Raw genomic sequence first — 57,671 nt, forward strand, 5'->3', positions numbered from 1 at the left:
AACAAATTCATATACGTTTTGGCAAACGATAACTCATCTTCAACCGACACCAACTCTTTATCTTTTTGCTCCAGAACATAGCGATAAATTTTAGACAAGGAAGTGGTAAAACGCTGGGCATTATCAGGATTTTCTTCAATCAAAGAACTCAGAACGTTTAGGCTGTTAAACAAAAAATGCGGATCGATTTGATTTTTTAAACTTTCGAATTTAGCACTGGCAGTTCCGGCAATAATCTTTTGTTGGGTTACCTCAAATTTAGAAGCCTGTTTCCATTTTACCATGAAGCTTCTGGCCTGCATAAAGGTTGAAATCCCTAATGATAAAATAATGTAAAAAAGGTGCGTCCAAATCATTCTTTCGCTTAGAAATTGTTCCGGAGACATATCATGCACATATACAAAAATGACATAATTGATTCCTAAAACTGCCGGAACAGTATAGAGTACCGTACACAGAATTCCATAATACACTCTCAAATTGGTTTGTTCGAGCCAATCCCATTTTTTATCTAAAAGAACATTGAGGAATCCGTTACCAAAGCCAAGTCCAAAAGAATAAGCACAGCTCACTAAGAACGTCAGCGCTACATTTTTCAGATTAAATTCAGATCCCAAAAAAATGGAAAACAGTATTGTAATGACCATAGAAATCTTTAAACAAATGATTGTTCCGCTTTTCAAATTGGCAAATGGATTTTTATGGTCTTTCATTACAAACTATTTTTATTATTATTTTTTACAACTTTTTTGTGTTTCTAAAGCTCTGTCTAATCCCCATTTTGGTGAAAAAGGAGTCTCCGGTTTAAAAGTAGCAAAAAGTTCTATAGCTTTGTCAACCTGAGCACATAATGGTTTTGTGTCAACACCAGTCCATTTTGCTCCTCCTAACTGATAATCCGCTTCACCAAAAACTGCTCTTGGATTATTTGGATCTATAGCTTTTGCTTTAGCATAATTTTCCATTATTTTACCGGAATATTTCTGAGCATTTGTCATTGGGTCCTGTACCACCCAAGCCGTGTAAAGTAAAGCTTGTAACACATATAATTCTGCATTGTTTTGATCTTTTATGAATTCAACATCAAGTGCATCTTGCGCTTTTGTCAATAACAAATCAACTTTAGATCCGTCTTTTTCTGAAAAAGCTGCTGTTGTATTCACTAAAGCCACATAATAATTAGGCAACCAGCTATTTTTTTCAGCAGAAGCAATTCTTTCGAACATAGCCGATGCTTCTGTACTTTTTCCTTCTTTCCAAAGTCCGAATGCTTTTCCCATTCCTTGTTCGAATTGTGTTTGTGCAGATAATAAACCGCAGATAAACAATGTGATGGCTGTAATAATTTTGGTCATGATTTCTTGTTTTTAAAAAGTTATTTATTTAGTTTTTTGAATCTATAAGACTCTGATTTTTGATACTGATTGAAACTCTATTAATTTATACTTCAAAAGTAGGTCGGTTCTTCCGCTTTAAAAACTAATTCCTACCGAGTTGTTGAATTTGGTGACTGAAATGTTTTTTTTAAGGTTCTGAGGTTCTGAGTGGCTAAGCTTCTGAGTTTTTCTTCTTAGAGACTTAGAAACTCAGAACCTTAGCAACTCCCCTAAAGATTCTTCAACTGATTCTCTTTCTTATTCTCACTAATTGTCCAGAAGAAACCAACAAAGAAAAATCGGTCTGCTGTTGGTATAACGGCTTGTCTGTTGTAAACTCCGTTTGTGTCCGGTGATCTTGCGTAATCATATCCGAAAACATTCTGAGTTCCTAAAAGGTTCGAAACCGAGAAATAAAGAATCTTTTGCGTGGTCAGCAAATACGCCCAGTTAAAACTCAAACTATTATACGATTTTGTTTTTCCATTCATAAATTGCGTTTGATTGGGATCATTATAAGGTCTTCCTGAACTAAAGCTGTTGGTAAAACCGATCTGTGATTTCCAATCGGTTATGAAATATTTAGTTACAATTGACAGACTGTGATTGGCAATAAAATTAGGAGTTGCCATCGTTGGGAAATTTTTATACTCTCTTTCTGAATCGATGTACGAGTACGAAATCCAATATTCTAAGTTTTTATACAGATTACTGTCTCTCCAGAATAAATCCAATCCTTTTGCATAACCCGAACCGTTGTTATTGAATACTGAATTGAACTGAATATCCCTAGTATCATATTTTACCAAATTGCTGTAATTCTTATAATATGCTTCAGCTCTGAAAGTCTGACCCGGTTTTGTAAATTGATAGTTCAGGATATAATGCTGTGCTTTTTCACTTTCAAACTGATGGTATTTGGAATATTTGATATAGTCCACTACAGGAGTCTGCGAGAAATCACCGTAAGCAAAAGAGAACTGACTGTTTTTAGAAACTTTGTAAGCAATAGACGCTCTTGGAGCAATATTTGTTTCGTTTAATAAACTGTTGTTTGAAAGTCGGAAACCTACTTTGGCGGCCAGTTTTTTAGAGAATAAGATATCTCCTTCCGTATAAAAAGCAGCGATTCCTGAATCGTACCCATTAGCCACTTTTAGGGCTACATTGTCATCAAAATTTTCATTGAATTTGGTGATGAAATAATCTGCTCCAAAAGACAATTTAAAATAATTAGAAAAATCTTTTCTCAATTTCAATTTCAGCTGTGCGGCATTCTCATTACTGTCAACATCATTGATATCAAACGATACTTTATTTTTACTGTAACCATAGCTTATACCTGAAGTCACTTGCCATCCCGTTCCGAAATTTCCTTTATACGAAGCATTCAAATAAAAGTTGTTATTATTTAAATCGGTTCTGATCGGATCAACAAAGTTTACATTTTTTGAATTTAAATCAAATCTTTCCGAATCAAAAGCGGCATACAGTTTAAGAACCCCTCTTTCAAAATGATAGCGATAAACCGCCTCACCGCCCAAAGATTGATAAGGGTTATTCCAATCCACATTTTGCGGAATAGCGGCCTGATACGGAGCTAAATTGATATAATTGGTATTGATACTGAACGAACTTTTTTTCCATTTTTGGGTATTCCCTACTCCTAAACCAACCGTCATCAAAGCAATATCTGTTTTATTTTGGTCCGGCTCATCCTGTGTATTTAAAAGTAAAACACTTGATAACGCTTCCCCGTATTCTGCAGAATATCCTCCTGTAGAAAAAGCGATTCCACTAAACAAAAAAGGAGAGAAACGGCTACGGGTTGGTAAATTATTGGTCGTTGCCCCATACGGTTGCGCTACACGAAGTCCGTCAACAAAAGTTTGTGTTTCGCTCGCTTCACCTCCACGTACAAACAAACGACCGTCTTCTCCCACATTTTGGGTTCCGGGTAATGTTTGTAAGGCTGCAATAATATTTCCGGCAGAACCTGCTGTTGTTACAATATCTAATGGTTTAAGTACCGAAACTCTGGCTTTATCACCCGATTCTAATGTTCCTGCGGTAATGACAACGGCATCAAGCGCATTTACATTCTCTCGAAGTTTAACCGTTTGGTCTTTAAAATTCGCAACATCTATTTCTTGCTTGTACGTTTCATAAATTAAAAAACTCACTATTAAAAACTGATTTCCCTTTGTTGTGGTTTCAAAAGAGAACTCACCGGTATCAGAACTTGTAGCACCATCATAAGTTCCATCGATATAAATACTGGCTCCCGGAACTGGTTTTCCTTTTTGATCTACCACCTTTCCTGAAATGGTATTTTGGGCGAAAATAAAAGCCGTTGTAAATAAAAATGCAACTGTAAAAATAATCTTGGTTTTCATGTCATTGGTTTTTGATGAGACAAATATATTTTAACACTTTTAGTTAAAAAACATTTAATAACCCAATTGTAGAATTTCATGGATGAGTTGTAAATTACTTATTTGTATCTTAGCTACTGTGTTTTTAAACTACTGATTATGTTAGAAAGTAAAAGAGTTTCAAATTTGTATCAATCCATCTATAATGGAGATCCCTGGCTGGAAGTAACTTTAGAAAATACCTTAAAAAATGTAACTGCAGCTCAGGCATATCGAAAAATAAACCCAAGACTAAACACGATTTGGGAAATTGTCAATCATCTTATACAATGGAGAAGAAACATTCTACGACGTGTTCAGGGCGAAACGGTCACCACTCCGGATCATAATTATTTTGTTCCTGTTTTAGATTCTTCTGAAGCCGCGTGGGAACAATCTCTACAAAGTCTGGCCAAATCGCAAGAATTATGGAATGCCTTTCTGGATACTTTTGATGATGGCAATTTTGAAAAAATATACCCTACTAACAATCATACCTACTACGAGCACATTCATGGAATCATTCAACATGACGTTTATCATTTGGGACAGATTGTTATTTTGAAGAAGTTGCTTTAAATTCGTTTCAAAATTTTTTTTAACACATAGAGACATAGATTTTATAGTTTTTGCTTGCGATTATTCTAGAAAATCACTATTTTTTCTCATAGCTGTTCTATGCGAATTTATGTTAAGTGAAACGTCTTTTACCAAGTCTTCAAACTATGTCTCTATGTGTTAAAAAACAAATCATTACTATTATGAAAAAATCAAACTTCAATACTCCATTTTATAACACATAGACACATAGATTTTATAGATCATACTTGAAATTATTCTAGAAAATCACCCTTTTTTCTATGCGTTTTCATGTTAAGTGAAACGCCTTTTACCAAGTTTTCAAACTATGTCTCTATGTGTTTAAAAAAAAAATTACTATTATGAAAAAATCAATATTCACACTCGCCTTTTTACTTTTGAATTTAGTTGGTTTCGCACAAGCAACCGAATCCAAATACGACGAAAAATTAGCAAAATCCTTAAATGCCGACGAATACGGCATGAAGAAATATGTCTTCTGTCTTTTAAAAACCGGAACTAACACAACCGCGTCTAAAGAAGAAACCAAAAAATTATTTGAAGGACATATGACCAATATCGGCAAACTGGTAAAAGAAGGAAAATTAGTGATCGCAGGACCTTTTATGAAAAACGAACGAAATTACAGAGGAATTTATATTTTTAATGTCGAAACAATCGAAGAAGCAAATGCACTTGTTGCTACAGACCCAGCCATTCAGGCCAAATTACTCGAAGCTGAACTTACTCCTTGGTATTCATCAGCAAGCCTGCAGGAAGTGCTAAAACTTCACGATAAAATTGCTAAGAAAAAAATGTAACTCCCTATATGAAAACTGAAAAAGAAAAAATGATTTCCGGCGAATACTATATATCCGGCGATCCTGTTTTAATAAAAGAACGCCGAAAAGCTAAAAATCTCTTACATCGTTTAAACGTAACCGAATATCGTTTGACAAAAAAAGCAAAAGAAATTATAGCCGAATTAATCCCGAATGCAGGTAAAAGTTTCTATATCGAGCCCCCTTTTCACTGCGACTATGGGTATAATATTTCTTGTGGAGATAATGTTTATTTTAATGTAAACTGTGTCGTTTTAGACTGTGCACCCGTAACTATTGGATCCAATGTTTTTTTTGCACCCAATGTTCAAATTTATACCGCAACTCATCCACTGGATGCTGAATTGAGGAAAACATTAGAAAATGCATTACCCATTTCTATCGGAGATGACTGCTGGATTGGTGGCAACTCTGTAATCTGTCCCGGCATCACAATCGGTAAAGGCTGTGTCATCGGAGCCGGATCTGTGGTAACCAAAAACATTCCGGACAATTCTTTAGCCGTTGGTAATCCTGCAAAAGTGATTAGAAAATTAAATCAAGAACCTCAATCAAAACTATAATGCTTACCTTAAATAAAGTGCACCATATCGCTATTTTATGTTCCGATTACGAGGAATCTAAATATTTCTACACTCAGATTCTCGGACTTACTATTATCCGCGAAATCTACCGCGACGAGCGCCAATCGTATAAACTCGATCTGGCTTTAAACGGCACTTATATTGTTGAATTATTCTCTTTTCCGAATCCTCCACAACGACCGTCACGACCGGAAGCTGTTGGCTTGCGTCATCTGGCTTTTGAAGTTACCGATTTGGAAAAAACGATTGCTTTTTTGAACACAAAAAATATAATATCAGAACCAATCCGAATTGATGAAACGACAGAAAAGCGATTCACTTTTATAGCAGATCCGGATTTATTACCGATTGAATTTTATGAGAGATAAATCGTTTATCCCTCTTTAGTTGGAATTTCTGCTCTTTAAAAAAGTCTCACGCAGATTTTAGCAGAATAAAAAAATCCGCAAAATCTGCAAAATCTGCGTGAAAAAGCTCTTAACTTAATGACATCGTCCTTTAGCTGGAGGTAAAAAAGAAATTACCCAATGAAAGGCTTTAGCAAAAAGCGCTATAAATTTGGCTAAAGCCTTTATCTTCTTCCTTGAATAATCCTCCAACTAAAGCAGGAGGTTATTCAAACATTGCTTTTACCTTTAAAATGAAACTAGTGTAAAAAAACAATTCATTGCTAAAATTCTAAAAAAAATATTCTGTTATATCTTTACGTCCAACAAAACACATTATAAAATTGATTTCAAAACTGATATCATTTTATCAATTGCCTCCAGCTTTAGCTGGAGGTAAAATAGAAATTACCCAATGAAAGGCTTTAGCCAAAAAAGAACCCTAAATTCAAACAAATCCACATAAAATCTCCACTCAGTTACTTTTAACACAATAATATGCTGATTTATTAGGAGAATACTACTTCGATTCTTTAATTTTGTGAATCGCATAAAAATAGTGCGATTTTCAAATTTACTTCTGATGAACAAAACGGCGCAAATCAAAAAAAATCATCAATTTATTGTCTTTCAAAAATTAGTTGTTGTTTCCCTGTTAATTGGTTTTCTCTCTGCTTTTTTAGGAATTTCACTAAAAAAAATTACAGAGTATTACGAAGAAATCTTTTTTCATGAAGTTTCGGTAAATCCTATCTTCTACGTTATTTTTCCGGTTTTCGGATTGTCAGTCATTTATTTTTTAAGACAATATCTTTTCAAAAAGAAAGAGAACAAAGGAATTAAGGAAGTTTTTGAAAGCACCCAATCAAAATCTAAAAACTTACCAACGTATAAAATACCGTCCCACTTTATAAACGGATTATTAACCGTTATTTTCGGAGGTTCAACCGGAATCGAAGTTTCAACTGTAGTAGCCACAGCAACAATTGGCTCGGTAGCAGAACAAAAAGAAAATGTTTTTCGAAAATACAAAACCGAATTAATCTGCGCAGGAGTTGCAGCAGGAATCACGGCATTATTCAGCAGTCCGATTGCGGGAATTTTATTTGCGGTTGAGGTTATTTCCCGAAAAGTGACCCGTGCCTTTATCCTCACAAACGGAATTGCGGTTTCAATCGCTTTTGGTTTGATTACGATTCTAAAAGAAGAACCTTTATTTACGGTTAACGTTACAACTTGGCACTTAAAAGCCATTCCGTATTTTATTCTTTTAGGGATTTTAGCGGGAATAAATTCGGTTTATTTAACGCGTTGTGTATTGTTTTTCAAATCTCAATTCGGCAAGATCCAAACGCATTACTACAAAATTCTCTTAGGCTCGATTGTTTTAAGCATTTCTTTATTTGTGTTTCCGCAATTGTATGGAGAAGGTTATCATTCTATTAAAATGATTTTTGGTACTTCTTCCGAACTTCCTCTAACGATTACTTTAGCTTTAACTTTCATCGGAATTTTGATCCTAAAACCAGTCGTAACTTCTGTAACACTAGCCTCAGGTGGTGATGGTGGTGTTTTTGCTCCGAGTCTTTTTATCGGTGCTTTTTTAGGATTATTAGTAGCTTCAATCTTAAATACGTTTTTTAATACCCAGGTAATTCCGGTCAATTTTATGATTATCGGAATGGCAGCAGTGCTGAGCGCCAGTATCCATGCCCCTTTTACCGCGATATTTTTAGTTTGTGGATTAACAAATGACTATACCTTATTTTTACCCATTTTAGCAGTTTGTCTGATTTCTAAATACACGGCAAAAATGATTTATCCGTATACCGTTTATACGTATTCACCAAGTCTAATAAAATAAAAACATGCCTGTTCAGAAAATAAAAAGAAGCTACCGCAAAACACGTTACATCCTTTATAAAGAAACCTTAATTGATTATAAAGAGCACTTTTGGTCCTTTTTAGGTTCTTTCGTCGGAATCGGAATTCTGGCTTACCTGCAGTCTAAAAACTTCTCCGGTAGCGATGCTGTTTATTTAATTGGTTCTTTTGGTGCTTCGAGTGTTTTAGTGTACGGAATCATTCAGAGCCCGTTTTCACAGCCTCGAAATTTAGTTGGCGGACATATAATCTCTGCTTTTATTGGCGTAACGATTCAGAAATTAGTGCCGGACATTGCTTGGCTTTCTGCCCCGCTGGCCGTTTCGTTTTCGATTATCTTCATGCAAATTACCAAAACGTTACATCCTCCCGGAGGCGCAACAGCACTTATTGCCGTTACAGGCTCTGATCAGATCAAAAACCTGGGGTATGAATATGTATTCTCACCAGTCTTAATTGGCGTTTTAGTTCTGTTGCTTACTGCTTTGATTTTTAATAATATGACTTCGAGCAGAAGTTATCCAAGTCATAGTACTTATCACAAACACTATCATAAAATTAGACAGCGATTGACTCGGAAGTAAAGTTCTTTCTGTAACACGATGTCACCCTGAGCGGAGTCGAAGGCTTGATCGTTGAGAAGGGGCTTCGACTTCGCTCAGCCTGACAGTTGGGGTTTTTAGTCTCGGTTTTCAGTCTCAGTCGCATTTATGTCAACCTGAGCGGAGTCGAAGGCTGGTTCGTCAAGAAGGGCTTCGACTTCGCTCAGCCTGACAGTTGGAGTTTTTAGTCTCGGTTTTCAGTCTCAGTCGCATTTATGTCAACCTGAGCGGAGTCGAAGGCTTGGTCGTTGAGAAGGGCTTCGACTTCGCTCAGCCTGACAGTTGGAGGTTTTTAGTCTCGGTTTTCAGTCTCAGTCGCATTTATGTCACCCTGAGCGGAGTCGAAGGCTTAGATCCGTAAGATTAATTCGTCTTTAAAATATTTTCAACAAATCGTAATTCACAATTCGTATTTCGTTTTTTATATTTTACCTTTGACCTCTCAATAAATACAAAGATTATGGTTTATAAATTTAGAGTAATTCTAGACGCCGAAGAAGACATTTTCAGAGACATTGCAATTCTTGAAGACGATACGCTTGAGGATTTACACAATGCGATCTTCAACGCATTTGGTTTTGACGGAATGGAAGTAGCTTCGTTTTATACCTGCGATGAAACTTGGAATCAGGAAGATGAAATTCCACTTTTTGATACTGGCGACGTTCCAGGTGAACATAAAATCATGAGTGATTATCCATTATCTGATATCTTAGACAAAGAAAATACCAAAATTATCTATGTGTACGATTTTATCAACATGTGGACTTTCTTAGTTGAATTGGCTGCTATCGAAGAGCAATCTGCAGGAGCAACTTATCCGGAAACCTTATTCTCTCACGGAGAAATGCCGGACGAAGCCATAGAAAAAAACTTTGAAGCAGACATGCACGATGATATCTACGGCGAATTTGAAGACGATTTAGACGAAGATGATCTGGATATGTTTGAAGGAGACGATAGTTTTGAAGATTTCGGATTTGAGGAGAATTGGAACTAAGGTAAGGTTCTGAGGTTCTGAGTTACTAAGGTTCTAAGTTTTTTTTATTTACAGAATTTTCTTATTTTTAATAAAATTTAAATTATTACAAATGAGCAATTTCAGAAAGCTTTTAATCTGGCAGAAATCAATGAGCTTGATTACCAAAATCTATATTTCCACTAACCATTTTCCAAAAGAAGAAATATTTGGATTAACTTCACAAATAAGACGCAGTTCAATTTCAATACCCAGTAATATTGCGGAAGGTTTTGGAAGAGAAAGCAATAAAGAGTTTTTACGCTTTTTAAGTATTTCGATAGGTTCATTATTTGAAATGCAAACCCAATTAGAAATAGCAAAAAACATTGCTTATCTAAACGAAAACGAATTTAATAATTTATATGAGGACAGTCGCGAAGTAGAGAGAATGTTAGTTTCATTTATTAAGAAATTAAAAGAAAGAAACTAAAACCTCAGAACCTTAGCAACTCAGAACCTCAGAACCTTTAAATATGATCAACTTATTCAACACCCACATCGAGTCGCTTTCGATACACCGCGTAGGAAACAAAAGCAGAAATGAAGCGATTTTTTTATCGGAACAACCATTTAACTTAAATGACGAAATTGTGCCTCTGATAAAAGAGTACTTTTTTAAGCCTTTTAGAGAAAAAGAAGAAAACTATTATCAGTTTGCGCACGAAGTAGATTTGGATTATAATGATATGTACAAGTATGCTTCGGAGATTTTTGATAATCCGGGTAATGTACAAGAGATTTCTAAAAGAATCACGACACATTTATTTGAGCAGTCGAACCATCCACACATTAAAAACGGAGAGGTTTATGTAACCTATTTAACCAATCTGAGCATTGATAACAATGTTGTTGATGCGATTGGAATTTTTAAAAGCGAATTACAGGCTGACTTTTTACAATTTGAAGAAAAAAACAGTAACCTTGAGATGATCCTGCAACAAGGAATCAACTTGAGTAAACTGGACAAAGGATGTTTGATTTTTAATTATAAAAAAGAAGAAGGATACAAAATTCTGACTGTAGACAGCAACCGTTATGATGCGCGTTATTGGTTAGAGCATTTTTTATCTGTTGATGCTTTTGAAGATGAAAACTTCATCACTAAAAAATACTTAAAGTTCTGTCAAAACTTCGCGAAAGATGTGGTTTTACCGGCAGAAGACAAAAAAGAAGAGGTCATGTTTATGAACCGATCTGTGAATTATTTTGCTAAAAATGATCAGTTTGAAGAACAAAATTTCTTAAATGAAGTATTAGATAATCCTGACTTAATTCCTGAATTCAAAAATTATAAAGTTGATAAAGGAGAAAAATACAGCATCGAAGATGTAACCTCATTCCCTATCGCCAACTCAGCGGTTTCTGACGCTAGAAAATCGATTAAAAACGTAATTAACCTGGATACTCATATTCAGATTAAAATGGATTTTATCAACCCTGAAAGTGCAGAAAAATTTGTTGAAAAAGGCTGGGATGAAGAAAAACAAATGTATTACTATTTAGTTTACTTCAATAAAGAAGAAAAAAGCTAGTAGTCATTCATTTTCTATTACTTACTTAAACAAAAAACGGCAACTACTCTTTGTAATTGCCGTTTTTTAATAGGTATATTTTCCAACTATCAAAACAAAGAAAACAGTGCTTTGAGAATATCATCGTAAACTTGTTTGTCCTTCTCGCCCGAACGAGCCAACACTCTGATTCCGGTATAATTATTAAAAATAAAACGAGCCAGTGTTCTTGCTTCCAGTCGTGTTGAAATCTGTCCTGCTTCCTGCCCTTTTTTGACAGCCGTCAGGAAAATCTCTTCTACTGTTTGTCTGTTATCAGCAACAATTTTAGCAATCTCTTCATCATGCATCGCCAGTTCAACGGCAGCATTCACTACAAAACAGCCCTTTGTCATTCGATCATCCAAACTTTCAATAATGGCTTGTTTAAAGAGTGCTGTCAGTATGACTTTTATGTCCTCGGGTTGGTTTAGAAGGTCCTTAGTCCCCTCCTGTCCGTGTTTGAGATATCTTTTTAAGGCTTTTGAAAAAAGTTTTTGCTTATCCCCAAAAGTATCGTACAAACTCGAACGACTCAAGCCCAAATGAGATACCAAATCCTGCGCTGAAGTACCGTTATACCCTTTGCACCAAAAGATTTCTATCGCTTTATCCAGAGCCTGATCCTCATCAAATTCTTTTGTTCTGGCCATGACTTCGTAATTAAATTCCGTTACAAAGATACAAAAAATTACGGAACGATTGTTCCGTAATTAGAGCAAAAAATTAGACTACAGTGTTTACGATAAGCCCACCATCTACGACAATCTCTGTCCCTGTTATAAACGAAGCATCGTCTGAAGCAAGAAAAGCAACTGTTTTTGCAATTTCTGAAGGCTTACCAAAACGTTTTAATAAAATTCTATCGCTTAAAGCTGCTCCAAATCCATCGATTTCTTCTTTTTCTAAACCTAATTTTCCGAAAATCGGTGTTTCAATTGGTCCCGGTGAAATGGCATTTATTCTAATGTTTCTTGGTGCTAATTCGGTCGCAAAGACACGGTTTAAAGATAAAAGCGCTGCTTTACTTGCGGCATAAACCCCTGAATTTTGCATCCCGACACTGGCATTTATTGAAGTATTAAAAATAACCGAACCGCCATCATTCAAAATAGGTAATAACTTTTGAAGTGTGAAATAAACGCCTTTCACGTTGATATCCATAATCGAATCATAATGTCCTTCAGATGCAGATTCTAATGGAGCAAAAGAAGCAATTCCGGCATTCAAAAAGACAATATCAATTTTGCCAAATTTTGCTGAAACTTCTGACACCAAATTATCAATTGATTTCAAATCCGATTGATCGGCAACAATTCCTGTTACGTTTAATTCTTCTTCGGCTTTTGTTAATGTCTCTTGGTCTCTTCCCGTAACAATTACACTGGCTCCACGTTCAGCTAATTCTGCTGCTGTTGCATACCCAATTCCGCTATTTCCGCCCGTTACAATGGCTACTTTTTTTTCTAAATTTCTCATTTTATTATTTTTACAGTATTGATTAATTGATTATTACAGGGCAAAGATATAATAACGGAACGATCGTTCCGTTATTGATTTAGTTAATACTTTGTTAAAAAAAACAACCCCAACAATTGCGGTGCTCCCTTAGTAAAAAAATCTATGGGGTCATAAACGAAAGAAATAATAAAAGGAGTAAACATCTTTAATTTATACTTAAATTTACAGCCTAAAAACAAATTAAAATGGATAGTCTTTTAAACAGCGAAAGTCCTTTCAAAACCATAATCTCCTTTCACAGGCTAATTGAATCTTTTGAGGAAATTGCCTTATCTAATGTTGATTATCGCTCTAACTACGCCAAAGCTATTTTGAAAGAAATAGAAACGATACCCGAGTTCAGAACCGGAATTGAAGATTTCAGCATCATTAGAAAAAATGAAGCTTTAATCAAAAACATATCAGCTGATTTATTCCCAACTGCTTTAACCAATAACGAGATAAAAGCGATTACAATCCCGTTTCAAAATATCTCCTTCAACTATACCGAGCGTTTCAAGAAAATTTTACGAAATGCGGGCGATGAATTTTACATGGAAATTCGTGATTTTGACAGTCATCAATTCTATATCAATAATTGTTGTTTAATTCTAAGCAGTTATTACAAACAAAAGATCGATTTTAACAAACCTTTCTTCTATGATATCCCGGATGAAGACGGTGTAGAAAAACATTATCGCATTTTGTATAATGCCGATTTTATGGAAATCACGCCAACAGAAAACGCATTACCGCTTACACAAGACGATATTGATCTGTTAATCGACAATTACAATGACATAACACTTTGGAAATCTAACTTCCCACCCGGAAGTTGGACTTTGAAGGGTTTTGGAATTGTTTCTTTGTTTGATGCTACTACAGAAAGTGCCATCTCTAATTTAAAAAGCAATTTATTAAAACCCGATACACAGTCCGTTGCTACCAACGAAGTGATTGCTGCCATTTTTAGGTCTATTTTCAAAATTCCAGACCTTGAAGTTGGTTTTATAATTTACAATCCCGAAGATGAAAAATTTATCAAGCCAGTTAAATACGACCATCAAATGCAAAGCTTTTTACTTTCGTCTGATCAGGAAGTAGATTGTAAAAATGCTTTTTTTGGATGTTCTTTTGAAAATCTATTAGACAATAAAGAACCTTTTGTGATCTCTAATGTTACAAAATTTATTGAAGCATCGGAAAATAAAAAACTGGGCGAGCATTTGTTAAAACAAGGCATTCAGAGTTGCGTTTTTGCACCAGTTGTAAAAGACGGGCATTTATTGGGAGTTGTAGAGCTCGTTTCTAAAAAACCAAGGGAACTCAACAGCATAAACGCTACTAAACTCGAATTGGTCTTACCGTATTTAACCGATACAATTGACCGCTATAATACCGATATGCAACATCAGGTTGAAGCGATAATTCAACGGGAGTATACGACGATTCATCCAAGTGTATATTGGAAGTTTAAAAAAGAATCTCAAAACTATTTTCAAAATACCAATCCAACCAAAGATTATATTTTTAAGGAAATTGTCTTTAAAAATGTTTTTCCTTTATACGGACAAATCGATATTAAAGGTTCATCGGAACACCGAAACGAAACCGTAAAACGAGATTTGAAGAATCAGCTTACTACGATTTTAGAAATTTTCGAAAACCAAAAGCCAAACACGAATCTGATGCTTTTGGAACAGCGTAAATTTGAACTGGAATCGCTTCGTGACGAATTGGACCAGCCTTTAAAAGCAGATACAGAACAACACATTCAGCGTTATATTGAGGAAGAAATTCATCCGATTCTGAAAAACACAAAAAATACAGCTAAAAGCGAAAAACTGGAAGAATTGTATTTTGCAACTCTGGATCAAAAAACCGGAATGTTTTATCAGGAAAGAAAGAAATTCGATAATGCGATGTCGATTATCAATAAAAAACTGGCTTCGGTTCTGGACAGAAAACAAGTAGAAGCACAACAAATATATCCGCACTATTACGAACGTTTTAAAACGGATGGTGTGGAGCACAATTTGTATATTGGAGCCTCAATTGCGCCAACAAAACCGTTTGACATCATGTACCTGCACAACCTGCGTTTATGGCAATTGCAGACTTTATGTGAAATGGAATTGGAGCATCATCAGCTAAAAGAGTCTCTACCTTATGAATTGGATGTAACTTCTTTGATCCTGGTATTCAGCGCAGCGATTTCTATCCGCTTCAGAATGGATGAAAAACGTTTTGATGTTGACGGGACTTATAATGCCCGATATGAAGTTGTAAAAAAACGTATTGATAAAGCCAACATCAAAGGAACAAAGGATCGTATTACGGAGAAAGAAAAAATTACAATTGTATATTCTCAAAACAGCGAAGAAACAGAATATCTAAAGTATATAAAGTACTTACAGCACAAAAAAATACTTGAACCTGCCATCGAACAATTTGAAGTTGAAGATTTGCAAGGGGTTTCAGGCTTGAGAGCCATTCGTGTAAAAGTGATTAACAACATTACGAATACAAACGCAAAAAAAATCACTTATCAAGATTTATTAGATGAGCTCAACTAATTTTTAGTTGAGCTTTATTTTAAAGATTTTTAAACGCTACTACAAACGCAATAACCGTTATAATAATTCCGAACATAAAAAAGTTGTACGCAATTCGGAGTAAATTATACTTACGCTGTAAAACTAATCCCAAATAATACAAGTCCTTGATCATGGTTGAATACAAATAATCACGGTCTTTCATCATTTCATTCATAGCCCAATCATAGTCTTCAAGAGGCATTTTGTAGAAATTTCCAAAAAACATCAAATTCACTTTTTTTGCTTCTACATCATCTCGTGTAAAAAATCCTGAAGTTACTTTTGGTCGTGTTGACAAAATCGCAAAAATGATCGTAATCACACTTGACATCAGCATGACAAAAGTCGGGATTACCAAATGTACATTTTTTGGGCTGTCTAATTTTGGAATAATCGTAGAGAGTGCGATCGAAATAATAATCGCATTTACAGACAATAAAATATTGGCCTTACTATCTGCAATACCGCTTAAACGGGTATGATTTCCAAGGGTAACGCGAAACAATGTATCAATTCCGCGATCCGGTTTTTCGATCTTTTCTTTCTTTTTTTCTTCGTCTTCAAGCTCTTTTACCTTTTTCAGTTCCTGCTTATTGATTCTTTTTTGAACCATGACGATATTTTTCTCTTTTAATGGCTGCCACTTTTTAATAGCATAATCGGTATAAAATCGATGTTTGTTCATTAAAAAATTCAAATTTTCCCTCGCCCAATCCAGGTCAGAAAAAGAAAGATTCATGCTGTTTTTTAATTCAAAACGCAATAATTCGCAAGTCGACTCATATTCTAAACTCGTAATATGAACATAATCGGCATCTTTAATGATCTTTTCTAATTCAGTTTGTGGCACATACTCTTTTACGGTAGCCAAAATCAATTTAGAAACTTCATTTATAAATTCATCAGACTGCCCTTTTTCCTTTAGAAACGTTGTGGCAATCTTTACGCTTTCACTTTCGTGGTTTACGACACCGTTTACATAACCGGTATCATGAAACCAAGCCGCTACTAAAAGTAAATCTTTCTCTGCTCCATCCACATTTTCCTTTGCACAAAGCTTATTAACAGCGCTTATTACATTAAAAGTATGGTTAATATTATGGTAAGAATATAAATTAGAAAGTTTATCTTTGAGTAATTTACTAACGAAATCTTCGGACTGTTCTATTAGATTCATAAAGAATATTTTAATACTACGAAATTATGAAAATGTTTTCGGATAATCCTTTCATTACTATAATTAAAAATTATTCCACTACTTTAACTTTGCTGCTTATACTAGGCTCTTGTGCAACACATAAACCTCAATACGGGAAAAATGTGAGTGCCAATAAAGACGAAAACGCAACCGATACCATAAAAATTGCGCATACTTTTTATTTAGTGGGCGATGCCGGCAATGCAGATCAGGTACAAGCACAACAAACGTTGGAATTATTGCATGAAAAACTAAAAAAATCAAGCAAAAAAGCCACTTTACTTTTCTTAGGGGATAATATCTATCCAAAAGGTTTTCCCAGTAACGACAATGCTGCTGAGAAGACTTTAGCGGAAACAAAACTTACCAACCAATTAAAACTAACAGAAGGATTTAAAGGAAAAACCATTGTAATTCCCGGAAATCACGATTGGTATAATGGCATTAAAGGGCTGGAGCGTCAGGCTGCTTTTGTAACCGATTATCTTAAGGATAAAAAAGCATTCCTACCCCGAAAAAGCTGTGCAATCGAGGATGTTAAAATCGACAGTATCACCACGCTGATAGCTATTGATAGTGAATGGTTTCTGGAAGATTGGGACAACCACCCCACTATCAATGACAATTGCGAAATCAAAACCCGAGAAGCGTTTTTTGATGAACTGGAAAGCCTTTTAAACAAAAATCAAGAAAAGACTGTAATCATTGCCCTTCATCATCCTTTGATGAGTGATGGATCGCATGGTGGACAATTTTCATTAGAAAAACAATTATTTCCTTTAGAGCAAAAAATTCCGCTTCCGATTATAGGTTCTTTTATCAATTTGTTACGTCAGACCTCCGGGGTAAGTCCACAGGATATTCAAAACAAAGAATATACAATTTATATCAAACGGATTAAAACTCTTTTACAAAAGCAAAAAAATGTGATCGTAGTTTCCGGACACGATCATAATCTGCAGTATGTCAATAAAGAAAACATCAAACAGATTATCAGCGGTGCCGGCTCCAAATCAGAAGCTGCCAGAGCGATTAACGCCAATGATTTTTCGTATGGTGGAAATGGGTACGCTACACTGACTTTGTTTAAAAGCGGCGATGCTAAAGTGACGTATTTTGGAAATGAAAACAATAAAGAAAAAAAGCTTTTTGAACATGAAATTATAAAAGCAAAAGAATTTAACTGGGCTTCCGAGATTCCAAATAATTTTCCGCCCACCTTTACTACTTCAATTTATACTAAGGAAATGACCCGAAAAAGTTTCGTTCATTCGTTTCTATTCGGAAAACATTACAGAAAATATTACAGCCTGCCAATTGAAGCTAAAACGGCCACATTGGATACGCTTATGGGTGGTTTGAAACCGATTCGCGAAGGTGGCGGTCACCAATCTATTTCGTTAAGAATGTCTGATGCTAAAGGTCGCGAATATGTAATGCGTGCCATGAAAAAAAGTGCTACACAGTTTTTACAAGCTGTAGCTTTTAAGGATCAGTATATTGTAAATGATTTTCAGGATACCTATGCCGAAGATTTTTTATTGGATTTTTATACCACTTCTCATCCTTACACGCCCTTTGCGGTTGGTGAAATGGCAGATAAGTTGAGTTTACCACATACTAATCCGGTTTTATATTATATTCCAAAACAAAGCACTTTAAAAGAATACAACTCCAATTTCGGAGATGCATTGTATATGGTGGAAGAACGACCTGCTGACAACCATTTAGACGTTAAAAGTTACGGAAATCCAAGCGATATTATCAGCACGACCGATATGATGCTGAATCTTCACAAGGATGAAAAATACAGTGTTGATGAAAACGAATATATAAAAGCCCGTTTGTTTGATATGCTTATTGGCGATTGGGACAGACATAGCGATCAATGGCGTTGGGGCGAATATAAAAAAGACGGCAAGGTAATTTACAAACCGATTCCGCGCGATCGCGATCAGGCCTTTTCAAAATACGACGGAGCTTTGCTTTCGTTGTTAATGAACATTCCGGCACTTCGTCATATGCGCACTTTTAAGGATAAAATCGACAACGTTAAATGGTTCAACAGAGAACCCTACCCGCTTGATTTGGCTTTTCTAAAAACTTCGGACGAAAAAGACTGGCTGGCGCAGGCAAAATTTATTCAGGAAAACTTAACCGACAGCGATATCGATCATGCTTTTAAACAACTGCCAAAAGAAGTTCAGGATCAAACCATTGAAGAGATTAAGGCAAAACTAAAGAACCGAAAAAAGGAACTTGATCAATATGCTTCTACCTATTTTAAAGTTTTGAGCCATACGGTCATGATTGCCGGAACAGACAAAAAAGACAAATTTATCATCAATCACAATGCCGCAAAAAGCATCGAGATTCAGGTGTACAGAGTTAAAAAAGAAGGAGATGATTTAATTTACACCAAAAACATCACCGACGACAAAACCAAAAATTTATGGGTGTATGGTTTAGATGACAACGATACTTTTCAAGTAATTGGAAAACACAAATCAAATATAAAGATTCGTTTAATTGGAGGTCAGAACAATGACATTTACAACATTGAAAACGGAAAACGAGTGATTGTATATGATTTTAAATCAAAACAAAACACTTATAATTTAGATTCTAAAACACAAACACAATTGACTGACGATTATGATGTCAATTTATACAATTACGAAAAACCCAAATACAATGTAGTTTCGGGGCTTCCGAACATTGGTTATAATCCCGATGATGGTGTGAAATTGGGTTTCAATTTAAATTATACGGTTAACAATTTCAAACAGAATCCGTACACGCAAAAACATGTTCTAAACGGTTTTTATTATTTTGCAACGGGAGGTTTGGAATTTACTTATGATGCACATTTCCCCGGTTTATTAGGTAAATGGGTTATTGATGTGGAGTCAAAATACACCACACCTAATTTTGCCATCAACTATTTTGGTTACGGAAATGAAACCGAAAATAAGGATCAGGAATTTGATATGGATTACAACAGAGTCCGCATTCAGCAATTTAAAGTCGCAGGAGCCATCAGACACGTTGGTCGTTACGGAAGTGAGTTTACTTTCAAACCCTTCTTGGAACAAATGAAAGTGGAAGAAACCAGAGACCGATTCATAAATGTACCTAACAGTATCAATCCTGATATTTTTGACAGTAAACTTTTTGGAGGTGTAAAAGTGAAATACAGTTTTAAAAATTCCGACTTTAAAGCAAAACCGACTTTAGGAATGGCTTTTTCTATTGAAGCAAGTTGGACTGCCAATTTAGACGATGCGAAACAAAACTTCCCATCGTTAGAAAGTATTTTAGGTTTTACGCATAAAATTGACAAAAACGGAAAACTGATTTTAGCCACTTACCTTAAAGGAAAAGCGATTCTAAATGACAATTACGAGTTTTATCAAGGAGCCACTCTGGGAGGTGATAAAGATTTACGCGGTTATAGAAACGAGCGTTTCTTAGGGAATTCATATTTCTCTCAAAGCAGTGATTTAAGACTTTCTATTGGTAAAATTCAACGCACTATTGTACCATTAACCTACGGAATTCTGGCCGGTTTTGATTACGGAAGAATTTGGCTTGACGGGGAAAACTCCAGAAAATGGCACCAGGATTACGGCGGTGGACTTTGGATCAATGCAGTAAATACGGTCACAGCAAGAATCTCTTATTTTAAATCCCCTGACGAGGTGGGTAGAGTAATTTTTGGGGCGGCCTATAGTTTTTAGCTTTCTGAGGTGCTGAGGCTCTAAGCTGCTAAATAACTAAGTTTTTTCTTTGTGAAATGTGAAATACGAAATGGGTGCATCTCAATGATATCGACCCTTTTTAGAATAATGACGTAAAAAATAAACAATAAAAACATTTTGTTTCACAACTCACATTTCACATTATCTAATTTTTGGAGCGGCCTATAGCTTTTAACAAGGTTCAAAGGTTCAAAGTGACAGAGGTTTCTTTATAATTAAAAAAGTGAGCTATGATTTGGCAATTACCAATTCATAGCTCACTTTTAGCTTTTAAAACAGGCATGTCACCATCCCCATTTCACATTATCTCATTCTCTAATTATCTAATTATCACATTTTCTAATTATCTAATTATCCCCCCAAAACTACTTCAACTTAAACTCATAAACCTTACCTCCTACTTTGTTTGTTTTTTCATCGGCGATGAGTAAGGTTGTATTGTCTTTGAAAACGATGGCTTCTTTTTGTGAAAAATCATTCAGTTCTATTTCAGTCTGCGAGCCTTTGTGGAATAAATCTCCTTTGAATCCTTTGAATAAAACAAGTTTATCATGACTTAACAGCACCACTTTTTTTCCGTCAGGGCTTATTGTTGCGCTTGTTAAAACGCAATGATTGTAATTGGCACAGGTTTTAAATTCACCAATTTTAGTGGCTTTTTGAGTTCCTGCGGCATTTGGGATTTTATAGATAAAAACGGTACCGTCAAAGCCTTTGCTTCTGTTTTTGGTAAAAAGATAAAAGTTGTTCTGATATTCGAAGAAACTTTCAACATCAAAAAACAGTTCTTTTTTCTTTGGAGGAAACTCGGTTTGTTCCGGATACGAAAAGGAAATTTTATATTCTGAAACGGCATTTTCTTTATTCAATTCGTTTTTAGACACTTTATAGATACACAAGTCTTTGCGTTTATTATCGTTATTTCCAAAATCTCCTATGTAAATATTTCCGGCCTGATCTTTTGTAATATCTTCCCAATCTACATTTGTGGCGTTGGTAACGGTAACGGTTTTATTTATTTTGCCCTCCGCATTTAATGCATAGATTTTATTGGCATTCCCACTATCTTCCAAAGTATAAATCAGATTAGATTTAGGAAAATAAGTAATCCCGGAAACTTCCTTAAGCTTTTTCGGAAGCGAAAAAAGCGTTTTTAAATCATTGCCTGATTGTTGCTGACAAGCTAATAAAACAATTGAAACAGCAAGTAGAAAAAATTTTCTCATAAAATAATATTTTAAAGTTTTGCCACAGATTAAAAGATTACAATGATTAAAAAAATCCTTTAAATCTGTACAATCTGTAGCAAACTAATTTTAAACTAAATTCGTATTTTTAAAATTACGCGTAATAAACTCAAAAGCAGCAAACATAATATGCCCCATCGATCTGGCATTTTTAAATTTCATATCATTAGTATAACGATACAATTCCATTTTTAGTTGATTCAGATGTTCTTCTGTCGAAATCGTGTCGTGACACATAATATTCAACAACTTTTTCATTCGGTTCTCGGCAGAATGAATACGTTTGGCCAAAATAGCCCTTTCCTCATCTTTATACTGAAGGATCGAACGTTCTTCTAACTTTTCTTTAATCAATTTAATCATCGGATAGTTTTCCTTAAAAAACTGAGGACGATAGACCTTAAAATTTCCCTCGTAACACTGCTGATCAAAATCTATTGGGCGAATTTTATAAACCACCTGATCAAAATCATGAATCGGTACAATCACATAATTATACGCCCTCATGTCTCCCAAAAGCCGAATCATGCAGCGCTCATTAAACTTCACAAACTCTTTTGCAATCTGAGATTTTTCCATCTCCGTACAATTGTGCAACAACGTATCCATAAAAACATCACCGGGAATCCCGATAATATGCTCCTCGATTAAAGTATCTTTATAAACCAAAAAGTTGATTTTGTCCGGCGAAAGAATATCTTCCAATTCCAGTCCGTAAATCCTCGAAGCATCTGCTTTTTTAATATAAAAATGAACGTAATTGTCATTGAGAATATTTCGGACTTTTATCCGAAATGGTTTCGAATTTCCGAAGGTACAGTAGTCAATCGCATCAATATTCAAAAACTGTATGATCTCGCTATTCCCATCAGAATGTAAAAGGGAATAAATTTTCTTTAAATTTAAATCGATTTCATTTCGTTCAAATTCATTGTAATACACCCGAATCCATAAAGTGTCTGTTTCATTTTTATCATAGACATTTACTGAACCGGAAAACCGCAATAAATCATCATAGAACACAGATACTTTCGAGATTCGTTCGTATCGTTCCAAGTAACTTAAAAGAGAGGGTAATAAAGGATAAGATGGTTTTTTTAAGACCATTAAAGGCTCGCTCATTTTGAATATCTTTAATACAAATTTACAGTAAATTATAATTTTAAACACATAAATAAAATTTGACGTAACAATAAACAACTTGAATCGTCATACTAAAAACTAAAACCGAAATAAATTTGGAAACCATTCTTACTATCGAAAATCTTCACAAAAGATACGGCCGCATTCAAGCCTTAAAAAATGTATCTTTTGAAATACAAAAAGGCCGTGTTTATGGCATACTAGGTCCCAATGGAAGTGGAAAATCAACCACTTTGGGTATTGTCCTGAATGTTGTAAACCGAACATCAGGGAGCTACAGTTGGTTTAACGGACAAATCCAGACCCACGATGCCTTAAAAAAGGTAGGTGCCATTATAGAAAGACCGAACTTTTACCCCTACATGACGGCAGAAGAAAACCTGAAATTGGTTTGCAAAATAAAAAGCATTGATTATTCTAAAATTAACGAAAAACTGGATTTAGTAGGTCTAACGGAAAGAAAAAACAGCAAATTCAGCACTTTTTCTTTAGGGATGAAACAACGTCTGGCTATTGCCTCGGCGCTGTTAAATGATCCCGAGATTTTAATTTTAGACGAACCAACAAATGGCTTAGACCCACAGGGAATTCACCAGATTCGTGATATTATCCGAAAAATTGCTTCACAGGGAACTACTATTTTACTGGCCTCCCATCTACTGGACGAAGTCGAAAAAGTATGTTCGCATGTAATTGTACTGCGAAAAGGAGAAATTCTATACTCCGGTTCTGTTGACGGAATGTCTGCTAACGAAGGCTTTTTTGAAGTTCAGGCCAATGATAATGAAGCCTTGAAAAACGTGCTGCAAGAACATCCAACCGTAGACCATGTGGTCGAAGAAGAAGGAAAGGTTTTGGTATATCTAAAATCTGATTTGTCTGCCTCTGAACTGAATTTGTATTTATTCTCTAAAGACATTGCACTAAGTCATTTAGTAAAACGCAAAAACAGCTTAGAAGCCCAGTTTTTAGAATTAACCAAAAATACCACTCCAAAAAACAACTAAACCATGAACAGACTTATCTCTATAGAATTGCAAAAAATCTGGAAAAACAAAGCCAGTCGTGTCTTAACGTTAACCTATTTCATTTTACTTTCCTTCATTGCCTTAATTGCTTCGATCAAATTTGATATTGGTGTTTTTAAATTCCATCTGGCTGAAATGGGAATTTTCAATTTCCCTTTTATCTGGCATTTTAACACTTATATTGCGGCATGGCTCAAGTTTTTCCTCGCCATTGTTATTGTTTCTATGATGGCTAATGAATATAGTTACGGGACTTTAAAACAAAATCTGATTGACGGTTTAAGCAAAAAAGAATTTATATTGTCTAAATTTCTAACCGTTGTTGTTTTTGCATTGTGCTCTACAATTTTTGTCTTTGTGATGAGCTTAATCTTAGGATTGTGTTTTTCCTCTTATACCGAATTCGGAATTATTTTTACAGATTTGGATTATCTCTTAGCCTTTTTTGTAAAACTAACCGGTTTCTTTTCGTTCTGTTTGTTTTTAGGAATTTTGGTAAAACGATCTGCATTTGCTTTGGGTTTTCTTTTGGTTTGGAGTATAATCGAAGGAGTCGTTAAAGGAATTTTGGCTTTTAAAATTTTCCCGGATAGTAACATCGGTCATTACATAATGCAATTTTTTCCATTAGAAGCAATGTCAAATTTAATCATTGAACCCTTTTCACGACTGTCGGTAATAAAAACTATCGGAACTCAAATGGGAGTTGAAAGTACTAAAGATTATGGTGTACATTATCTTCCTATATTGATTGTTTTAATCTGGACATTTATCTTCGTCTATTCTTCATACAAATTATTAAAAAATAGAGATTTATAGTATATTTGTTATACTATGAACTATTTAAAAAACATTTTATTAGTCTTATTTATCAGTTGCGCATTTGCGAAAGTAAATGCGCAAAACATCACTATTGACGATCAAAAAGATCCTACGTTTCTCATTGAAGACGTTTTAGTTACCAGCTCTTGTGCTGCTGCTACCAACGCGACAGGTTTGGGGGATACGTTTAGACCTGGAAAAAAAAGTTTTGCCTATTTTAACAGAAATGGAAGCAATTTTCCTTTTGCAGAAGGAATCGTAATAGCAACATCAACCGCTCAAAGCGCCATAGGCCCCTATGTAAGTAATGTTGTAAGCAGTGATAGTGATAGCTGGATAGGAGACACTAATCTGGATCAGGTACTAGGAATTCAGTCTGTAAATGCAACAGTGCTGGAATTTGATTTTGTTGCTACCGCAAATTCATTGAGTTTTAATTATATTTTTGCTTCAAACGAATACCAATACGATTATCCGTGTCAATATTCGGATGGGTTTGCTTTTTTAATTAGAGAAGCCGGAACAAGCGATCCCTACACAAATCTGGCGGTATTACCCAAAACTACTACACCCGTTTCTTCTGTAAACATTCGTCCGGCAATTGGTCCCGGAGTACGACCAGGAGGGATTGCCTATACAGGTTGCCCTGCTTCAAATCTAAACTTTTTTAATGGTCTAAATACCAATACCAGTCCGGTAAATTACGCAGGACAAACAGTAGTTATGACCGCTCAGTCTACTGTAGTCTCAGGAAAAACATACCATGTAAAATTAGTCATAGCCGATGATCAAAATAAAAATCTCGAGTCAGCCATTTTTCTGGAAGCCGGAAGTTTTCTTTCGAAAATTGACTTAGGTGAAGACCGTACGATTGCTGCCAATAATCCTGCTTGTTTTGGAGAAAAGGTAGTACTAGACTCCAAACTGGACATCGCAGACTATAATTTTAAATGGTATAAAAAAGAAGACCCTGCCACTATTTTAGGTACAAATGCAACTTTTGAAGTGACTGATGCCGGAACCTATAAAATTGAAGCTTCACTTAAAACAACAGGCTGTACAGCCTATGGAGAAATCAAAATTGACTATGCTCCCGAAATACTTTCAACAGATACTCTCCTTTTACAATGTGATGATGATACCGACGGTTTTTCAATCTTCAATTTGACCAAAGTAGATAATATTATAAAAAACAATGTTTCGACCATTACAAACAATGGATATTACGAATCTCTGGCTAATGCACAAGCTAAAACAAACGCCATTGCAAATCCGGGAAACTATATCAATAAAAGCCCCAATCAAATTATCTATGCCAGAATTGAAAACCAATACAAATGTTATAAAATTGTCGAAGTCACTTTACAAATTGCAACCACAACAATCGCTGATCAAAATCCAATAAAAACCTGCGACGACGATGGCAATCCTGATGGATTCTATCAATTTGATCTTAAAGCACAAGTGAACCCACAACTTACCACAGGTTTACCAAGCGGATTAACTCCTTATTATTATCTCACTGCAATTGATGCTATAACGGAAGTAAATGCGTTACCAAATCTCTTTAAAAACACTACAGCGTACTCCCAAACCATTTATGCAAGAGTGGTCAACGGAGCCGATTGTTATGACATTACCCCAATTACTTTGGTTGTAAATGTTTTTGATCCGCCAAATTTTGAAGATGAGACCGCTTATTTATGCAAAGGAAATCAGATTGATCTGGTAGCAGATCCGGGCTTTAGCAGCTACGTTTGGTCTACAGGAGACACAAACAATCGTATTACCGTTACTAATCCCGGAGATTATTCGGTAAAAGTGACTGATATAAACGGCTGTGAAAAAACTAAAAAATACAAAGTAACCTTATCTGAACCGGCTGTTATTACCGATGCTATTATTAAAGATTTCTCAGCAAATGATAATTCTGTTCTACTAAAATATACCGGAGCCGGAAATTATGAATTTTCGTTAGACGGAATTTCTTTTCAAGACGACCCTTTATTCACAAGAGTAAGCCCGGGAATCTATAATGCCATTGCGAGAGACAAAAACGGTTGTGGTAGTTCCAATTTGTTTTTGGTCTATGTTTTAGACTACCCAAGATTTTTCACTCCAAATGGAGACAGTCATAATGATTTATGGCTGATCGAAAACTTAGATCAACTTCCCAACTACACCATTTCTATTTTTGACCGCTACGGAAAATTATTAAAACAAATGAATCAAAACAGCTCAGGCTGGAATGGAGTATTCAACGGCCAGCAATTACCCGCAGCTGATTATTGGTTTGATTTAAACTTTATTAATGGCAAAAATGTTAAAGGGCACTTTAGTCTTAAAAGATAATTTTTAATAAATTCCAAATTTTTAAAATTCCAAATTCCAATATTTATTGTAAAAAAAAGAATTCCAAACTCTAGAGGTCATCATAGTCTTAAAAGATAACTTTTCTTAAATTCCAATTTTCTTAAATTCCAAATTCCAATATTTATTGTAAAAAAAGAATTCCAAACTCTAGAGGTCATCATAGTCTTAAAAGATAACTTTTAATAAATTCCAATCTTTTTAAATTCCAAATTCCAATACTTATTAAGAACGAATCCTAAACTCCGGCATTGGAATTTGGGATTTTTAATATTGGATTTTAAACCCCTACCTATGGTTCTGTCATTTCGACGTAAGGAGAAATCACATCCAATATTCGACAAAGATTGGCGCTTTTCTTTACGGAATTTCTTGTGTGATTTCTCCTTCGTCGAAAGGACAAACTGAATGTGTTTTTTGCAATCATTCTTTTAAACAAACTCAATTTTTACATCTAATATTAAAAATTTAAAATTCCAATACTTATATAAAAAAAAGAATCCCAAACTCCAGAATTGGAATTTGGAATTTTTTATATTGGATTTTAAACCTCTGCCTATGATTCTGTCATTTCGACGTAAAGAGAAATCACATCCAATATTCGACAAAAATTGGCGCTTTTCTTTACAGAATTTCTTGTGTGATTTCTCCTTCGTCGAAAGGACAAACTAAGTGCTTTTTTTGAAATAATTCTTTTAAACAAACTCAATTTTTACATCTAATATTAAAAATTTAAAATTCCAATACTTATATAAAAAAAAAAGAATCCCAAACTCCAGAATTGGAATTTGGGATTTTTTATATTGGATTTTAAACCTCTTCCTATGGTTCTGTCATTTCGACGTAAGGAGAAATCACATCCAATATTCGACAAAGATTGGTGCTTTTCTTTACGGAATTTCTTGTGTGATTTCTCCTTCGTCGAAAGGACAAACTGAATTTTAACATCCAATTTTCTAAATTCCAAATTCCAATATTTGTTGTAAAATAAAATCCCAAACTCCTGAGTTGGAATTTGGGATTTTTATATTGAAATTTAAAAACCTTAGAATTTAAATCTTTTTCTATCAGTTTCTGTCAAGTAGATTTTTCTCAAACGAATAGATTTTGGAGTAACCTCTACATATTCATCTTTTTGAATGTACTCTAATGCTTCTTCTAAAGAGAAAATGATTGGAGGAATAATTCTCGCTTTTTCATCATTTCCAGAAGAACGAACGTTAGATTGTTTTTTCTCTTTCGTTACGTTTACACACATATCATCACCACGAGAGTTTTCTCCAATTACCTGACCTTCATAGATTTCAGCATTTGGCTCAACGAAGAATTTACCACGATCTTGTAATTTATCGATAGAATAAGGAATCGCTTTTCCTTTTTCCATAGAAATTAACGAACCTTTGTTACGTCCTGAGATTTCACCTTTGTAAGGCTCATATCCAATGAAACGGTGTGCCATAATAGCCTCACCAGCTGTTGCAGTAAGTAATTGGTTACGCAATCCAATAATTCCACGAGATGGAATATTAAATTTAACAATCATACGTTCCCCTTTAGTTTCCATACTCAACATTTCACCTTTACGCATGGTAACAAACTCTACCGCTCTACCTGAAAGTGATTCCGGTAAATCGATTGTCAATTCCTCGATAGGCTCACATTTTTTACCATCAATTTCTTTGATGATAACTTGTGGTTGTCCGATTTGTAACTCATATCCTTCTCTTCTCATTGTTTCAATAAGAACAGATAAGTGAAGTACTCCACGACCAAAAACCATGAATTTATCAGCAGAATCAGTTTCACCTAACTTCATCGCTAAGTTTTTCTCTAATTCTTTTGTCAATCTTTCTCTAATATGACGAGAAGTTACAAATTTACCTTCTTTACCAAAGAAAGGAGAGTCATTAATAGTAAACAACATACTCATTGTTGGCTCATCAATAGCAATAGAAGCTAAACCTTCAGGATTTTCAAAATCAGAAATAGTATCTCCAATTTCGAAACCTTCAACACCAACAATAGCACAAATATCTCCAGCAATTACTTCAGTTACTTTTTTACGTCCAAGACCTTCAAAAGTATGTAATTCTTTAATTCTTGATTTTGATACAGTACCATCTCTTTTTACCAAAGAAATTGGCATTCCTTCTTTCAAGACACCTCTTTCTAAACGACCGATAGCGATACGTCCTGTAAAAGCTGAGAAATCTAAAGATGTAATCAACATTTGAGGATTACCTTCTGATACTTTAGGAGCTGGTACATTTTCAACAACCATATCCAATAATGCTTCAACATTATCAGTTACGTTTTCCCAATGGTCAGACATCCAGTTATTTTTAGCAGAACCATAAACGGTTGGGAAATCCAACTGCCATTCTTCAGCACCTAATTCAAACATTAAGTCAAAAACTTTTTCGTGAACTTCTTCAGGAGTACAGTTTTCTTTATCAACTTTGTTGATAACTACACAAGGCTTAAGACCTAAGTCAATCGCTTTTTGTAATACGAAACGCGTTTGTGGCATTGGACCTTCAAAAGCATCCACTAACAAACATACACCATCGGCCATGTTCAAAACACGTTCTACTTCACCTCCAAAATCCGCGTGGCCAGGAGTGTCAATAATATTGATCTTTGTTCCTTTATATTGAACTGATACGTTCTTAGAAGTAATAGTAATACCTCTCTCGCGCTCTAAATCGTTATTATCAAGAATTAAATCACCTGTGTTTTCGTTGTCACGAAATAATTGACAGTGATACATAATTTTATCAACCAAAGTGGTTTTACCGTGATCGACGTGGGCAATAATTGCAATGTTTCTAATAGATTCCATCTGTGATTTTTAATGGGTGCAAAGGTACACTTTATTTTGATATAAAAAACGTTTCTGCGATAGTTTGCGTACAGACAAGCAATTAGTTGTTTAAATCAATGTAAATTTACCCCTCAAAATGAACTTTAATTATTGTTTAATTATGGTTAATTTAACTATATTTGAGTGATGAAAAGTAAAACTCTCCAAATTACTCTAATTTATATTATCATTTCGTTATTTATGGCTATAATCTGTCATAAACTACTCGCCAGCTTCATTTCCTCCAAAGAAAACTTTTATTTATTTTTCATTAAAGACATTTTATTCATACTTATAACTGGTCTTATTTTCAAATACATACTGGCAAAAAACGAAAGTAAAAATGTTGCCGTTTTTGAAAAATTAAAGAAAACAAACGAAGACATTAAAGAATCGAACGAAAAATACGACATTGTAGCAAAAGCAACGAGCGATACCATTTGGGACTGGAAAATTCAAAAAGACAGCATCGGATGGAACAAAGGAATAGAAAGCGTTTTTGGATACAATCATAAAGAGGTAGGCAAAACATCAAAATGGTGGTTTGATAAAATCCATCCGGAAGACAGTATCAGAATGTCTATTAAACTTTATTCTTTTATTGAACAGAAAACCGAAAAATGGCAGGATCAATATCGTTTCAGATGCGCAGATGGAACTTATAAATATGTTTTAGACCGAGGGTTTTTATTGAAAGATGAAAACGGCAGAGCCATCAGAATGATTGGAGCTATTCAGGACATTACAAAACAGAAAGAAGAAGAACAACGACTGAAACTTTTAGAAACGGTAATTACACAATCTAAAGATTCGATCTTAATCACAGAAGCCAATTCAGCAAGCGGCAGAATTCCTAAAATAGTTTACATCAACCCTGCCTTCTCACAAATGTCGGGTTACCAGCCCAATGAAATAATAGGAAAATCAACAAACATTTTCAACAAAGGACCAAATTCAGATTCCGATGAGTTGAAAAAACTATTAAAAGCGATTAAAAACGAAGAGGAATGTCTGATCGAAACGATAGGCTACACCAAACAAAAAGAAGAATATTGGGTTCGGTTTTCCATGATTCCGATTTTCAATAACGAAGGGGTTATTTCCCACTGGATCTCCATTCAAAGAGACATTACAGATGAGAAAAAACTAGAAACAGAGAAAGAACATCTTATTCGTGAACTAACACAAAACAACAAAGATTTAAAACAATTCTCTTATATAACATCCCATAACCTAAGAGCACCGCTCTCTAATCTAATCGGACTTTTAAACCTGATCGAGGATATTCCGATAGAAAATCCTGAACTCGAAGAAATCCTAGCCGGTTTCAACAAATCGACACATTTATTAAACGAAACGATAAACGATTTAGTAAAAGTAATCATCATCAAAGACAACCCTTCTATGCAAAAAGAAGAAGTCTCTTTAAAAGAAGTCTTTGAAAACGTTTTCAGTCAACTGTCTTTTCAGATCGAACTACACAAACCAATTATCAAACTCAAATTCGACAGAGTCCCTTTATTAAACACAAATAAAGCTTATATTGAAAGTATTTTACTCAACCTGTTAACCAATTCCATCAAATACAAATCAGAAAACAGAAAGTTAAAAATATCTATTATCGCCGAACAAATCGACCACAAAGCCATATTAACCTTTAAAGACAATGGAATCGGAATTGATCTGGAAAGAAATAAAGACAAAGTATTCGGACTATACCAGAGATTTCACAATTATCCCGACAGCAAAGGTTTAGGCTTATATCTCGTAAAATCACAGGTAGAAACCATGGGAGGAACAATAAGCATCGAAAGCGAAGTCAACAAAGGAACTACATTTACAATAACATTTAAAAATTAACATTATGCTTGAGCAAATTTTATGCATTGACGATGATCCAATCACGTTAATGTTATGCAAAAAAGTAATTTCAAAATCTTCATTCTCAAATGAAATTATCACAGCACAAAATGGCGAAGAAGCATTACACCACTTTAACACCTTAAAATACAACAACTGTAAAAACAAAGTCAACAAAAAACCGGAACTAATCTTTTTAGACCTTAACATGCCCGTTATGAGCGGATGGGAGTTCCTGGACCACTTTACCTCTCCGGATTATGCCGAATTCAATACAGCCAATGTCATCGTATTATCTTCCACAATTGACCCTGAAGATTTAGCCAAAGCAAAAAAATATCCTATTATCATCGATTTTCTCTCCAAACCTGTCACACAACCGATGCTGGAATACCTAAAGAAAAAAATCGCGCCTTGAGGGCTTATTTTTTTTAAAAATTCCAAATTTTTTAAATTCCAAATTCCAATGGGAAGGTAAATATGGGCGAACTTAGAAAGGGTCGTTTTTTTTTCTTATCTACTCTGCTCTTTCTTCAAAAACGATACAATGCAAAACCCTTATTGACGATCTTATACTTTTCTATCATTGCTTCTTAAAGCCCTATTCCTCAACTTCTCTTTTTGACGATTTCGCAAAGACGCCAAGCCGTTAAGTTTTTTTTCTTTTTTTTAGCTCACCCTTTCCGTTTTCTACTTTCTCACCTTGGATTTCTAAAAATGTTATGGAGTCTCAAAGTTTTTTCTACTTTTTCATTAGAACTTTGCGATTTTGCGACATTTTTTAATCATTTGCCACGAATTACACCAATTTGTACGAATTATTTCTTTGCCACAGATTTTTAAGATTAAAATGGATTTCTTTTTTTTATTTAATTCAACAATCATTGTATTTATGTAGCGCAAACTAAATCTAAAATGAACTTACATCACTTATATGATTTAGACACACTTTTACTTAATCTCAATTTTCGCACCTGATCCATTAAAATTTTGCGACTTTGCGAGATTTTTACTTTTTTTTAAAAATTTCACCAAATAAAAAAAAGCCCTCCAGAAGAGGGCTTTTATATTTTTAAAAAATTGTATTTAATTACAATTTAGCAACATGTTTCGTTAATTTAGACTTCAAGTTAGAAGCTTTATTATCATGAATGATGTTTTTCTTAGCTAATTTATCAATCATAGAGATTACAGTTGATAATTTTGAAGCTGCATCAGATTTTTCAGTAGACAATCTTAATGCTTTAATTGCATTACGAGTAGTCTTGTGTTGGTATCTGTTAAGAACTCTTCTTTTTTCGTTACTTCTGATTCTTTTTAATGCTGACTTATGATTTGCCATTTTTTCTTTAATTTTAGATGTAATAATTATTATAAATACTAGTTAAAAAAGAAAAACCTCCCACAATTGTAAAACAATCACTTTGGTTTTAACTAATAAAATAAAAATCGAGACACCAACTCTTATTTTATAAAACTAATTTACAACTAATTTTGTAGTCTGTAAGGGAATCGAACCCCTGTTACCAGGACGAAAGCCTGGAGTCCTAACCCCTAGACGAACAGACCAGCTTTCTTCTAAGTTTTCTCCAATTGTAATCAATTGAAATTTGTAGCCCGTAGCGGAATCGAACCGCTCTTACATGGATGAAAACCATGCGTCCTAACCGATAGACGAACGGGCCATAATAACATCAAGTTAAATAACTTATTTCGCAAAAAAAGTAGTAGCCCGTAGCGGAATCGAACCGCTCTTACATGGATGAAAACCATGCGTCCTAACCGATAGACGAACGGGCCTGCTTCTCTAATGCGGATGCAAAGATACAACTATTTTTAAGTTGCACAATAGCTGAAGCAAAAAAATGTTATTTTTTTTAATAAGCCTTAGCAAACAGTACTCTTCGGGCCGATTTCTCTCCTGTTAAAACACAGATTCCCAGCTCCTCAACGGCGTCCAAAGGAATACAACGAATTGTCGCTTTTGTCAGGTCTTTTATTTTCTCTTCAGTAGCCGCAGTTCCGTCCCAATGAGCTGACACAAAACCACCTTTACCATCTAAAACTTCTTTAAACTCCTCAAAGCTATTTACTTCCGTAATATGTGTATTGCGATATTCTAAAGCTTTATTGAATAAATCGTTTTGAATCTGCTCCAAAAGATCATTTATATAATTCACGATTCCTTCAGCAGCAACCACTTCTTTAGTCAAAGTATCTCTTCTGGCAACTTCAAAAGTACCATTTTCCAAATCTTTTGGTCCTACAGCAATTCTAACCGGAACTCCTTTCAATTCCCATTCCGCAAACTTGAATCCTGGTTTTTGAGTTGTTCTGTCGTCATATTTAACCGAAATCTTTAATTTTCTAAGCTTAGCTGTCAATTCATTTACAGCAGCAGTAATTTGCTCTAATTGTTCATCTGTTTTATGAATAGGAACAATAACCACTTGTATTGGCGCTAAATTAGGAGGCAAAACCAATCCTTGGTCATCAGAGTGCGTCATAACCAACGCTCCCATCAAACGAGTAGAAACTCCCCAAGAAGTCCCCCATACATGCTCTTGTTTCCCTTCGGCGTTAGCAAACTTCACATCGAATGCTTTTGCGAAATTCTGACCTAAAAAGTGTGACGTACCTGCTTGTAAAGCTTTTCCATCTTGCATTAATGCTTCAATACAATAGGTTTCATCTGCACCGGCAAAACGTTCTGTTTCGGTTTTTATACCTTTAACAACCGGAATTGCCATGAAGTTCTCTGCAAAATCAGCATAGACATTCATCATTTTTTCAGACTCTTCTAAAGCTTCTGCTTTTGTAGCGTGAGCGGTATGCCCTTCTTGCCATAAAAACTCAGCTGTTCTTAAAAACAAACGCGTACGCATTTCCCAACGCACCACATTAGCCCATTGATTAATCAACAAAGGCAAATCTCTGTACGATTGTACCCATCCTTTATAAGTAGACCAAATAATAGCTTCACTAGTTGGACGAACGATAAGCTCCTCCTCTAGTTTCGCATTTGGATCAACCATTAGTTTCCCGGGTTTATCCGGGTCATTTTTTAATCTATAATGTGTTACGATTGCACATTCTTTTGCAAATCCTTCTGCATTTTTTTCTTCAGCCTCAAACATGCTTTTAGGCACGAATAGAGGAAAATAAGCATTCTGATGCCCTGTCTCTTTAAACATCCTGTCTAACTCAGCCTGCATTTTTTCCCAAATGGCGTATCCGTAAGGTTTAATAACCATACATCCTCTAACTCCTGAGTTTTCAGCTAGATCTGCTTTTACAACCAGCTCGTTATACCATTTCGAATAATCTTCTGATCTTGTAGTGAGGTTCTTACTCATATTGAATAGTTTGGCACAAATTTTGTTTTATTATTTTTTAACTAAATAGTTTGACAAAACTAACTATTTTTGTAATGTGCAACAATAAAAAACACCACAGATATGAAAACTTCTCTTTCACTCCGCCAAAACTCAAGTTATTTTTACCTAATCGGATTATTGAGTTTTCTAGTAACATCGTGTGGTTCTTACCAAAATACGTCTTATCAAGATAATGACGGTGTTTACGGTACTACACGAAGCACCTACGCACAAACAACCACCACTAATACGAATAATCAATATAAAGATTACTTTAAGTCGCTGCAAGACGACAATCAGTCTACCGAAATTTTTACAGACGTAGATAATTATGGTAATTATGCTGAAAATGACAGCACACAAACTGCGGCTACATCATACCCAGCCTGGGGAAGCAGCACCACAGAAGTAGCGATCAACTATTACCCTGACACTACATGGTCATGGGGTCTTTCTATGGGATGGGGTTACCCTTACTATGGATTAGGATGGGGCTATGGTGGCGGTTATTGGGGTTATCCCGGATATGGATGGGGCTACCCTGGATATTGGGGACCTGGTTACGGATGGGGAGGCTATCCCGGATACTGGGGCGGCGGATACGGATACAACAATTATGCTTATAACTACGGAAGAAGAGGTTCTGCAGCTTACTACGGCGGAAGAAATTATGGCGTAAACAGAGACTACACCAACAGAGGCTATGCTAACAGAAGCTACAGCAATAGAAACTACACCAATAGAAGTTATACTGACAGAAGCTACAGTAACAGAAACTTCACCAACAGAGACAATAGCAGCCGAAATTTTACAAACAGAAGCTATAACACGGACAGAAGCTACTCTAACACAAACAGACAAAATAACTATACCGACTATAGAAGAAGTTCTACTGTAAACGGAAGAACAACAACGAATCCTACTTTTACAAACAGAACGTACTCACAAGGTCAGAGTAATAGCTACGATAATTCAAACAGAAGATCGTATAATAACAACAACACAACAACCCGAAACTACAATTACAATAACGGCAACAACAGCGCTCCAACGAGAAGTTATTCTCCAAGTCCATCACGCTCAACGAATAGTGGTGGTGGAAGCATGAGATCTTCTGGCGGCGGTGGCGGTGGCGGTAGATCGTACGGCGGTGGCGGTGGCGGCAGAAGATAATTCCTCTTCTGTTTTTAACACCCCTTCAAAATCATCTAAAATTAAACCAAATGAAAAAAATATTCTTCCTATTTATAGCAGGACTATCTGTTAGCGTCTCACATTCTCAAGAAGTTTCAGATGCAATGCGTTACGCACAAGACAACATCACCGGAACTGCCCGATTCAGAGCAATGAGCGGCGCTTTCGGAGCTGTTGGAGGCGATCTGTCTTCTTTGACAGTCAACCCTGCAGGATCAGCAATATTCTTAAACAATCAAGCTGGAGTAACTTTCAGTAATCAAAGCAAAAAGAACAACTCCAATTATTTTGGAACCCAAACAAGTGACAACGAGAACTCTTTCATCCTGAATCAGGCCGGAGCTGTTTTTGTTTTTCACGACAGAAATCCTAATAACAATTGGAAAAAAATAGCAATTGGAGCTACTTATGAGAACACAAACAATTTTGACAACAATATTTTCTCTGCCGGAACAAATCCAAGAAATTCAATTGATCAGTATTTTTTAGCTTATGCTAATGGAATTCCTTTAGGAGACATCACAAACATCAACTACGGCGATCAGTTCTATGACGAACAACAAGCTTTTTTCGGATATAACGGTAAAGTTATTTACCCCGTAACCCCAAACAACAGCAACACACTATACACCTCAGGAGTACCTTCTGGCGGTAATTATGACCATAAAAACGAAGTTTACACCAGCGGATACAATAGCAAGGCAAGCTTTAATATCTCGACATCATACAAAGACCGTCTTTATATAGGTGCAAATCTAAATGTACACGTTACGGACTTCAGAAGATCAAGTAGTTTTTACGAAAGCAACCGCAACGCACTACAACCTGTTGAAACAATATCAGACCTGCGTTTTAACAACAATCAGTACACTTACGGTAATGGTTTCTCTTTTCAACTTGGAGCTATTGCAAAAGTTACCGAATCGTTCCGTCTTGGTTTTGCTTACGAATCTAATACCTGGTACGAACTTAATGATGAAATATCTCAAAGTCTATACACTACCAGACAAGCAGCGGGAGGACCAGAAAAATATGAATCTGTTAATCCAAATGTTGTAAACGTTTACAAACCCTACACCTTACAAACTCCGGGAAAAGTAACTTTTAGTGGTGCTTATGTATTCGGAAAATCCGGTTTAATCAGTATTGATTACGCCATTAAAGATTACGGAAACACAAAATACAAACCAACGAGTGATCAAGGTTTTAGAGGTCTAAACAACGAAATGAGCAACACTTTAACCAGTGCCGCAGAATTAAGAATCGGTGCAGAGTACAAAATCAAACAACTAAGTCTACGTGGTGGATACCGCTATGAAGGCAGCCCTTATAAAAACAAAACAACAATTGGCGACTTAAACAGTTACTCAGGTGGTTTAGGCTACAATTTCGGTAGCACAAAAGTAGATTTAGCTTACTCCTATTTAGAAAGAAAAACAAATCAAGGATTTTTCGCAACCGGATTTACTGACGGAGCCAACATCACATCGAAACTAAACAATGTTTCTTTGACTTTATTATTTGAATTGTAATTAGAAATAAAATAGAATGCTTTAATTTCCGTTAGGTTTATACTTAACGGTTTTTTTTTATTCAAAATTAAAGCAAAATCATTTTTTAAACCTCCATAAGCAATCCAGATCCTATTTAAATAGCGCAATCCGGTTCACAAAAATCATCTAAAACAAACCGAAACAAGCGGTGTTTGAATAAAAAAGTGTAATTTTGCACTCCAATTTATAAAAGTATGAGAACCAAGTCTTTAAAAAAGAACAAAATTAACGTAATCACTCTTGGGTGTTCGAAGAATGTATATGACAGTGAAGTCTTAATGGGGCAACTTCGTGCAAGCGGAAAAGAAGTTGAGCATGAGGCTCCTGCAGAGAGAGAAGGAAACATCATCGTAATTAACACTTGTGGTTTTATTGATAATGCAAAAGCAGAGTCAGTAAATATGATTTTGGAATATGCTGATAAAAAAGACAAAGGACTCGTAGATAAAGTTTTCGTAACCGGATGTTTATCTGAGCGCTACAGACCTGATTTAGAAAAAGAAATTCCAAATGTAGATCAATATTTTGGCACAACAGAATTACCACAATTATTAAAAGCTTTAGGAGCCGATTACAAACACGAATTGTTAGGAGAACGTTTAACTACAACTCCTAAAAATTACGCTTATTTAAAAATTGCCGAAGGTTGTGACAGACCTTGCAGTTTCTGCGCTATTCCGCTTATGCGTGGTAAACACGTTTCTCAATCCATTGAAAAATTGGTTAAAGAAGCTGAAGGTTTAGCAAAAAATGGCGTTAAAGAATTGATTTTAATTGCTCAGGATCTAACGTATTATGGTCTTGATTTATATAAAAAGAGAAATCTTGGAGAACTTCTGGAAGCCTTAGTAAAAGTCGAAGGAATTGAATGGATTCGTTTACATTATGCTTTCCCTACCGGTTTCCCGATGGATGTTTTGGAAATCATGAAACGCGAGCCTAAAATCTGTAATTATATTGATATTCCGCTACAACACATTTCAGATTCTATTCTGAAATCAATGCGTCGTGGAACTACACAGGCAAAAACAACTCAATTATTAAAAGAATTCCGTGCTTCTGTTCCGGGAATGGCGATCAGAACAACCTTAATTGTTGGATATCCTGGTGAAACTCAGGAAGACTTTGAAATTTTGAAAGATTTCGTTCAGGAAATGAAATTTGACCGAATGGGATGTTTTGCTTATTCACACGAAGAAAATACACACGCCTATTTGCTTGAAGATGATGTACCGGATGACGTAAAACAAGCCAGAGCAAATGAAATCATGGAATTGCAATCTCAAATTTCATGGGATTTGAACCAAGAAAAAGTTGGAAAAATTTTCAAATGCATCATTGACAGAAAAGAAGGAGCTCATTTTGTTGGAAGAACTGAGTTTGATAGCCCTGATGTTGATAACGAAGTTTTAATTGATGCCTCAAAACATTATGTAAAAACAGGAGATTTTGTTAATATCAAGATAATTGAAGCAACAGAATTTGATTTATACGGAGAACCTGCTTAAATTTACATTATATATTTGCTAACTTTTGACAAAAATACTTTTATGAAATCTATTCAATCTTTATTTCTTTTAGTTTTTACGTTACTATGTGTTACTTCTGTTTCTGCTCAATACGGAAACGGATACAACAATGGTTACGGTGGTGGTGGTAATGGTTATGGAAGAGGTGGCGGAATGGGAATGGACAGAAGCATGATGCAGGCAGGCCCGCAAGGCTCTCCCAGCAAACCCAAAGAAATTCCTGCCGAAGAAACTGCAGCTAAAATTACAGAGCAGATGAAACCGGTTGTAAATCTTGATGAACTTCAGGTTATTGCAATTACAAATGTTTTTGCTGACAGCTTGAGAGAGCAAGGGATATTGCTGAAAAACGAAAGCAGTAGTCAAGATCAGAAAATTGAACAAATGAAAGCATTAAAAGAGAGTACAACAAAAAAAATAACTGCTTTCCTTAATCCTGATCAGATTGAAAAATACAACTCCTTTATGACTGATTTTAAAGAGGTTAAAAAATCAAAGTCAAAAAAGAAAAAAGAGGCTAAAGAACAGAAAGAAGCAAAAGAAGGTATTGAAACAGAAAAAGTTCAAGAATAACTAACTTAACTTAATTCCAAAATGTAATTGATTATGATGAAAAAACATTTATGTTATCTGCTTTTAGCACTTATTATCTGTTCCTGCTCGACAAATCCATATAAAAACACAGAAAAAGCATACGATCAGCAGTTAAAAACTTTAGAAAATCAAATTACAAGCAAAGAAGCCAAACCAATACCTCCGGTTAGCCCGGTAGTGATTGACACCACATATGCGCAACAACTGGGCATTGTAAAAGACACCTTATCAAAAACAGGATCTACAGTTTTACTGAATGGTATTAATACAGAATGGATTGGCACGGTTAATTTTAACTTAAGAAAACCAAGTTTTATAGTTATCCATCATACTGCACAAGATTCTCTGCAACAAACAATTAACACTTTTACGAAGACTAGAACACAGGTAAGTGCTCATTATATAATTTCGGAAAACGGAAAAGTTGTTCAAATGCTGAATGATTATTTAAGAGCTTGGCATGCAGGATCTTCTACCTGGGGAAAAAACACTGATTTAAACTCCAGTTCAATTGGTATTGAACTTGACAATAATGGCTTTAAACCTTTTACAGAGGCTCAAATTGGTAGTTTGGTAGCTCTTTTGACTAAGTTGAAAAAAGATTACAATATTCCAACTCAAAATATACTGGGACATGCTGATATTGCACCGGGAAGAAAACAAGACCCAAGTGCCTTGTTTCCGTGGAAAACATTAGCAGAAAAAGGATTCGGAATCTGGCCGGATCAAATACTGGAAGAAGCGCCTTTTGATTTTAAGATTGAACAGGCTTTACGTATTATTGGATACAATACCAAAAATCTTTCGGCAGCAATAATGGCTTTTAAATTACATTATATACAGACGGATACAACTTCTGTTTTAGATAGAAAAACGATAGATACTATTTACTCTATTTACAAAAAACAGATTCAATAATTCATCTTTGTACTTTTCGAATAATTCTCAATAATCAAAATAAACTATTCCTAAGCCATCTAATCAGTTGCTTGAATCACAATGATCTAAAAATCAATCATTTAAACTGGCCGCAGATTTTAAGAAAGCGCATTTAGGATTTTGGGGCAAAGAGTTGCTAACTTCGCAGGCCTATGAGTAAAAAAAGCCACAGATTAAAGGATCAAAATGATTTCTTTTCCGCACGAATTACACTAATTTTCGCAAATTGTTTCTTTGTTGTTGCGGGGTAAATCATCCTAATCCTTTAATCTTTGGCAATGATTCTCTACCTATAATTTTAAAACTTAATTCGTGAAAATTCGTGGAAAATACTAAGAAACACTAACGACTTATTCATCACTAACTTTAAAAAAGAGTTAGATAGAATTAAAATGGTTTCTTTTCCGCCACAAATTACATGAATTATTTCTTTGCTTTTGAGGTTAAATAATCCTAATCCTTTAATCTTTAGCAATGCTTCTCCGTCAATAATTTTAAACTTAATTGGTGTAATTCGTGGCAAAATGATAAAAAACACAAACGACTTCTTTCATTAACTTAAAATAGAATTAAAAAGTTTAATTTATTTTTTAATTATTTTTATTTTTTTTGATTTACCCGCAACTGTAACATTTAGAAAATAAACACCAGGCTTAAAATTTGACATATCAATACTTCCTTGAGTTGAATGAATAAATTTCTCAACAACGACCTGACCCTGCAAATCGACAACAGCTATACTAGTAATTTTTCTATCATAAGAAATAAACAATTCACCTCTAACAGGATTTGGATAATACCTAAGATTAACTAAATTAAAATCATCTACTCTCAATTCGGAATTAGCCTCTGTATAGGTGAATTTACTGGTTTTCAAATCAGATAAATCAAACGCCCTAACCTGACCTACGAAATATAATTCTTTAGTCGTAGTATTATAATGAGGCGACCCAATTGCCAAAGTACTACCATCACTAGAAATAAAAACACTTTGACCGTTTCGATCACTAGGTGTTTTTCCGTTGACAACTCCTTTTCGCCCCCAAGAAGTTCCTGAATTGTATTTATACACCTGAACTTGATTTAAATCCGGAGCACCCACAGCCAAAGTGTTACCATTATTAGAAAGCGAAATACTAGAACCGAATGAAGATGTCCCCTCCGTAATAACCGGTCCCATCCGTCCCCAGAATCCTGCACCGCTGTACTTATACACTTGAACCTGACCAGAACCTGCACCAAAATAGGGTGATCCGACAGCCAAAATAGTACCATTTGCAGAAAGTGAAACACTATAACCGCTTTGAGCATCAGCTCCTTTCCCATCAATATCACCTCCAAGCTGTGTCCAGACCCTTCCTTTGTTTTTAAATACCCGCACCTGACCCGAATTCCTCCCCTTTGCACTACTACAAGACGACCCGATTGCCAGAGTATTACCATCTGCAGAAAGCGAAACACTTTGACCACACAAATCAAACCTTCCCTTTCCATAGATTGGATTTCCAAGAGACACCCAAGCACCTCCCTTATTTTCATATACCTGAACCATCCCCGAAGCAAACTGAACATTATCATCATGGGGCGCACCAACAGCCAAAATAGTACCATCTGCGGAAAGGGAAATACTCGTACCACTCCAACTATTATCACTTCCGTAAATAACATTTCCTATCTGCTTCCAGACTCCTGCATTATTTTTATATACCCGCACCGCACCTGCATTTATCTCTTTTATATCATTACCTGGCGCTCCAATAGCTAAAACACTACCATCTCCGGATAGAGAAACACTAGTACCATTATTTTCATCATCATCAATTCCATAAAAAGAATCCCCTAACTGTGTCCAAACTCCTTCCTTATTTTCATAGACCCGAACCACCCCTGTATAGTCTCCAGCTGCATCTACTCTATCCGGTGCTCCGATAGCCAAAATTCTCCCATTAGCAGAAAGCGAAACACTGGAACCACTTTCACTGGCAATTTCCTTCCCATTAATATCACCTCCAATTTGCACTTGTCCAAATCCAAGTATGGGAAACAATAAAACAAATAATTTGATTTTCATAATAAAAATTTTTAAGGTTAATAAAGCTATTTCTATAAATAATTAAAATTGTTCGTTAATTGATTTGTTTAATTGTAGTCCAAATACAAACTGAGTAAGTTTTATAAAAAAACTTCTGAAATTACTGCATGTATGGTTCTTGGAAAAAGTTTCTAAATAGCACTAATACTTGTTTCTGTCCTCTTGGAATATGATTTTCATTAAATCCTCAAAAAACACTTATCTTCTTAAAAAAACAGTATCTCCTAAATAGTAATCTAAATAAAACTATTGTTCTAAATAAAAGCTTCATGAGGTAACTTATCAATCAATTTTCCAAGAACTTTTGCAACGGCTGCTATTCCAGGAGTGAAATTAAAAGCTAATTACTATATCATCTTTTTTTGGTCGCGAACTGCACCTCAACAACCTAAAATTATTTTTTCATAAAACCTGAATAACCACACCATTTTCTATGCTAAACTATATGTGCGATTTTCCTATAATTGCATACAGCAACCGGGAAAAATAGATGACATACTGCATTTCACAGCAGAAGTCTTTAAAACTGAACTTACAATCTCAAATAAACAGTATTAAAATATACTCATCTTTATGTAGCCAACTGTTAATTCTGTTTTATCAAGCCTATTGGCACTAAATCCATACTACTTCCTGAACTTTATCGCCAAAAAATGCTTCCCATAAAAATTGGCTAAAAAACAATTCAGTCAAGATGACTTCACTACACACATACCTGTATTACATGATTTTGTATATGATTAATTCTTTTTTTAAATATCATCTATTAAACAAAAAATTATATAATTTCATCTTTACAAAACATTGGTAAGATTTATTGGTTCGTAAAACAAGCTTACCATACTTCTCTTGTATTTTTTATGATTTTGGAACTACCATCTTGAATTAAGTTATCAAAATACATCATTTTCCTACATTAAATTATAATCTTCTTTATTAATGCCTTGAATCGAATTATACTTGTTTATTATTAAAAAAACTATCCTCTAATTTATTTAAAGCTAATAAGTACATTTAAATAGTAAGTCTGTAAAGCGCTTGGAAAATCAACAACTAAAAATTTAAAAAAATCAAATTACAAGCAAAGAAGATAAACCGATACCTCCGGTTAGTCCGGTAGTACCAAGCGACTTGCCTCATAGAGAAGCAAAAGCTCTATATTTTATAATCATGTCTTATAAAACAAGTCCAACTAATCAACACCCAAAATAAATTCAATAAAAAAGCTGCCAAAACATTTGCACGTTTTGACAGCTCCAAAAAAAAAAAAATATCAATCTTTATCTCTTAGAAAGAGTATGTTGTAGCAAGTAGAGCAAAAAACATTCCACCAGTTGGAAGAGCGTCAGTGTCTTTAAAAATATCTTCAGAGGCGGCATCATATCTCAACTCCGGGATAATAGTTAACTTTCCAACTTTATAATTTAGTGAAACCGTATTTGCAAATACATTTGATCCTGTAAGTGTCCCTAAACTTGGAGCAGCATCTTTGGCATTAAAAAATTCCATTCGGTAAGCTAAACTTAAAGTTTCCTTGAAAGCATAATTGGCATACCCTACCAATGAAAACCACTCTCCATCTAATGTACTGTTAAAATCATTTGTTGTTTTAGCATAAGTAGCATTAAAGCCAAGTCCAAAACTGTCGCTTATTGTTTTTGAAGCTACAAAATCAAATTGCGTTTTATTTTCGTCTGATGCCGGATTAGTACTTCCGGAAGTAAAATTCAAATAAGCACTTCCCGTATCGCCTACATATCCCAATTGTCCTATATACGTTTTCTGTTTTGTCCCTGCATCCATTGCTGATTTAAAATCGGTCGGATTTGTTATTCCGAACATAGCCGAAAATTTCCCTGATGTATATTGCGCTTTTACACCTGTATTGAAAAACGGCCCGTAGGAGAAAGCATAAGACATACTGTAGTTTTTATTGTCTACCGCATCTACCAATTCATAACCGATATGAGTACCAAAGCTACCTGCGACTACTTTAAATTTATCTGTTATCTCATACGTAAAATACAATTGCTTGATTAAAAATTTAGCCGTAATATCTTTGTCTGTTGTTTCATTGTATGAAAATTCACCTGCTCTTTTTCCGAAACCTAAATCTACAAAAACGGATCCTTTTTTGAATGAGTGAGAAGCTTCAATAGAGGCCATCCCTAACTCGAATGAATCTTGAGAGTTAGTAAAGCTTGTTAATCCATTCAATTGTTTCGAAAAATCATATTTATAATAGGCGTCTGCAGATCCGGCAAAAGTAGTTGCAGGAGATATTTGTTTTTCACTATCATCTTGGGCAAATACAAAGGAACTGGTTAACATGGCGGCTAAAATGTGAAATGTTTTTTTCATGTTTTTAATTGGTTTTTAGTTGTTAATTGATTTTGGTTAGTTATTCTTTTCTATATCTATTTGCTAGTATATGTCATCTCTAAAACCTCAAATTTATCCCTCAAACCTCTTCATTTTCCTTAGCGAATTTATTAACTTTTGTATGAGTAGGAGAATCAAAATCTATTTTTTTGATGTTTTAAAGCAAGAATTACGGATTACAAAAATTTACTTCTCTAAAATCACTATTTGATATTTACAGCGATTTGTTTTTAAAAATTCAACAACACAAAAAACACAAGTAACCATCAAAAAATAGTAGTTATTAAAAAATAACTTATAAAAAATATCAAAAATTGACACTAAAATAAAATCAAAAACAACTAACCCATTAAAAAAATAGGGTAAATTAAATTTTACGAAAAACTAAAGAAAAACAAAACTCAATTACAACACTTAGAAGCGAAAACAAATAAGAAGTCAAAATTCTTACAATTACAAACAACAAAAAAAGCCCGTTCAATTTATGAACGGGCTGAAGAATAACTTATAAAAAAGAATCAAATTCTACTTACTATAGTTTTACAAAATTGCTTAGTTAATTCCGCATTTTTTTCATTATTAAGCGTATCGTTTTTACAGCGACCTTAATCCGGTAAAACAATTCATATAAACTTCTACTTATGGTCTTCTATTACAAATTCATACTTAAGAGGATCAAACATAGAAAAACTATTGAATTATTTCAGGATCAATTCGATTGCATTTAATTCGTCTGAAGAGAAATCTTGTTTTTGCAGGCACTCGATATTGTTATTCAATTGTCTGACAGAACTTGCACCGATTAAAACGGAAGTAATTCTTTTGTCTTTTTGGAGCCAGGCCAGTGCCATTTGCGCCAAAGACTGACCTCTATTTTGAGCAATTTCATTTAACTGAACTAATTTCTGAATGCGTTCCTGAGTCACCTCATCTTCTTTTAAATGTCCGTTTGGATTATGTGCTCTGGAATTCTCCGGGATTCCGTTTAAATACTTATCGGTTAAAAGCCCTTGCGCTAATGGTGAAAATGCAATACATCCTACTCCCTTTTCTTCCAAAACATCCAACAAACCATTCTCTACCCAACGTTCTAACATTGAATATTTGGCTTGGTGAATCAAACAAGGTGTTCCCAATTGTTGCAGGACATCAACGGCAACTCTGGTTTGTTCCGCGGAATAATTACTGATTCCGACATACAATGCTTTTCCGCATCTTACGGCATGATCTAAAGCCATCATGGTTTCTTCAATTGGTGTTTCAGGATCGGGGCGGTGTGAATAAAAGATATCTACATAATCAATATTCATACGTTTTAAACTCTGATCTAAGCTAGACAACAGATATTTACGGGATCCCCAATCTCCATAAGGTCCATCCCACATGGTATAACCGGCTTTGGTAGCAATCACGATTTTATCACGTAGATTTCCTTGAAAATTATGCCATAGTATTTTACCAAAATTTTCTTCGGCAGAACCCGGAACCGGTCCGTAATTATTTGCTAAATCAAAATGCGTTATCCCTTTATCAAAAGCTTCTTTGGCGATACTTTCCGCATTTTCAAAGTTATCAACTGACCCAAAGTTATGCCATAACCCTAAAGAGATTTCAGGTAACAGTAGTCCGCTTTTCCCACATCTGTTGTATTTCATTGTTTTGGTTTAATGGTTAAAGTATATAGGTTTTAAAGGTAGAAACAATCTCAATTATTTTAAACGCAAATAGTCCTTTATTTTTGTAAATTTGTTTAAAGCATAAAATTATGAATACTAACTGGCAAAACTTGATATCTATAGATCCGGATATCCGATTTGGTAAACCTATTATTACAGGAACCAGAATTTGCGTTTCCGATATCCTTTCTTGGTTATCCACAGGAATGTATTATGAGGATATTATAGAAGACTTCCCTGAATTAAAAAAAGAACATATTCTTGCGTCTCTGGCATTTGCGGCCAATAGAGAGAATATAACAAAAATAATTGCTGCCTAATGAAATTACTATTAGATGCAAATATTTCATAGAGAATAATCAAACTAACTTATTGAAAATGATTTTTCTAATTGTTTACATTCTAAAGACATTCAAATAAATCAACCCGCAAAAGATATTGAAATTTGGAATTTTGCTAAACAAAATGATTTTACGATTCTCACTCTTGACGATGATTTCGAAAAATTATCACTTTTAAAAGGAGCTCCTCCAAAAGTTATAATTTTAAAAACTTTTAACAAAAACACAAAAGAAATTATTAAATCATTTATTTTAAATAACGAATTGATGATTTTGGAAGTTTATTAATTATTTCCGTTTAAATAAAAAAACAAACCCAACAGGTTTCAAAAACCTGTCGGGTTTAGATAAACGGTTAGTTTAGTCCTTTACTCCTCCGTTAATAATTTTAGAAGGCTTTCGTCTCTTTGATAGACATCTTTATAGAAATTCAATCGTCCTTTTCGATCTACCCATGCGGTAAAATAACCGATATAAACCGGAACTTTCTTTTTTAAGGTGTACCAGCTTTCTTTTCCGGCGTGCATGGCTTTGTCTATTCGTTGTGGTGTCCATTTTGGATCGTTTTTCAGCAGTTCAATCGCTAGCTCTCTGGGTTTTGCTACGCGAACGCATCCGTGGCTGAAAGCTCTGTTTTCTCTTTCGAACAAACTTTTTGCCGGTGTGTCATGCAAATAAATATTATTTGAATTAGGAAATAAAAACTTCACTAAACCAAGCGAATTATTTACTCCGGGTACTTGTCGCACCGCGCCATTATTCCATTCTAAGTGTTTTTCAGCTAAGTAATTCTTGTTTTTAGCCATTCCGGGTTTAATCTCTTTATTGATAATACTCTGCGGAACATTCCAATAAGGACTAAAAACAATATTATTCATCATACCGCTAAAAATAACGGTTTTCGTCATTGCTTTTCCAACTACTACCTCTGAAACAAAAGTAATTTCATGATCCCGAATCAGATATAATTTAAACTCCGGAATATTAACTTCTATGTATTCTTTACCTTTTTCCAATCCCGGGTCAATCCACCTGCAACGCTCCATATTTACTATAATCGTCTTGATGCGATCTGAAACCGGAAGATTCAATTCATCAATATGTTCTTTTACGATTGTATTTTTTGGTGTATTGCCATGATGCATTTGGTAATCTTTCATTGCTGAAATTAGAATCGAATCACATACCGCACTTTTATTATTTTCTTTTAATTCTCCGGTGATAGCAAGTCTCTCTCTAATTTGAGCAATTGCAGTTGCTGAATCTCCCACTTTAAAACTTTTAAAATCCTCGTCGACTTCAATCGTTTTCCATCCCCCTTTTTTCTCAATTGATCTGTATTGTTTCAGTGCTTCACGCAGTTTATAATACTGACTGAACATTTTACTTTTATTATCATCATTAATGGTAGCATGTTTGAAAATAGAATCCGAAAAGACCTGATAATTCAGTTTTTTTCGCGGCAAAAGCCATTCTAAAGAAGTTGTTGTTTTTTCATCGACTCCACCGTATACTTTTTCTGCATAATAGAAATACAGATTGGTGATCATTAAATCGGTATCAACCTGTGATAATTTATTGTCACCCAGACGTTCGAAAATTGGATTTATCTTTTCGTTGTACGGAAAATTGGTTTTCAATCCTTCGTCTCCCAAATTTTTGTATTTATTAAACAAAGTACTTCCAAACTCTACTACTCCTTTATTATCTAACCACAATTGAGTGTCGTTTTTTTTCTTGTACAACGAGGAAACGTCTCCCTGAAATTTAACTAATTTAGGATACGTTTGATAAAAAATGGCGATGTCTGTACTGTCAATAGAAATCTTAAGTTCGGGCACTTCTGCTTTTAAAGTCTTTTTGTGTTTTTCTTCTTTATCATTTGATTTAGAATTACAGGAAACAGCAATAAAAAGAATGATAACTGCGGCAAGCGGATACAAAATTTTCATAATGATATTTTTAATAAAAATAAAAAAGTTTTCATGAAAACCGCTCTTTTCTAAAAAAATAAATACGGACCTAACCACAACATTATTAACCTTTAAAAACGCAAAAAACTCCGGATACATTACATATCCGGAGTTTTCCTCTTTATAACTAATCTATTTAAAACTCTTAGATAACAGTCCCTTTTAAAGTAAGGACTTTAGGTGTAGTTTCGGCACTGGTAGTTACCGTAACCGTTTTTGTAAAACCACCTTTGTTTGCTGCATTATAAGTTGCAGTTACTTTTGCCGATTTACCAGGCAAAATTGGCTCTTTAGTGTAATCTGTTGCAGTACAACCACAAGATCCCTGAACATTAGTAATAACTACTGCAGTTTTTCCTGTATTTTTAAATTCATAAACAATTGCTTTTGGAGTTCCTTGTGGAATTTGACCAACATCGATTGTTTCTGCTTTCCAAACAATTACTGAAGCTGTACCTTCCTCCGTTTTTGGAGTAGAAGTTAAAGATTCAACCGGTGCGATTGCAGAAAAAGACATTAATCCTAAAGCTAAAACTAACATCGAAATTTTAATTATTTTCATAGTATTTTTATTTAATGGTTACTGGTTCAATTTTACATTTCAAAAGTACTTTAGAAGAAAACAATTCGCTGTTAAGCGGTTTCAAATCTTTGTTAACAACTTGTTAATGGGTATTTTTGATTTAATTTTTGATTAATATTACACTTGTAAATTGCATTTCCCTTGAAAATAAACAAACTAAATAGTATCATCCTTCTTGGATTAGTTGCCATCATCAGTATATTGGTAGCACAATTACTATGGACAAAAGAAGCTTTTAGTCTGGAACAAAAAAAACTGAGCCAAAAAACGCATATTGCTTTATTGGAAGTTGCTAAAAAACTTTATGAAGGTACCAGTCACGACTTACCTTCTCAAAATCCGGTTCAGAAAATTGCGAATGATTATTATATTGTAAATGTTGAAAATGATTTTGAACCTGATATTTTAGAGTTTTACTTAAAATCAGAATTCAAAAAAATGAATATCACAACTGATTTTGAATTTGCCATGTACAATTGTCAAAGTGATGAAATGGTTTACGGAAATTACATCTCTTTAACTCAAAAGGGAAATACGAAACAAACCGTTCATTTTCCGAAACATAAAAATCTGGTTTATTATTTTGCTGTTCGTTTCCCAAATGAGACCACTTACCTATTCAGTTCAATGCGTTTTTGGTTTGTCCTTTCAACTGTCATGATTCTTATATTATTGATTTATGTTTATTCGATTTTTACGCTTTTACAGCAAAAGAAATACTCTGAATTGCAGCGTGATTTCATCAATAATATGACACATGAATTTAAAACACCTTTATCTTCTATTTTAATTGCTTCCAAGTACCTTATCGAACAAAATCCGATTAAAGAGGACAAAAAACTGTACACTTATACAGATATAATTATCAAACAAAGTCACAAACTGAACAATCATATCGAGAAGATCTTAAACGTAGCCAAGTCGGATCATACCCCTTTGGAACTAAAAACGGAATCTGTTTTGATCGTTCCCATTATAGAAGAAATCATTACGAATATTCAGTTAAAATGTCCGGAAGCCGTTATTAAAATTGAGACAGCTTCTGCCGATTATCAGTTAGAAACAGACATTTTTCATTTTTCTAACTTAATATACAATCTGTTGGACAATGCTGTAAAGTATTGTAATGAAAAGCCTGAAATTCAGATCCGGATTTCGAAGGAAAACCAAACTTTAAAATTAGAATTCATTGACAATGGAATTGGAATTGCGTCTAAAAATATCTCTTCTATCTTTGATAAATTCTACCGCATACAAAATGAAAAGAGCAACGAGGTAAACGGTTTTGGTCTTGGTTTGTATTATGTGAAAGAAATTTGTACCTTACAATATTGGAAAATAAACGCCACGAATAATTCAGAGAAAGGCATCACCATAACGTTGACAATTCCATATAAAAAATGAAAAACTTTAGAATTCTGTACTCCGAAGATGATGAAACATTAGCGTTTCTGACCAAAGATAATTTAGAGCAAAACAACTATGAGGTTACCCATTGTTCTAACGGAAAATCAAGTTTAGAAACTTTCAAAGAGGAAGATTTTGATATTTGCATTTTTGATATCATGATGCCAAAAATGGATGGTTTTGATCTGGCAACTGAAATCAGAAAAATGGATACTGATGTTCCTATTATTTTTCTTTCTGCGAAAACATTAAAAGAAGACCGCATAAAAGGACTGCGTCTGGGTGCTGATGATTATCTCGTTAAACCCTTTAGCATTGAAGAATTACTTCTGAAAATTGAAATTTTCCTCAAACGATCGCAAAAAAACAATGTCATCAAAAAATCTGTTTATGAAATTGGTAAATACCAGTTTGATACCGAAAATTTCATTCTTTTTAATGAAACCGAAAAAATTAGTCTGACACAACGCGAGGCAGAACTTCTGAAACTTTTTGTCGACAATAAAAACTTAGTTTTAAAAAGACAACAAATCCTTACGTCACTTTGGGGAGATGACGATTATTTTATGGGGCGTAGTTTGGATGTTTTTATTTCGCGACTGCGTAAAATTTTGGTTAACGAAAAAGGAATATCAATTGAAAACCTACACGGAATAGGTTTTCGGTTTACCATGTAATCCACCAAATTAAATTTATATAATTTTGTATTTTTAATATCAAATCTATTCGATATGAAATTACACCATTTGCGCAACGCTACTTTAGTTATTGAAACAGAAAAGCACGTCATCTTAATTGATCCAATGTTGGGCAAAAGGAAAACCATTGCTCCTTTTACGCTTTTTCGTTACAAGCCAAAAAGAAATCCGCTTAAGGCACTGCCCAAAAACAGCCGTGAAATCCTTAGTAAAGTAACCCATTGCTTAATTACACATTTGCATCCGGATCATCTTGATAAAGCCGGAGAAGTCTTTTTAAGAAGAAACTCAATTCCGGTAATTTGCAATGCTAAAGATGAAAGTGTCCTGACAAAAAGAGGCTTAACTATTGTTCAAACTTTAGACTACTGGCAACCTCAAGATTTCCTGGACGGAAAAATTACCGGTATACCAGCCCTACACGGCTATGGATTTATTGCCAAACTAATGGGGAATGTAATGGGTTTCTATATCGAACTCGAAAACGAAAAATCGGTTTATATTAGCTCCGACACTATTTTTACAAAAGACGTGGAAAAAGTGCTGAAAGAACTAAAACCTGATATTGCAACTGTTGCCTGTGGAACTGCAAGATTAGATTTCGGACAACCCTTATTAATGAGAATGAGCGACATTTTGAAATTTACAGCTTTAGCACCGGGAAATGTTTTTGCGAATCATTTAGAAGCTTTAAATCATTGCCCTACCACAAGGGAGGAGTTAAAGTTAGCGTTGGAAAATAGTGATCTTTTATCCAAAACGGCTGTTCCTAATGATGGCGAATGCGTAGAATATTAATTACAAAACCAGCAGACCAAATTCACGCAACGTATTGATTGGCTTTGAATACCAAAACAATTCGAAATCCTCTAATTCCGTTTCAAAATCATTTTTCACCTCTTGAAAAGTATAATTTTTACCACTTGAAACGGTTATTTTTTTCAGGATTTCAACAAGCCATTCTCCCTCATTTTTATTGGTTTGAATGGTAAAACTTTCTTTTTTGTCATGAAAAACAAAAGCTACCATTTCCCAGGTTTGTCCTTTTTTAGATTTTGTAAAATGTTCCACAGTCGGCTTCCCGCCTAACCAGACTACTTTTGCATTGGGTTTGGTAGTAAAATCGTTTCCTTCTTCAAGAGCATCAAAAATAAAATCGGGATCTATTTTTGTTTTCGGAATTTTAAAGTCAAACCAATCCTGCAATTCGTAATCAAAACAGATTCCGTGCATGAAATTGAAGAGTGATTTTTTTAATCCAAAACTAAACTTATCGTGATTGATTCCTGTAGAATCGGTATAGTCGATATCATTATTCGCAAAAGTTCCAATGACTTCTGTTGCTTTGGTTACGCCAAATTTCTCCGGATACAATCCAACGGGACTGTGTGCTGTCATGGCAAATTGATGCCAAAATCCGGATTGCAGAATTCCTGCTTCAAATAATTGTCGCACCATTTCCAGACTGTCAACTGTTTCCTGAATGGTTTGTGTCGGATATCCGTACATCAGGTACGCATGCACCATGATCCCGGCTTCCGTAAAATTTCGGGTTACTTTTGCTACTTGTTCTACAGTTACTCCTTTGTCAATTAATTTTAATAATCGGTCGGAAGCTACTTCTAAACCACCCGAAACGGCAATACAACCCGAGGCTTTCAGCAATAAACATAAATCGGCAGAGAAACTTTTCTCAAAACGAATGTTTGTCCACCAGGTAACCGCAAGTTTTCTACGCAAAATTTCCAGCGCTAAAGCACGCATCAAAGCCGGCGGTGCGGCTTCATCCACAAAATGAAAACCATTCTGACCGGTTTGCTGCATCAGATCTTCCATTCGATCACAAAGCAGATTGGCTGCAACGGGCTCATATACTTTTATGTAGTCCAGCGAAATATCACAAAACGTACATTTTCCCCAATAACAACCGTGTGCCATAGTCAGTTTATTCCAACGACCGTCGCTCCACATTCGGTGCATTGGATTTACAATTTCGATCACCGAAATATATTTATCCAAAGGCAAATCCGAATAGTCCGGCGTTCCTACGTAGGCTTGCTTGTAATCGTGTTTCAACGAATTATTCTTGTAAACAACTTTTCCCTCTTCCAACAAAAAAGTTCTCTTATAAGAATTGGAATTTGGATTTTCTAAATTGAATATTAACTCTTCTATTGGCACTTCGCCATCATCTAAAGTAATAAAATCGAAAAACTCAAAAACACGTGCATCAGAAAGCGAACGCAATTCGGTGTTTGGAAAACCGCCACCCATTGAAATTTTAATTTCAGGATGGTTTTCTTTTACCCATTGCGCACATCTGAATGCACTATATAAATTCCCCGGGAAGGGAACAGAAATCAAAAATAAAGTTGGTTGTACCGCTTCAATCTTAGTTTTCAAAAGTGAAATTAAGATCGAATCAATGTAGGTTGGTTGCTGTTGCAAGGCTTCATACAACTCATCAAAGGAATTCGCGCTGCGACCTAAACGTTCGGCATATCGGCTAAAACCAAAATTCTCATCGACACATTCTACAATATAATCCGAAATGTCTTCGAGATATAAAGTGGCCAAATGTTTGGCTTTGTCCTGCGTTCCCATGGTTCCGAAAGCCCAATCAAGTTCTTCCAATTGCGCAAAACGAGAAGCTTCCGGCAGAAAATCCTCCTGACAAATCTGTAAAGCCAACGTTGGATTTTTTCCTTGTAAAAACTGAATTACAGCATCAATCGTTTTGATGTATTCGTCCTGCAAAGCAAAAATACGTTTAGAATTATCTGAAATCTCAGTACTTGAAACCTCAAACCTGAAACTTGAAACTTCAAACAAATTAACAAGACCTTTCTTCGAAAACAGCTCCAGAATCACATCAATCCCCAAATCTGCCTGAACTGATGCTACATTTTTTGTATTCAGAAACCCTTTTATATAGGCGGTTGCCGGATACGGAGTATTCAGTTGAGTAAATGGAGGCGTGATTACAAAAAGCTTAGTTTTCAAAAGGAAATATTTTCTGCAAAAATACGGGATATTTCTAATCTTTTCAGGAAAAGATTTCGACGGTTTTATTACTGCTGCGAGTTGCAATTTTTGATTTTATTTTGTAGATAATTAATTACATTTGCGGCACTACTACCCGACCCTTATGAAATATAAATTACTCTTTATTTTTTTATTCTTTTCACTGTATTCTTATTCCCAAGAAAATTGTAATAATGGCATCGATGATGATAATGATGGAAAAATAGATTTAAATGACACTGATTGCATTTGTAATAACAATGCGACAACTTCAATTTTAGCGAACTCTTCATTTGAAGAAAAAACAAGTTGCCCCTATTCTTATAACGATTTAAGTTCAGTAATCTCTTGGGTAAAGGGAACACAACCTTCTCCTTCTTATATAAATTGTGCTAAACCTAGTCTTATTTATGATAAGAAACTTGAGAATTTTCCTGACGGTGATGGGATAATTAGTGCTGTTTATAAAAATGGCCGAAAAGAATACCTCGCAACTAAATTGCAAACTCCATTACTTGCAGGTACAAAATATCAATTAAAATTAAATATTGCTACTTTAATAGCTCAAAGCGGTAATAAAGAATATGATTTTGATTATTTAGAGCCTATTAATATTACCCTTTTTGGATGCAATAATCGCGATAATTTGTCATTATATACAAATTCCAGTCCAGATACATTTGATCCAACCTGGATTGAAATAGGTCATGCCGTTTACCAACCCCAATCTATATGGGGAGAAATAACCCTTGTTTTTACTCCAAATACCAATATAAATTCAATAATGTTTGGTGCTCCATCTGGAAAATTACCCGCATCATTTGATACGCTGGAATCTCTATCTTTACTTTACGACAAATTAGTTTTAAACAAAGTGGAGGACCTTGGAGTCACTATTTCTCAAACAGGAAATTTTTGTAATGGCGATTTACAATTAACCGCTAGTACAACCAAAAACCCAAACCCAAGTACAACTTATCAATGGTACAAAGAGGGAATTGCAATAAATGGCGCAATAAATAAGACTTATAACATATTACCAAAAACAACAAATATAGGCGCTTATTCGGTTAAAATAACTAACGGAAGTGCTTGTTTTATTAGTTCAACTTTAACGATAAACAATTCACTCTCAAGTCCGGAAACAATTGTAAAACAGCCTAATTGCAAAAATAAAAGCGGCAATATAACTGTAAAAGAAGGAGGCCTAAATTATAGTTTTGATAATGGTAAAACATGGCAGACTGATTCTGGTTTTACTCCAACAGGGCCAGGCAAATATTATGTTAAAACTAAAGCTGCCTCCGGGTGTATTTCAACACCTTCCATTATAACAATCCTTGATCCTGTATTGTTAGACCGACCTTCATTTTCAATTATCCAGCCAACATGTAGTGCTAATGGCAGTATCAAAATTACAACGCCTGCTTCAGAATTTAGTTTTGATGATGGATTGACTTGGAATACCAATTCAACAAAAAACAATTTACCCCCAGGGAACTATATAATCAGAATTAAAAATAATCAGGGATGTGAATCGTATTCCCGTAGTATCTTTCTTTTTACGCCTCGTTTAGATTATCCAAAATATACATTTAAAATTCCCACTTGTAATGCAGGAGGAAGTATTACTATTACGACACCTGCATCTGAGTATAGTTTTGATAATGGAGTAACCTGGACTACAAATCCTATTGCAACAAATTTGGCTCCGGATTACTACTCTATAAAAATTAAAGACAAATATGGTTGTGAATCTAATACTCCATTAGAATATATTTATTTAAAAAAATTTTACAACCCTACACCAAAAGTAAAAACGGTTGACCCTACTTGCACGCAACAGGGCTCTATAAGTATTTTAACCGTTGCTCATCAGTATAGCTTTGATAACGGGGTAACATGGACCACCAATCCTAATGCAGTAAATCTAAGTGGAGGTACTCATATTATAAAAACAAAAAATGAATTAGGCTGCGAATCTGAACCTTATTATGCCATCTTAAAACCTTTTTTTCTTGATCCGGTTACTTTCACATATGTACAACCTATTTGCAACACTCCTGGAAGTATTACAATAACAACACCTGCATCTGAATATAGTTTTGACCGAGGACTAACCTGGAGTACGAACCCAACGACAATAATCCCTCTTGTTTATAAAGATTTTTTCATAGTTGTTAAAAATGAATTGGGTTGTACATCAGAACCTCAATATGTATATGTACCTATAAATTATTATTCGGGTTTAGAAACTACTTACAGAATAAATAAACAAATCACATGCGATTCCGGTGCCAGTATAACTATTACATCACCGGCATCGGAATATAGTTTTGATGATGGTCAAACCTGGTCTACAAATCCAACTGCTACAAATCTAGAAGCTAATTATTATTCTTTAAAATCAAGAAGCAGTACTGGATGTATGACCTATTCAAATAGAATGTATATTGGCAGTCTATATTTAGATTTTCCCATTTGTACCGTTACTCAACCTGAATGTACCAAAAATGGAACTATCACGGTAACATCTCCTGCAGCGTTTTACAGTTTTGACGAAGGACAAACTTGGGGAACGAACCCAACAAAATCTGATTTGGGAGAAGGTAATTACCATGTTGTAATAAAGGATAAATATGGATGTGTAAGTTTACCACTTTACATCCATATTTATCCTTT

At 34.8% G+C, this 57,671-nt stretch carries 44 protein-coding genes and 3 tRNA genes (2 of these 47 cut by a window edge); 27 read left to right on the plus strand and 20 right to left on the minus strand.

The features are described 5' to 3' along the window. From ACHRV3_RS19540 to ACHRV3_RS19550, 3 genes are all read right to left on the minus strand, one after another. Positions 1-713, minus strand: partial view of a 2TM domain-containing protein gene (locus tag ACHRV3_RS19540; RefSeq protein ID WP_047778620.1) — the 5' portion only. It extends 646 nt beyond the left edge of the window; only the first 713 of its 1,359 coding nucleotides appear in the window; its start codon is at positions 711-713; its stop codon lies off the left edge, out of view. A gap of 18 nt (positions 714-731) precedes the next feature. Then, positions 732-1,355, minus strand: coding sequence for a hypothetical protein (locus ACHRV3_RS19545; RefSeq protein WP_047778619.1), 624 nt, complete (start codon positions 1,353-1,355; stop codon positions 732-734). A gap of 251 nt (positions 1,356-1,606) precedes the next feature. After that, entirely contained in the window at positions 1,607-3,772 is a 2,166-nt protein-coding gene (locus tag ACHRV3_RS19550; protein WP_395435589.1) for a carboxypeptidase-like regulatory domain-containing protein, read from the minus strand. A gap of 138 nt (positions 3,773-3,910) precedes the next feature. Between ACHRV3_RS19550 and ACHRV3_RS19555 the strand changes: the two genes are divergently transcribed. The 9 genes from ACHRV3_RS19555 to ACHRV3_RS19595 all read left to right on the plus strand — a co-directional run bounded on the left by ACHRV3_RS19555 (position 3,911) and on the right by ACHRV3_RS19595 (position 11,220). Beyond that, positions 3,911-4,369, plus strand: a complete 459-nt coding sequence (locus tag ACHRV3_RS19555; protein ID WP_047778617.1) for a DinB family protein — start codon at positions 3,911-3,913, stop codon at positions 4,367-4,369. A 362-nt stretch (positions 4,370-4,731) separates the two neighbouring features. Then, positions 4,732-5,190 carry a YciI family protein gene (locus tag ACHRV3_RS19560; protein ID WP_230002915.1) on the plus strand — a complete coding sequence of 153 codons (459 nt, stop codon included), beginning with the start codon at positions 4,732-4,734 and terminating at the stop codon, positions 5,188-5,190. Between the two features lie 8 nt (positions 5,191-5,198). Next, the gene (locus tag ACHRV3_RS19565; RefSeq protein ID WP_395435590.1) at positions 5,199-5,774 is read left to right on the plus strand and encodes a sugar O-acetyltransferase; all 576 of its coding nucleotides are present in this window, start codon (positions 5,199-5,201) and stop codon (positions 5,772-5,774) included. Further along, on the plus strand, positions 5,774-6,163 hold the full coding sequence (locus tag ACHRV3_RS19570) for a VOC family protein (RefSeq protein WP_395435591.1): 390 nt from the start codon (positions 5,774-5,776) through the stop codon (positions 6,161-6,163). The genes ACHRV3_RS19565 and ACHRV3_RS19570 overlap by 1 nt, the downstream gene beginning before the upstream one ends. A 601-nt stretch (positions 6,164-6,764) precedes the next feature. Then, positions 6,765-8,045, plus strand: a complete 1,281-nt coding sequence (locus tag ACHRV3_RS19575; protein ID WP_395435592.1) for a chloride channel protein — start codon at positions 6,765-6,767, stop codon at positions 8,043-8,045. Positions 8,046-8,049: 4 nt separating this feature from the next. After that, complete coding sequence (locus tag ACHRV3_RS19580) at positions 8,050-8,649, plus strand: HPP family protein (protein WP_047778612.1); 600 nt, start codon at positions 8,050-8,052, stop codon at positions 8,647-8,649. Between the two features lie 478 nt (positions 8,650-9,127). Then, positions 9,128-9,667 carry a hypothetical protein gene (locus tag ACHRV3_RS19585; protein ID WP_047778611.1) on the plus strand — a complete coding sequence of 180 codons (540 nt, stop codon included), beginning with the start codon at positions 9,128-9,130 and terminating at the stop codon, positions 9,665-9,667. Positions 9,668-9,758: 91 nt separating this feature from the next. Then, positions 9,759-10,118, plus strand: coding sequence for a four helix bundle protein (locus tag ACHRV3_RS19590; RefSeq protein ID WP_047778610.1), 360 nt, complete (start codon positions 9,759-9,761; stop codon positions 10,116-10,118). 43 nt (positions 10,119-10,161) lie between these two features. Beyond that, positions 10,162-11,220: a nucleoid-associated protein gene (locus ACHRV3_RS19595; protein WP_047778609.1), complete on the plus strand. Its 1,059-nt coding sequence runs from the start codon at positions 10,162-10,164 to the stop codon at positions 11,218-11,220. A gap of 89 nt (positions 11,221-11,309) precedes the next feature. Here the strand turns inward: ACHRV3_RS19595 and ACHRV3_RS19600 are convergent, their stop codons facing one another. Both ACHRV3_RS19600 and ACHRV3_RS19605 read right to left on the minus strand, forming a co-directional pair. Beyond that, entirely contained in the window at positions 11,310-11,891 is a 582-nt protein-coding gene (locus tag ACHRV3_RS19600; RefSeq protein ID WP_395435593.1) for a TetR/AcrR family transcriptional regulator, read from the minus strand. A 73-nt stretch (positions 11,892-11,964) separates the two neighbouring features. Beyond that, positions 11,965-12,717, minus strand: coding sequence for an SDR family oxidoreductase (locus ACHRV3_RS19605; protein WP_395435594.1), 753 nt, complete (start codon positions 12,715-12,717; stop codon positions 11,965-11,967). A 227-nt stretch (positions 12,718-12,944) separates the two neighbouring features. On the opposite strand from ACHRV3_RS19605, the gene ACHRV3_RS19610 reads away from it, so the two are divergent. Further along, positions 12,945-15,314: a GAF domain-containing protein gene (locus tag ACHRV3_RS19610; protein WP_395435595.1), complete on the plus strand. Its 2,370-nt coding sequence runs from the start codon at positions 12,945-12,947 to the stop codon at positions 15,312-15,314. Between the two features lie 19 nt (positions 15,315-15,333). On the opposite strand, the gene ACHRV3_RS19615 is transcribed toward ACHRV3_RS19610, so the two are convergent. Next, a complete protein-coding gene (locus tag ACHRV3_RS19615) occupies positions 15,334-16,512 on the minus strand; it encodes a Pycsar system effector family protein (protein ID WP_395427439.1) in 1,179 nt (392 codons plus the stop codon). Positions 16,513-16,538: 26 nt separating this feature from the next. On the opposite strand from ACHRV3_RS19615, the gene ACHRV3_RS19620 reads away from it, so the two are divergent. Further along, positions 16,539-20,273, plus strand: coding sequence for a metallophosphoesterase (locus ACHRV3_RS19620; protein WP_395435596.1), 3,735 nt, complete (start codon positions 16,539-16,541; stop codon positions 20,271-20,273). A gap of 386 nt (positions 20,274-20,659) precedes the next feature. On the opposite strand, the gene ACHRV3_RS19625 is transcribed toward ACHRV3_RS19620, so the two are convergent. Both ACHRV3_RS19625 and ACHRV3_RS19630 read right to left on the minus strand, forming a co-directional pair. After that, positions 20,660-21,520 carry a hypothetical protein gene (locus tag ACHRV3_RS19625; protein WP_395435597.1) on the minus strand — a complete coding sequence of 287 codons (861 nt, stop codon included), beginning with the start codon at positions 21,518-21,520 and terminating at the stop codon, positions 20,660-20,662. Positions 21,521-21,610: 90 nt separating this feature from the next. Then, positions 21,611-22,663 carry a hypothetical protein gene (locus ACHRV3_RS19630; protein WP_047778602.1) on the minus strand — a complete coding sequence of 351 codons (1,053 nt, stop codon included), beginning with the start codon at positions 22,661-22,663 and terminating at the stop codon, positions 21,611-21,613. Positions 22,664-22,779: 116 nt separating this feature from the next. On the opposite strand from ACHRV3_RS19630, the gene ACHRV3_RS19635 reads away from it, so the two are divergent. From ACHRV3_RS19635 to ACHRV3_RS19645, 3 genes are read left to right on the plus strand one after another with little or no spacing between them, the layout of a single operon-like run. Next, positions 22,780-23,691, plus strand: a complete 912-nt coding sequence (locus ACHRV3_RS19635) for an ABC transporter ATP-binding protein (protein WP_047778601.1) — start codon at positions 22,780-22,782, stop codon at positions 23,689-23,691. Between the two features lie 3 nt (positions 23,692-23,694). Then, positions 23,695-24,531 carry an ABC transporter permease gene (locus tag ACHRV3_RS19640; RefSeq protein WP_047778600.1) on the plus strand — a complete coding sequence of 279 codons (837 nt, stop codon included), beginning with the start codon at positions 23,695-23,697 and terminating at the stop codon, positions 24,529-24,531. 15 nt (positions 24,532-24,546) lie between these two features. Further along, complete coding sequence (locus tag ACHRV3_RS19645) at positions 24,547-26,886, plus strand: choice-of-anchor L domain-containing protein (RefSeq protein ID WP_395435598.1); 2,340 nt, start codon at positions 24,547-24,549, stop codon at positions 26,884-26,886. A gap of 1,063 nt (positions 26,887-27,949) precedes the next feature. Here the strand turns inward: ACHRV3_RS19645 and typA are convergent. After that, on the minus strand, positions 27,950-29,746 hold the full coding sequence (gene typA / locus ACHRV3_RS19650) for a translational GTPase TypA (protein ID WP_047778597.1): 1,797 nt from the start codon (positions 29,744-29,746) through the stop codon (positions 27,950-27,952). A gap of 168 nt (positions 29,747-29,914) precedes the next feature. Between typA and ACHRV3_RS19655 the strand changes: the two genes are divergently transcribed. Further along, a complete protein-coding gene (locus ACHRV3_RS19655; RefSeq protein WP_047778596.1) occupies positions 29,915-31,627 on the plus strand; it encodes a PAS domain-containing sensor histidine kinase in 1,713 nt (570 codons plus the stop codon). Positions 31,628-31,631: 4 nt separating this feature from the next. Then, a complete protein-coding gene (locus tag ACHRV3_RS19660) occupies positions 31,632-32,045 on the plus strand; it encodes a response regulator (RefSeq protein WP_047778595.1) in 414 nt (137 codons plus the stop codon). Between the two features lie 672 nt (positions 32,046-32,717). On the opposite strand, the gene rpsT is transcribed toward ACHRV3_RS19660, so the two are convergent. The 5 genes from rpsT to proS form a co-directional block, all read right to left on the minus strand. Further along, positions 32,718-32,969, minus strand: a complete 252-nt coding sequence (gene rpsT / locus ACHRV3_RS19665; RefSeq protein WP_047778428.1) for a 30S ribosomal protein S20 — start codon at positions 32,967-32,969, stop codon at positions 32,718-32,720. Positions 32,970-33,124: 155 nt separating this feature from the next. After that, positions 33,125-33,196, minus strand: a tRNA-Glu gene (locus ACHRV3_RS19670). A gap of 44 nt (positions 33,197-33,240) precedes the next feature. Next, positions 33,241-33,312, minus strand: a tRNA-Glu gene (locus ACHRV3_RS19675). 43 nt (positions 33,313-33,355) lie between these two features. Further along, positions 33,356-33,427 (minus strand) — tRNA-Glu (locus ACHRV3_RS19680). A gap of 77 nt (positions 33,428-33,504) precedes the next feature. Then, entirely contained in the window at positions 33,505-34,983 is a 1,479-nt protein-coding gene (gene proS, locus ACHRV3_RS19685; protein ID WP_395435599.1) for a proline--tRNA ligase, read from the minus strand. A gap of 102 nt (positions 34,984-35,085) precedes the next feature. On the opposite strand from proS, the gene ACHRV3_RS19690 reads away from it, so the two are divergent. The 5 genes from ACHRV3_RS19690 (at position 35,086) to ACHRV3_RS19710 (ending at position 40,792) form a co-directional block, all read left to right on the plus strand. Further along, complete coding sequence (locus ACHRV3_RS19690) at positions 35,086-36,177, plus strand: hypothetical protein (RefSeq protein WP_395435600.1); 1,092 nt, start codon at positions 35,086-35,088, stop codon at positions 36,175-36,177. 50 nt (positions 36,178-36,227) lie between these two features. Continuing rightward, positions 36,228-37,730, plus strand: a complete 1,503-nt coding sequence (locus ACHRV3_RS19695) for an OmpP1/FadL family transporter (RefSeq protein ID WP_395435601.1) — start codon at positions 36,228-36,230, stop codon at positions 37,728-37,730. A 215-nt stretch (positions 37,731-37,945) separates the two neighbouring features. Next, entirely contained in the window at positions 37,946-39,259 is a 1,314-nt protein-coding gene (rimO, locus tag ACHRV3_RS19700; RefSeq protein WP_395435602.1) for a 30S ribosomal protein S12 methylthiotransferase RimO, read from the plus strand. 42 nt (positions 39,260-39,301) lie between these two features. Continuing rightward, positions 39,302-39,853, plus strand: coding sequence for a hypothetical protein (locus tag ACHRV3_RS19705; protein ID WP_047778433.1), 552 nt, complete (start codon positions 39,302-39,304; stop codon positions 39,851-39,853). Between the two features lie 33 nt (positions 39,854-39,886). Further along, a complete protein-coding gene (locus tag ACHRV3_RS19710; protein WP_047778434.1) occupies positions 39,887-40,792 on the plus strand; it encodes an N-acetylmuramoyl-L-alanine amidase in 906 nt (301 codons plus the stop codon). Between the two features lie 604 nt (positions 40,793-41,396). Here the strand turns inward: ACHRV3_RS19710 and ACHRV3_RS19715 are convergent. The 3 genes from ACHRV3_RS19715 to mgrA all read right to left on the minus strand — a co-directional run bounded on the left by ACHRV3_RS19715 (position 41,397) and on the right by mgrA (position 46,942). Next, positions 41,397-42,884 (minus strand): T9SS type A sorting domain-containing protein, encoded by a 1,488-nt coding sequence (locus ACHRV3_RS19715; protein ID WP_395435603.1) that lies wholly within the window; start codon positions 42,882-42,884, stop codon positions 41,397-41,399. Between the two features lie 1,308 nt (positions 42,885-44,192). After that, positions 44,193-45,266: an outer membrane beta-barrel protein gene (locus ACHRV3_RS19720; RefSeq protein ID WP_395435604.1), complete on the minus strand. Its 1,074-nt coding sequence runs from the start codon at positions 45,264-45,266 to the stop codon at positions 44,193-44,195. Between the two features lie 719 nt (positions 45,267-45,985). Next, positions 45,986-46,942 (minus strand): L-glyceraldehyde 3-phosphate reductase, encoded by a 957-nt coding sequence (gene mgrA / locus ACHRV3_RS19725; RefSeq protein ID WP_395435605.1) that lies wholly within the window; start codon positions 46,940-46,942, stop codon positions 45,986-45,988. A gap of 110 nt (positions 46,943-47,052) precedes the next feature. Here mgrA and ACHRV3_RS19730 point away from each other — a divergent pair, with 110 nt between their 5' ends. Both ACHRV3_RS19730 and ACHRV3_RS19735 read left to right on the plus strand, forming a co-directional pair. Further along, a complete protein-coding gene (locus ACHRV3_RS19730; protein ID WP_395435606.1) occupies positions 47,053-47,283 on the plus strand; it encodes a DUF433 domain-containing protein in 231 nt (76 codons plus the stop codon). 96 nt (positions 47,284-47,379) lie between these two features. Further along, on the plus strand, positions 47,380-47,592 hold the full coding sequence (locus tag ACHRV3_RS19735; RefSeq protein WP_316931893.1) for a DUF5615 family PIN-like protein: 213 nt from the start codon (positions 47,380-47,382) through the stop codon (positions 47,590-47,592). An 80-nt stretch (positions 47,593-47,672) separates the two neighbouring features. Here the strand turns inward: ACHRV3_RS19735 and ACHRV3_RS19740 are convergent, their stop codons facing one another. Then, complete coding sequence (locus ACHRV3_RS19740; RefSeq protein WP_395435607.1) at positions 47,673-49,256, minus strand: murein L,D-transpeptidase; 1,584 nt, start codon at positions 49,254-49,256, stop codon at positions 47,673-47,675. A gap of 166 nt (positions 49,257-49,422) precedes the next feature. Further along, positions 49,423-49,839 (minus strand): DUF1573 domain-containing protein, encoded by a 417-nt coding sequence (locus tag ACHRV3_RS19745; protein WP_230002937.1) that lies wholly within the window; start codon positions 49,837-49,839, stop codon positions 49,423-49,425. Between the two features lie 162 nt (positions 49,840-50,001). Here ACHRV3_RS19745 and ACHRV3_RS19750 point away from each other — a divergent pair, with 162 nt between their 5' ends. The 3 genes from ACHRV3_RS19750 to ACHRV3_RS19760 are packed head-to-tail and all read left to right on the plus strand — an operon-like array spanning position 50,002 to position 52,763. Next, complete coding sequence (locus tag ACHRV3_RS19750; RefSeq protein WP_395435608.1) at positions 50,002-51,264, plus strand: sensor histidine kinase; 1,263 nt, start codon at positions 50,002-50,004, stop codon at positions 51,262-51,264. Next, a complete protein-coding gene (locus tag ACHRV3_RS19755; RefSeq protein ID WP_395435609.1) occupies positions 51,261-51,944 on the plus strand; it encodes a response regulator transcription factor in 684 nt (227 codons plus the stop codon). Before ACHRV3_RS19750 ends, ACHRV3_RS19755 begins: the two co-directional genes overlap by 4 nt. 54 nt (positions 51,945-51,998) lie before the next feature. After that, positions 51,999-52,763 (plus strand): MBL fold metallo-hydrolase, encoded by a 765-nt coding sequence (locus tag ACHRV3_RS19760; RefSeq protein WP_395435610.1) that lies wholly within the window; start codon positions 51,999-52,001, stop codon positions 52,761-52,763. Here the strand turns inward: ACHRV3_RS19760 and ACHRV3_RS19765 are convergent, their stop codons facing one another. Beyond that, entirely contained in the window at positions 52,764-54,968 is a 2,205-nt protein-coding gene (locus ACHRV3_RS19765; protein WP_395435611.1) for a B12-binding domain-containing radical SAM protein, read from the minus strand. A 145-nt stretch (positions 54,969-55,113) separates the two neighbouring features. Between ACHRV3_RS19765 and ACHRV3_RS19770 the strand changes: the two genes are divergently transcribed. Next, positions 55,114-57,671: the beginning of a T9SS type B sorting domain-containing protein gene (locus ACHRV3_RS19770; RefSeq protein ID WP_395435612.1), read on the plus strand. It continues 3,259 nt past the right edge of the window; the window shows 2,558 of its 5,817 coding nt (coding positions 1-2,558); it begins with the start codon at positions 55,114-55,116; the stop codon falls past the right edge of the window.

It is taken from the genome of Flavobacterium sp. FlaQc-49, from assembly GCF_044005985.1.
Classification (GTDB): domain Bacteria; phylum Bacteroidota; class Bacteroidia; order Flavobacteriales; family Flavobacteriaceae; genus Flavobacterium; species Flavobacterium cupriresistens.

Excerpts from the sequence above, each read along its gene's own strand:
- mgrA (WP_395435605.1), bottom strand. The coding sequence starts at position 46,942 with ATGAAATACAACAGATGTGGGAAAAGCGGACTACTGTTACCTGAAATC.
- ACHRV3_RS19660 (WP_047778595.1), top strand. The coding sequence starts at position 31,632 with ATGCTTGAGCAAATTTTATGCATTGACGATGATCCAATCACGTTAATG.
- ACHRV3_RS19645 (WP_395435598.1), top strand. The coding sequence starts at position 24,547 with ATGAACTATTTAAAAAACATTTTATTAGTCTTATTTATCAGTTGCGCA.
- ACHRV3_RS19605 (WP_395435594.1), bottom strand. The coding sequence starts at position 12,717 with ATGAGAAATTTAGAAAAAAAAGTAGCCATTGTAACGGGCGGAAATAGC.
- ACHRV3_RS19640 (WP_047778600.1), top strand. The coding sequence starts at position 23,695 with ATGAACAGACTTATCTCTATAGAATTGCAAAAAATCTGGAAAAACAAA.
- ACHRV3_RS19565 (WP_395435590.1), top strand. The coding sequence starts at position 5,199 with ATGAAAACTGAAAAAGAAAAAATGATTTCCGGCGAATACTATATATCC.
- ACHRV3_RS19580 (WP_047778612.1), top strand. The coding sequence starts at position 8,050 with ATGCCTGTTCAGAAAATAAAAAGAAGCTACCGCAAAACACGTTACATC.
- ACHRV3_RS19595 (WP_047778609.1), top strand. The coding sequence starts at position 10,162 with ATGATCAACTTATTCAACACCCACATCGAGTCGCTTTCGATACACCGC.
- ACHRV3_RS19705 (WP_047778433.1), top strand. The coding sequence starts at position 39,302 with ATGAAATCTATTCAATCTTTATTTCTTTTAGTTTTTACGTTACTATGT.
- ACHRV3_RS19555 (WP_047778617.1), top strand. The coding sequence starts at position 3,911 with ATGTTAGAAAGTAAAAGAGTTTCAAATTTGTATCAATCCATCTATAAT.
- ACHRV3_RS19590 (WP_047778610.1), top strand. The coding sequence starts at position 9,759 with ATGAGCAATTTCAGAAAGCTTTTAATCTGGCAGAAATCAATGAGCTTG.
- ACHRV3_RS19545 (WP_047778619.1), bottom strand. The coding sequence starts at position 1,355 with ATGACCAAAATTATTACAGCCATCACATTGTTTATCTGCGGTTTATTA.
- ACHRV3_RS19600 (WP_395435593.1), bottom strand. The coding sequence starts at position 11,891 with ATGGCCAGAACAAAAGAATTTGATGAGGATCAGGCTCTGGATAAAGCG.
- ACHRV3_RS19720 (WP_395435604.1), bottom strand. The coding sequence starts at position 45,266 with ATGAAAAAAACATTTCACATTTTAGCCGCCATGTTAACCAGTTCCTTT.
- ACHRV3_RS19715 (WP_395435603.1), bottom strand. The coding sequence starts at position 42,884 with ATGAAAATCAAATTATTTGTTTTATTGTTTCCCATACTTGGATTTGGA.
- typA (WP_047778597.1), bottom strand. The coding sequence starts at position 29,746 with ATGGAATCTATTAGAAACATTGCAATTATTGCCCACGTCGATCACGGT.
- ACHRV3_RS19690 (WP_395435600.1), top strand. The coding sequence starts at position 35,086 with ATGAAAACTTCTCTTTCACTCCGCCAAAACTCAAGTTATTTTTACCTA.
- proS (WP_395435599.1), bottom strand. The coding sequence starts at position 34,983 with ATGAGTAAGAACCTCACTACAAGATCAGAAGATTATTCGAAATGGTAT.
- ACHRV3_RS19745 (WP_230002937.1), bottom strand. The coding sequence starts at position 49,839 with ATGAAAATAATTAAAATTTCGATGTTAGTTTTAGCTTTAGGATTAATG.
- ACHRV3_RS19625 (WP_395435597.1), bottom strand. The coding sequence starts at position 21,520 with ATGAGAAAATTTTTTCTACTTGCTGTTTCAATTGTTTTATTAGCTTGT.
- ACHRV3_RS19560 (WP_230002915.1), top strand. The coding sequence starts at position 4,732 with ATGAAAAAATCAATATTCACACTCGCCTTTTTACTTTTGAATTTAGTT.
- ACHRV3_RS19615 (WP_395427439.1), bottom strand. The coding sequence starts at position 16,512 with ATGAATCTAATAGAACAGTCCGAAGATTTCGTTAGTAAATTACTCAAA.
- ACHRV3_RS19655 (WP_047778596.1), top strand. The coding sequence starts at position 29,915 with ATGAAAAGTAAAACTCTCCAAATTACTCTAATTTATATTATCATTTCG.
- ACHRV3_RS19755 (WP_395435609.1), top strand. The coding sequence starts at position 51,261 with ATGAAAAACTTTAGAATTCTGTACTCCGAAGATGATGAAACATTAGCG.
- ACHRV3_RS19730 (WP_395435606.1), top strand. The coding sequence starts at position 47,053 with ATGAATACTAACTGGCAAAACTTGATATCTATAGATCCGGATATCCGA.
- rimO (WP_395435602.1), top strand. The coding sequence starts at position 37,946 with ATGAGAACCAAGTCTTTAAAAAAGAACAAAATTAACGTAATCACTCTT.
- ACHRV3_RS19585 (WP_047778611.1), top strand. The coding sequence starts at position 9,128 with ATGGTTTATAAATTTAGAGTAATTCTAGACGCCGAAGAAGACATTTTC.
- ACHRV3_RS19620 (WP_395435596.1), top strand. The coding sequence starts at position 16,539 with ATGAAAATGTTTTCGGATAATCCTTTCATTACTATAATTAAAAATTAT.
- ACHRV3_RS19570 (WP_395435591.1), top strand. The coding sequence starts at position 5,774 with ATGCTTACCTTAAATAAAGTGCACCATATCGCTATTTTATGTTCCGAT.
- ACHRV3_RS19695 (WP_395435601.1), top strand. The coding sequence starts at position 36,228 with ATGAAAAAAATATTCTTCCTATTTATAGCAGGACTATCTGTTAGCGTC.
- ACHRV3_RS19740 (WP_395435607.1), bottom strand. The coding sequence starts at position 49,256 with ATGAAAATTTTGTATCCGCTTGCCGCAGTTATCATTCTTTTTATTGCT.
- ACHRV3_RS19550 (WP_395435589.1), bottom strand. The coding sequence starts at position 3,772 with ATGAAAACCAAGATTATTTTTACAGTTGCATTTTTATTTACAACGGCT.
- ACHRV3_RS19610 (WP_395435595.1), top strand. The coding sequence starts at position 12,945 with ATGGATAGTCTTTTAAACAGCGAAAGTCCTTTCAAAACCATAATCTCC.
- ACHRV3_RS19710 (WP_047778434.1), top strand. The coding sequence starts at position 39,887 with ATGATGAAAAAACATTTATGTTATCTGCTTTTAGCACTTATTATCTGT.
- rpsT (WP_047778428.1), bottom strand. The coding sequence starts at position 32,969 with ATGGCAAATCATAAGTCAGCATTAAAAAGAATCAGAAGTAACGAAAAA.
- ACHRV3_RS19630 (WP_047778602.1), bottom strand. The coding sequence starts at position 22,663 with ATGAGCGAGCCTTTAATGGTCTTAAAAAAACCATCTTATCCTTTATTA.
- ACHRV3_RS19575 (WP_395435592.1), top strand. The coding sequence starts at position 6,765 with ATGAACAAAACGGCGCAAATCAAAAAAAATCATCAATTTATTGTCTTT.
- ACHRV3_RS19760 (WP_395435610.1), top strand. The coding sequence starts at position 51,999 with ATGAAATTACACCATTTGCGCAACGCTACTTTAGTTATTGAAACAGAA.